This is a genomic window from Pseudomonas sp. EL_65y_Pfl1_R83 (genome assembly GCF_963970695.1).
GTDB classification, from domain to species: domain Bacteria; phylum Pseudomonadota; class Gammaproteobacteria; order Pseudomonadales; family Pseudomonadaceae; genus Aquipseudomonas; species Aquipseudomonas tritici.
On sequence record NZ_CAXAQI010000007.1, the window covers coordinates 1 to 56,776 of the forward strand.

The following is a 56,776-nucleotide window of genomic DNA, read 5'->3' on the forward strand; positions in this document are numbered from 1 at the left end:
AGAAAGAAGCCGTGATCGGCAGATGCGCGCCTTGGAACGCAAGGCACGCAAACTGGGATTGCAGCTGGTTAAAGCGGCTTAAATTTTAAGAGCAAAAACAATGAGTTAATTTTTGTTTGATAAGAGCTGGCTTGCCTGCGATAGGGCCGGCCCAGTCAACCCAGGACTTGGCGCTTAGGCAAATACGCCGGCAAATAAAGCCCCACATACGCATCAAACACCCGCATCCCTTCCTCCGCCATGCGCGGCGTGATCAGCCCATGCTGATGCACCGAGCGCGCATACACGCGGTCGCTCAGTTCCAACGCCAACGCAAACACATCAACATCGCTGGGCAACGTCGGCACTTCAAAGTGACGGTTGAACACGGCAAGCATCAGGTCGCCCAATTCCAGGTCATGCTGACGGTCGGCCTGGGTCACTTCGGTGAGCCCGTGCTGCGCCAGGATCAACTGTCGCGCGGCGGCGTCATGATCATAGATGGTGAGCATGCGCTGTTCGACGATGCAGGACAGGTCGCGCCAGTGCTTGAGTGAATCGTGCTCAATGGGCGCCTGGATGGCTGCCCGAAAAGCGGCGTGCACGTCAGCGGTCAACGCTTCCAGCAATGCCGGCACGCTGGCGAAGAAGTGATAGACCGACGAAGGGGGAATCTGCGCGCGTTCGGCCACGTTGTAGATCGACAAACCGGCCACGCCTTCAGCGGCCAGCAAGGTGCGGGCGGCGTCGAGGATCGCATCTATCCGGGCCTGGCTACGGGCGCGGGGTTTGCGAGGGGCGGCGGGGCGGGTGGTCATGGAAGTCTCCTACAAGGCAGCAGGCATTGTATGAGCAGGAACCGGTGTTGTCTGCCTGGCCGCCTTCGCGAGCAAGCCCGCACACACAGTTGATTGCATTCCAAACCTGGAACTCGGTCAAATGTGGGAGCGGCGGTGCGACGATTCGACTTGCTCGCGAAGAGGCCAACTCGGTCTCCCGGAATAAACCCATAAAAAAACGCCGCAACCCCCTAAGGCCTGCGGCGTTTTTTATTGCAGCAACCGTTTAAACGGTATGCAGGTACCAGTTGTACTCAAGGTCGGAGATGGAGTGTTCGAACTCCTCCAGCTCACTTTCCTTACAGGCGACGAAGATATCGATGTATTTAGGATCGATGTACTTGGCCATCACCTCGCTGTCATCCAACTCGCGCAGAGCATCACGCAGGTTGTTCGGCAGGCTTTGCTCGTTCTGCTCGTAGCTGTTGCCTTCCACTGGTGCATTCGGCTCGATCTTGTTGGTCAGGCCGTGGTGCACGCCTGCCAAAACAGAAGCCATCAGCAGGTAAGGGTTGGCATCGGCGCCAGCCACGCGGTGTTCGATCCGCACGGAATCGGCTGCGCCGGTCGGTACGCGGATCGCCACGGTGCGGTTATCCAGGCCCCAGCACGGCGAGTTCGGCACGTAGAACTGTGCGCCGAAACGTCGGTAGGAGTTGACGTTAGGGCATAGGAACGCCATTTGAGCGGGTAGGGTCTCCAGCACACCGCCGATCGCGTGACGCAATGCGGCGTTCTGCTCGGGATCCTCGCTGGCAAAGATGTTCTTGCCGTCTTTATCCAGGATCGAAATATGTACGTGCAAACCGTTGCCTGCCTGGCCTGGGTAAGGCTTGGCCATGAAGGTGGTGTCCATCTCATGGTCGTAGGCGATGTTCTTGATCAGGCGCTTGAGCAATACGGCGTAGTCACACGCTTTGATCGGGTCGGCGACGTGGTGCAGGTTCACTTCGAACTGCGCCGGGGCACTTTCCTTGACGATGGCGTCGGCCGGGATGCCTTGCTCTTTGGCACCTTCCAGGATGTCCTGGAGGCAGTCGACGTATTCGTCTAGGTCGTCGATCAGGTAGACCTGTGTCGAATGCGGGCGTTTACCGGAGATTGGCGAGCGGGGCGGTTGTGGGCGGCCGTTCACGTTTTCCTGGTCGATCAGGTAGAACTCAAGCTCGAAGGCAGCGCAGATGGTCAGACCGAGGTCGTCAAATTTGCTGACAACTTGCCGGAGCACTTCGCGCGGATCGGCGAAGAACGGCTCACCTTCCAGTTCGTGCATGGTCATCAGCAGTTGCGCGGTAGGGCGCTTTTGCCACGGCTCATTGCACAGGGTGTCGGGGATTGGATAACAGATTCGGTCAGCATCACCGATGTCCAGGCCCAGGCCGGTGCTTTCCACCGTAGAGCCATTGATATCCAGAGCAAATAAAGAGGCAGGCAGGTTAATGCCATTCTCGTAAACCTTGTGGAGGCTGGTGCGTTCGATGCGCTTGCCGCGCACCACACCATTCATATCCGCAATTAGAAGGTCTACGTACAGAACCTCAGGATGATCCTTAAGGAACGCGTTCGCTTCATTAAGCTGAACGGCACGCGGGGGTACCGACATGATGCAACACCTTTGTTGTTAAAAATATCAATCATTGATCTTTTCTGGTTTCAGTCAACCCGAACGGCATGCCGAAGTCAAGCGAGGCCTTTTTTGCCCTAAAAAAGCGCCCTGAGGGCTTTTTTGAGGCTTTTTGGGGCGGCTTTTTGGGTTTGAAAGGCTTGGGACTCGCAGGCTTGAGCGGGCCGTGTTGTATTTTTTACGGGGGAGTTGTGTAAAAAAATGAACAAGGCTAAGCTCGATTCAAACCCATAACAGCAATAATACCGGGGTGCTTCATGTTTCGCCTGCCTCCACTTGGCGTCTCTGCCTGCTTCAGACAGGCTTTGTCATCATTCAATTCTTCCTCTGTAAACACCCGCAGCCCGGTCAATATTCTTGACGCCTCGGCTGACCTCGTCTTTGCCCACTCGCTTTCCTCTTGCCTGCTTCTGAGCGGCTCCCGCGCAGGGTGCTGCTCATGATTCTGCACGAGTTTGGCCTGAGGAATGCAACGCTGCAGCAAATGGCAGGTAAGCTCCTACCCTGAATGAAAAAACGACGCGGATGCTGCGTCAAACAACGCCTGGCCTTTAACGGATGCCAGGAAACCCAGCCCAGAGGCATTTATGAGTAACAACCTCGACCAGCTCACCGATTGGTTGAAAGACCACAAGATCACAGAAGTCGAATGCATGATTGGCGACCTTACGGGTATCACCCGTGGCAAGATCTCGCCAACCAACAAGTTCATCGCTGAAAAAGGCATGCGCCTGCCCGAGAGCGTTCTGTTGCAGACCGTGACTGGCGACTATGTCGAAGACGACATCTATTACGAATTGCTCGACCCGGCCGACATCGACATGATCTGCCGCCCCGACCAGAACGCGGTATTCCTGGTGCCCTGGGCCATCGAGCCCACCGCCCAGGTGATCCACGACACCTACGACAAGCAAGGCAACCCGATCGAGCTGTCGCCGCGCAACGTGCTCAAGAAAGTCCTCAAGCTTTACTCCGACAAAGGTTGGCAGCCCATCGTGGCACCGGAGATGGAGTTTTACCTGACCAAACGTTGCGAGGACCCGGACTTTCCGCTGCAACCGCCGATTGGCCGTTCCGGTCGCCCGGAGACCGGTCGGCAATCCTTCTCTATAGAAGCCGCCAACGAATTCGACCCTTTGTTCGAAGACGTCTACGACTGGTGCGAGCTGCAGGAACTGGACCTCGACACGCTGATTCATGAAGACGGCACGGCGCAGATGGAAATCAACTTCCGTCACGGCGATGCCCTGTCTCTGGCCGACCAGATCCTGGTGTTCAAGCGCACCATGCGTGAGGCCGCACTCAAGCACAACGTGGCCGCCACCTTTATGGCCAAGCCGATGACCGGCGAGCCTGGCAGTGCGATGCACTTGCACCAGAGCATCATCGACCTCGCCACCGGCAAGAACGTCTTCTCCAATGAAGACGGGAGCATGAGCCAGCTGTTCCTCAACCACATTGGCGGTCTGCAGAAATTCATTCCTGAATTGCTGCCGCTGTTTGCCCCCAACGTGAACTCGTTCCGTCGCTTCCTGCCCGATACGTCGGCGCCGGTGAACGTGGAGTGGGGCGAAGAAAACCGCACGGTCGGCCTGCGCGTACCGGATGCCGGCCCGCAGAGCCGTCGTGTGGAAAACCGCCTGCCGGGCGCCGACGCCAACCCTTACCTGGCGATTGCCGCCAGCCTGCTGTGTGGCTACATCGGCATGGTCGAAGGCCATGAGCCGAGCGCGCCGGTGGTGGGGCGTGGTTACGAACGACGCAACCTGCGCCTGCCGTTGACCATCGAGGACGCCCTTGAGCGCATGGAAAACAGCAAGACCATCGAGAAATACCTGGGTCAGAAATTCATCACAGGCTACGTCGCGGTCAAGCGGGCCGAGCATGAAAACTTCAAGCGCGTGATCAGTTCGTGGGAGCGGGAATTCCTGCTCTTTGCCGTCTGATGCGCCGGGCGCGTCCTGGAAAAGGCGCGCCCTCACCTGAAAAGTCTAGGAGAGTGGTATGTCCAGCAACAACCCGCAAACCCGTGAATGGCAAGCTTTGAGCAGTGACCACCACCTGGCGCCGTTCAGCGACTTCAAGCAATTGAAAGAGAAAGGCCCACGGATCATCACCAAAGCCCACGGTGTTTACCTGTGGGACAGCGAAGGCAACAAGATCCTCGACGGCATGGCCGGCCTGTGGTGCGTGGCGATCGGTTACGGTCGCGATGAACTGGCTGACGCCGCCGCCAAGCAGATGAAAGAACTGCCGTACTACAACCTGTTCTTCCAGACCGCTCACCCACCGGTGCTGGAGCTGGCCAAGGCCATTTCCGACATCGCGCCTGCCGGCATGAACCATGTGTTCTTTACCGGTTCCGGTTCCGAAGGCAACGACACCATGTTGCGCATGGTCCGCCACTACTGGGCGATCAAAGGCCAGCCAAACAAGAAAACCATCATCAGCCGCAAGAATGGCTACCACGGCTCTACCGTAGCCGGCGCCAGCCTGGGCGGCATGACGTATATGCATGAACAGGGCGACTTGCCGATCCCGGGCATCACCCACATTGCCCAGCCGTACTGGTTTGGCGAAGGCGGCGACATGAGCCCGGAAGAATTCGGCGTGTGGGCGGCCAATCAGTTGGAAGAGAAGATCCTTGAGCTGGGCGTGGACAACGTCGGTGCCTTTATTGCCGAGCCGATCCAGGGTGCCGGTGGCGTGATCGTACCGCCCGCCAGCTACTGGCCGCGCATCAAGGAAATCCTCGCCAAGTACGACATTCTGTTTGTGGCCGACGAAGTGATCTGCGGTTTCGGCCGTACCGGCGAGTGGTTCGGCAGCGATTTCTACGACCTCAAGCCGCACATGATGACCATCGCCAAGGGCCTGACCTCGGGTTACATCCCCATGGGTGGCCTGATCGTGCGCGATGACGTGGTGGAAGTACTCAACGAAGGCGGTGATTTCAACCACGGCTTCACTTACTCCGGTCACCCGGTCGCCGCTGCGGTGGCGCTGGAAAACATCCGCATCATGCGCGATGAGAAAATCGTCAGTCGCGTTCATGACGAAACGGCACCGTATTTGCAGAAACGTCTGAGGGAGCTTGCTGATCATCCGCTGGTGGGTGAAGTGCGCGGCGTGGGCATGCTCGGTGCGATTGAGCTGGTGCAGGACAAGGCCACGCGCAAACGTTACGAAGGCAAGGGCGCAGGCATGATCTGCCGCACGTTCTGCTTCGAGAATGGCCTGATCATGCGCGCCGTGGGCGACACCATGATCATTTCGCCGCCGCTGGTGATCAGTAAGGCCGAAATTGACGAGCTGGTGACCAAGGCTCGCCACTGCCTGGACCTGACTTTGGCGGCATTGCAGGGCTAAGTGCTAGGCTCAGTGCGCGGCGGCTTTCGAGCGTTGCGCATCGAGCCGTTATAAATGAGGCTTTGGTTGAAAGCCGGCCTCAGAACTTGCCAGACTGTCGCCCTGTTTTGTTGCCCTGTTAGACGGGCCGCAGAACCCTGTAAGAACGTGGCCTAAAAAAGAAAAATTGGAGCATCACCAAATGAAGGCATTAGGTTTGAAGAACGCTGGCAAGACCCTCCTCGCCTTGTCCCTGATGGGCGCAATTGCGGGCGCTGCCCAGGCAGACGATAAAGTGCTGCACGTCTACAACTGGTCCGACTACATTGCACCGGACACCATCGCCAACTTTGAAAAAGAGTCGGGCATCAAAGTGGTGTACGACGTTTTTGACAGCAACGAAACCCTGGAAGCCAAGTTGCTGGCAGGCAAGTCCGGCTACGACATCGTCGTACCGTCGAACAACTTCCTCGCCAAGCAGATCAAGGCCGGTGTGTATCAGGAGCTGGACAAGTCCAAGCTGTCCAACTACGACAACCTGAACAAATCCCTGCTCAAGGCCGTGTCGGTCAGCGACCCGGGCAACAAGCACGCCTTCCCGTACATGTGGGGCTCGATCGGCATCGGCTACAACCCGGAGAAGGTCAAGGCCGCGCTGGGCGTGGACAAGATCGAGTCGTGGGACGTGCTGTTCAAGCCTGAGAACATCGCCAAGCTGAAAAGCTGCGGCGTGAGCTTCCTTGATTCGCCAACCGAAATGTTGCCGATCGCGCTGCACTACTTGGGCCTGCCGACTGACAGCCAGAAGAAAGACGACCTCAAGCAAGCCGAGGCGCTATTCCTGAAGATCCGTCCTTCGATCGGCTATTTCCACTCGTCCAAGTACATCTCGGACCTGGCCAACGGCAACATCTGCGTCGCCGTGGGTTACTCGGGTGACATCCAGCAGGCCAAGTCCCGCGCGGCTGAAGCCGGTGGCAAGGTGAAAGTGGCCTACGACATTCCTAAAGAAGGTGCCGGCAGCTTCTTCGACATGATCGCCATCCCTAAAGATGCCGAAAACGTCGACTCGGCCTACACGTTCATGAACTACCTGCTGAAGCCGGAAGTGATGGCTTCGATCACCAACAGCGTACGTTTCCCGAACGGTAACGAGAAGGCGACCGCACTGGTCGACAAGGACATCACAAGCGATCCAGGCATTTACCCGTCAGCAGAGGTGCAGGCCAAGCTCTACGCCATTGCGGACTTGCCGGCGGCAACCCAGCGTGAAATGACACGCAGCTGGACCAAGATCAAGTCCGGTAGATAAGGCGGTAAATCTGTAGGCGCGAGTTTGTGTGGGGGCGAGCAAGTCGGCTCCCACCCAAACCGCCTCCTACAAATTAAATGACAGAAAGTTTTGCCGGATCGGTTTATCGAAGGTAAGTTGCGCGCCGGTTTTGTTGCCGGGCAACAACTTTAAGGCCCAACTATTCAAGAGGACCTCCACTTGCCAATTTCTTTATTTCGCAAAGCCTTGCTGGTGGGTGCAGGTATCACGCTGGCTGTCAGCGTGCAGGCCGCCCCGACTGTGAATATTTATAACTGGTCGGACTACATCGGCGACGACACCCTGGCCAACTTTGAAAAGGCCAGCGGCATCAAGCCCGTGTACGACGTGTTCGATTCCAATGAAACCCTGGAAGGCAAGCTGCTGGCCGGGCGTACCGGCTACGACGTGGTGGTGCCGTCCAACCACTTTCTCGGCAAGCAGATCAAGGCCGGGGCGTTCCAGAAGCTCGACAAGTCATTGCTGACGAACTACGCCAACCTTGACCCAGTGCTGCTCAAACGTCTGGAAAAAAACGACCCGGGCAATCAGTACGCCGTGCCGTACCTGTGGGGCACCAACGGCATCGGTTACAACGTCGATAAAGTGAAGGAAGTGCTGGGTGTCGACAAGATCGATTCCTGGGCCGTGCTGTTCGAGCCGGAGAACATGAAGAAGCTGGCCACGTGCGGTGTGTCGTTCATGGACTCGGCGGATGAAATGCTGCCCGCGGTGCTCAACTACATGGGCCTGGACCCCAACAGCACAAACCCGGCCGACTACAAGAAAGCCGAGGAAAAACTGCTGAAAGTGCGTCCTTACGTGACCTACTTCCATTCGTCTAAATACATCTCCGACCTGGCCAACGGCAACATCTGCGTGGCCGCAGGTTTTTCCGGTGATGTGTTCCAGGCCAAGGCCCGCGCGGCCGAGGCGGGCAAGGGCGTGAACATCGCCTACGCGATTCCGAAAGAAGGCGGCAACCTGTGGTTTGACGTACTGGCGATCCCCAAGGATGCCGCCAACGTCAAGGAAGCCCACGCCTTCATCAACTATTTGCTGCAGCCTGAGGTGATCGCTCAGGTCAGTGATCACGTCGGTTACGCCAACCCTAACCCTGGGGCGGACAAGCTGATGGAGCAATCGATACGCACCGACGAAGCGGTTTACCCACCGCAGGCGGTTCTCGATCGGACATTTGTCAATTTCGAGCTACCCCCGAAAGTGCAACGTTTGATGACCCGTAGCTGGACCAAGGTCAAGACGGGCAAGTAAGGCTCAGACTATCCAAGGTTCGCCCACATCGGGTGAGCTGCAAATTTTGTTGGGAGTTTCGTAAATGGCAGTTGCCTCCGGCGCCTATAAGAAAGCCCTCGAGGGCGACCAGACACCGAAAAAGGTGCTGGTCAAAATCGACCGGGTCACGAAGAAGTTCGACGAGACGATTGCCGTGGACGATGTGTCCCTGGAAATCAAGAAAGGCGAAATCTTCGCCTTGCTCGGCGGTTCGGGTTCGGGCAAGTCCACCTTGCTGCGCATGCTCGCAGGTTTCGAGCGCCCGACTGAAGGGCGTATCTACCTCGATGGTGTGGACATCACCGACATGCCGCCCTACGAGCGGCCGATCAATATGATGTTCCAGTCCTACGCCTTGTTCCCACACATGACGGTGGCGCAGAACATTGCGTTCGGCCTGCAACAGGACAAGATTCCCAAGGCTGAAGTCGACGCCCGCGTGGCCGAGATGCTCAAGCTGGTGCAGATGAGCCAGTACGCCAAACGCAAGCCGCACCAGTTGTCTGGTGGCCAGCGCCAGCGTGTGGCCCTGGCGCGGTCCCTGGCCAAGCGCCCGAAACTGCTGCTGCTCGATGAGCCCATGGGCGCCCTCGACAAAAAGCTGCGTTCGCAGATGCAGTTGGAGTTGGTGGAGATCATTGAACGCGTGGGCGTAACCTGCGTGATGGTGACTCACGACCAGGAAGAGGCCATGACCATGGCCGAGCGCATCGCGATCATGCACCTGGGTTGGATCGCCCAGATTGGCAGCCCGATCGACATCTACGAAACGCCAACCAGCCGCCTGGTGTGCGAGTTCATCGGCAACGTCAACATCTTCGACACCCAAGTGGTGGATGACGCCGAAGGCCACGCGGTGCTCAAGTGCCCGGACCTGGACCGCGACATCTACGTGGGCTACGGCATCGCCACCGCTGTTGAAGACAAGTCGGTGACCTACGCCATCCGCCCGGAAAAACTGCTGGTCACCACCGAAATGCCAACTTGCGAGCACAACTGGTCCAGCGGCAAGGTGCACGACATTGCTTACCTGGGCGGCCACTCGGTGTTCTACGTGGAGCTGCCGAGCGGCAAGCTGGTGCAGTCTTTTGTCGCCAACGCCGAGCGCCGTGGGCAGCGTCCGACCTGGGGTGACCAGGTCTACGTCTGGTGGGAAGACGACAGCGGCGTGGTACTTCGCTCATGAATATGAAGAAGTTCAAGCGGCGCTTGGATCGCATAATCCCCAGTGGCAAGCAGGTGGTCATCGGGATTCCTTTCCTCTGGCTGTTCCTGTTTTTCGCACTGCCGTTTTTCATCGTATTGAAAATCAGCTTTGCCGAAGCCGATGTGGCGATCCCGCCGTACACCGAGATCTACACCTACGTTGAGCAGAAGCTGCAACTGGTGCTGAACCTGGCGAACTACGGTTTGCTGGCGGGCGATGAGCTGTATATCGCCGCGTACTTGGGCTCGCTCAAGATGGCGTTTTTCAGCACGCTGCTGTGCCTGCTGATCGGCTATCCGATGGCTTATGCCATTGCTACCGCGCGCAAAGAGATGCAGACCGTGCTGGTGCTGCTGATCATGATGCCGACCTGGACCGCGATCCTGATCCGCGTGTATGCGTGGATGGGCATTCTCAGCAACAACGGTCTGCTCAATAGCTTCTTGATGTCCATGGGGTTTATCAACGAACCGCTGCAGATCCTTAACACCAACATCGCGGTGTACATCGGCGTGGTCTATTCGTACCTGCCGTTCATGATCCTGCCGCTGTATGCCAACCTGGTGAAACATGACCAGAGCCTGCTGGAAGCCGCATCGGACTTGGGTTCGAGCACCTTCAACAGCTTCTGGAAAATCACCGTGCCGCTGTCCAAGAACGGCATCATCGCCGGCTGCATGCTCGTATTCATCCCGGTGGTGGGCGAGTTTGTGATCCCGGAACTGCTGGGCGGCCCGGAAACCCTGATGATCGGTAAAGTGTTGTGGCAAGAGTTCTTCAACAACCGTGACTGGCCGGTGGCGTCTGCCCTGGCGGTGGTGATGCTGGCGATCCTGATTGTGCCGATCATCCTGTTCAACCGCAGCCAAGCCAAAGAGTTGGAGGGCAAGATATGAAGCGCTTCAGTTTCTCGAGTTTCATGCTGGTAGTGGGGTTGTTGTTTATCTACCTGCCGATGCTGATCTTGGTGATCTACTCGTTCAACGAATCCAAGCTGGTGACGGTGTGGGGCGGTTGGTCGATCAAGTGGTACGTGGGCCTGCTCGACAACACGCAGTTGATGGGGTCGGTGGCGCGTTCCCTGGAAATCGCCTGCTACACGGCGCTGGCTGCGGTGGCGCTGGGCACGTTGGCAGCGTTTGTGCTGACGCGCATCAGCCAATTCAAGGGCCGCACGCTGTTCGGCGGCCTGGTGACCGCGCCGTTGGTGATGCCGGAAGTGATCACCGGTCTGTCGCTGTTGCTGCTGTTCGTGGCGATGGCGCAGATGATCGGTTGGCCGCAAGAGCGTGGCGTTGTCACCATCTGGATCGCCCACACCACTTTCTGCGCAGCCTATGTGGCGGTGGTGGTGTCAGCGCGCTTGCGTGAGTTGGACCTGTCGATCGAAGAAGCGGCGATGGATTTGGGTGCGCGGCCGTGGAAGGTGTTCTTCCTGATCACCATCCCGATGATTGCACCGTCGCTCGCAGCGGGCGGCATGATGTCGTTCGCGCTGTCGCTGGATGACTTGGTACTGGCCAGCTTTGTGTCGGGGCCGGGTTCGACCACCTTGCCGATGGAAGTGTTCTCGGCGGTGCGCCTTGGGGTTAAGCCCGAGATTAACGCCGTGGCGAGCTTGATCCTGTTGGCGGTGTCGTTGGTGACCTTCCTGGTGTGGTTCTTCAGCCGCCGTGCCGAAGAACACCGCAAGAAGGCTATCCAGCAAGCGATTGAAGAAGCGGCGGCGGATGGCTGGAAACAGCCGGACAAGCGCCGGGCGCCTGCACCGGTCTAACTGACGGAGCGCGGTAAAAATGTGGGAGCTGGCCTGTGGCCAGCTCCCACATTGATCGGGTTTACAGGCCGCTATCTCGCAGGCAGTAATTTAAGAATGCCGCGCGTATTCGCCGTCACTTCCTCATCGCTGAAATGCGCCTGCTCATACCCGCCTTCGATGTAGGTTTCTGCCTGGTCGCCATAGTGCTTGTCGAACGGCACCCCGCTTTGCCCCACCGGGTTGATGGTCAGTGCGTGAGCCGCATCGGCGAAATCGATCAGGCGGCGGGTGGAAGGCCCGTAGGTCACTGGCCACGGTGCCGGGCCGATAGGGGCCGACTGGTTGTTGGGCACTTCGTGGGTACCCGGCGCCGGGAACGGGCCGACATTCACGATCAGGTCCAATGGCTTCTGCGAGCCCAGCGGGTGGCCGTGGGTCAGGGTATGGGCCTTGCCCCACTGCCATTGGCTTGGGTCATCGCCGAAAGTGGCCTTGAGGTGCACGAGGCTGTTGTCCCAGGCGAGCTTGACGGTGTCGGCGCGCTTGCCATCCCACCACGGCGAATCCTGCGCGGCGGCCAGGCGTGGCAGTGCGGCGTCGATCACGCGGGTGCTGAGCAGGGTCTTGAACATGCCATCGCCGAGTTTCGGGTGGAAAGCGGCGTCGGCCAGGTTGAACAGGAGCTGGTTGAACAGCGTGGCGCTGGTAGAGTCCAGCGGGTAATCACCTTTCCAGGTGGCCAGTTGCTCCACCAATTTCAACTGCGCCGGGTCCTTGACCACCTCACGCAGCACCGGCAACAGCGGCGCCAGCAGGCGTGGGCCGAAAGCGGTGGTGGTGCCCAGTTGCAAGGCTTGGCTGTTGTCGACATCCCACTTCACGCTCTTGTCGCTCAACTGCGCGTTCAACTGCTGCCCACGGTCGGCCAGGTTGTAATAACCGGGAATCTCCATGCCGGTCGGCGAGACAGGTTGCGCGTTGGCCGACACCACGTAGCCACGCGCCGGGTTTTCTTCCTGGGGGTTGGCGCTGAAGGGGTAGAAGCCCAGCTTGTCGGCCTGGGCGCTGCCGCCGTCAAGGATAAAGCCGGCATTGGTACCGGCTGGACGAATTGGCAATTGCGCCGCCGCCCACCAGCCGATATCACCCTTGGCATTCGCCCACACAATATTCAGCCCCGGCGCAGACACCTTCGACGCCGCCGCGCGCGCCTTGGCCAGGGTGTCGGCGCGGTTGAGCTGGTAGAAACCTTCGAGGATCGGGTTCTGGGTGTCGAGGAACGCCCACCACATGGCAATCGGCGTCTTGCCGGCACTCTCGCCGAGCACGTCATTGATGATCGGGCCGTGGGGTGATTGGCGCAGGGTCAGCGTGACGGGCGCCTGGCCTTTCACCGCAATCTGTTGCTCGGTGCTGGTCATGTCGACCCACTGGTCGTGGTACCAGACCTGATTGGCATTTTCCGGGTTGACCTTCTCGGCGATGAGGTCGAGGTCATCGTTCTGGAACATGGTCAGGCTCCAACCGAAATCCAGGTTGTGCCCCAGGAACGCCACCGGCACCAGTGCGTTGTGATAGCCATACAACTCAAAACCCGGCGCCGACAGCTGCGCCTCGTACCACACCGATGGCACCGAGAAGCGAATATGTGGGTCACCCGCCAGCAACGGTTTGCCGCTCTGGGTGCGGTTGCCGCTGATAGCCCAGGCGTTGCTGCCTTCGAACTGCGGCAAGCCATTGTCGGCCAAGGCCTGTTCGCTCAGGGCGGCGATGGCGCCGAGGGTTTGCCAATCGCTGGCGGCGAGGTTCAGGGCGCCCTGAGGTTGCCAGTCGAGGTCGAAGACTTTCAGGTAGTCGCTGCCCAGTTGGTCGCGTACGTAAGTCAGCAGAGGCTCGGTACGAAATGCGGCAGCAAAGCTGTAGGCCATATACCCGGCGACGCTGATGCTGTCCTCGGCGGTGAACGGCCGCTTGGGAATGCCCAGCACGTCGAACTCCATCGGGCGGGCGTGGCTGTCCTGATATTGGTTGATCCCGTCCAGGTAGGCTTGCAGGGCCTTCCAGTGCGCCGACTCATGATCCAACTGCGCCACATAAGTGGCGGCGCGGTCACGAATGCGCAGGCTGCGGAACAGCTTATCGGTCTCCAGCAGCTTGGGCCCAAGCACCTCGGCCAGCTCGCCACGGGCCAGGCGCCGCATGATCTCCATCTGGAACAAGCGGTCCTGGGCGTGGACGTAGCCCAGGGCGCGATACAGGTCGGTTTCGTTCTCGGCACGAATATGTGGCACGCCGCGGTCGTCGTAGCGCACGGTGACCGAGCCTTGCAGGTTGGCCAGCTCAACCGTGCCCTGGCGGGTCGGCTGCTTGCTGTACACGTACCAGCCGGCGCCGAGCGCCACCAGCACTACAAGAACCGCGAGAGTCCGCAAGACGCGCTTCATGAACATTCCTTACCAAGAGAGGGGTGGCGAGTTACGAGCCTTTTAGCCAGGAACAATAGCAGCCCACCGCCAGGGTGTGCGTGGCATTCACCTCGCGCCCCGCTCCAAGGGCCTTCAAGATCGGTTCAATAAAACTGTTGCCGGAATTGCACGTCAGGCCTTCACTGTAGGGCCCGAAATACGCGAGCTTGCCGCTGCGATCCCAAATGCCCACCGCCGGGCTGGCTGGCACTTGGTCGGCGCCGGGCAGGGCGGTGAGGGTTTTCATTGTGCGCAGGTTGTCGGGCAGTTGGCCGTGGCTCCCAGGTTTTTGCAGCGCATAGAACTCGACCCCTTGGGGTGCGTAGTGCTCGATCAGTTCGCCCAGGTGTTGTTGGTTGCCGACATTGCACGGGCAGGCTGGGTCCCAGAAGTGCACCAGGCGAATCGGGCCTGGGCCGGCGAGCTCGGCCGGCAGCTTCAATGGGTCGCCGGAAAACACCGCCGTGTGTTCGCTGAAGGCGCGCAGGTAGCGGCCCTGGAACCAGTCATATGCGGCCCACAGCACGCCGGTGCAGATAACCAGGATAAGGCTGGCGAACAGGGCGGTGCGGTAGGGCTGTCGCATTCAGATGTATCCTCAGAGGTCGCGTAGCTTGCCATGCTTGTCCTGACAGATGAATATCGCAGCTCGATATTCATCTCTGCCGTAAGTCTGGAACCCTTTATGCCTGTCACCTTTGACCCCGATCATCTGCGCGAAAGCTTGCGGCCCCTGGGGGATGCGCAACCGCTTTCAGCCGAGGCGCGGGTCTACCAGCGTTTCTACGGGCTGGATCTGGCCGCGCGCAAAGTACCGGCGGTCAGCCGCCTGGGGCGTTTCGAGGTAGAAGGGTTTCAGGTAGTCGCGCAGGTGTGGTGGCCGCCTAAGCCTGTGGCGACGATGTTCATGTTCCACGGCTTTTACGACCATATGGGGTTGTATCGCCACGTGGTGGACTGGGCGTTGGACCAGGGGTTTGTGGTGATCGCCTGCGATTTGCCGGGCCATGGGTTATCCAGTGGCGAGCGCGCCAGTATCGATGATTTTGCGGTGTACCAGCAGGTGGTGCAGGCACTGTTCGCCGAGGCCCAGGCGCTACAACTGCCGCAGCCCTGGCACCTGTTCGGGCAAAGCACCGGCGGGGCGGTGGTGGTGGATCACCTGCTCAACCATGGCGCCGATAGCCCGGCCCAGGGCAAGACCTTCCTGCTGTCGCCGCTGGTGCGGCCGCGTGCCTGGGGGTGGTCGCAGGTCAGCTATTACCTGCTGAGGCCTTTCGTCAAAGGCATTGCGCGGCGCTTCAGCGAGAACACCCACGATCCCGAGTTCAAGCCGTTCCTCGAGGCTGACCCGCTACAGCCGCGGCAACTGCCTACCGCCTGGGTAGGTGCATTGGCGCGCTGGATTAAACGCATCGAGGCCGCACCGCGCAGTTCGCGGCGCCCGGTGATTGTGCAGGGCGAGGAAGATATGACCGTGGACTGGCAGCACAACTTGCAGGTGCTGCGCGGCAAGTTCGACAGGCCTGAGGTGTTGATGCTGGCGCGGGGCAGGCATCATCTGGCGAATGAGATTCCGGAGATTCGTGAGGCGTACTTCAAATACCTGACGGATAACCTGAAGTAACACGATGCAAATATGGGTGCTGGCAAGCCCGCTCCCATATTTTACTGGGTCAGACTTGAGGTGCTTTGGCCGACTGCCAGCCCTGCGCGAATCGCAGCCAATGCCGCCTGGTAATACGCCTTACCCTCCGACGACTCCGCAAACGTAGCGAATTCTTCCAACTCCGGGTCAGACAAATCTCGATAAACGTACAGCAGCGTGTTGTTCAAATCCTTGTCGATCTGCTGCATCAACCGCTCACGCTGGCCATTCAACATGCCCAGCGCCTGGCCGCCGCCCAACAGGCCGGGGATCATCTGGCTCAGGCTGTCGGCCGCCACGCCGGCAATCGCCAGGCTGACTTCCGCACCGGCCTCACGGGCTGGCAAGGCCTGGGCCAGGTGGCCAATGATCAGGCTGCGTGTGGCGTCGGCTTGGATTTTTGGCAGGCCCTGAGCGTTTTTCGCCAGTTGGTCGCGACGCGTCGCCAGCAACTCGGCGGCGACAATCTTGCGGCCCAAGGGCGATTGAAAAAACGCCAGGGCAGGCTTCGGGTCCGCCAGGTTCTTGCGCAATTGCACCTCGGCACGCTGGTCCATGGCCTGGGCGGCAAAGCGTTTATTGCTGTTGTCCACCAGCGCCTGGTACACCGCTGGCGGCAGGCTGTTGCGGTAGCGTTGCTGGGCCGCACTGAGGGCGTCATTGAAATGCGCACGTTGTTCGGCCCAGCCGGCGACCTTGTACAACTGGTCATGGCCGTCTGCCCAGGCGGGCAAAACGCAGAACATCAGCAAGGAAAAAAACAAACGACGCATATGGACTCCTGTCGGTCGGCCACTATTGTCCGTGTCGGGCGTAGGATTTGTCGAGAAGTCCTATCGGTCACCTGACTAAAGTGTATTCAGACGCTCGGCGGCTCTGTCGGATTCACAGGCGTATGGATACTATGCGCGCCATGCAAATACCCCTCGATCACCCGCTGTTGCAACGCATTGTCGACGACCTGGCCGAAAAAGGCTGGTCCCGACAAGACGGCTTCCTGCTCCAGGCTCTGACCCTGGAACTGGCGGCTGAGTGCCGTAAACGTGCGGCCGAAGGTGAATTGGCCCCGGCGGCGGTCGGGCGCGGACCGGCCCAGGAGATTCGCGAAGGTATTCGCGGTGACCATATCCAGTGGCTGGAAGAGGGCGATGCAGCTGTCTGCGACACCTATATGGAATTGATGGACAGCCTGCGCCTGGCAATGAACCGTGGCCTGTTTCTCGGTCTCGAAGACTTCGAAAGCCACTTCGCGATGTACCCGCCGGGCGCGTTTTACCTCAAGCACCTGGACCGGTTCCGTGACGACGATAGGCGCATGGTCTCGGCCGTGATCTACTTGAACGACGCCTGGCTGCCCGAGCATGGTGGCCAGTTGCGCATGTACCTCAAGGACGGCGTCGAATACGATGTGGTGCCCACCGGTGGCAGCCTGGTGGTGTTCCTGTCGGGCGAGGTGCCCCACGAAGTCATGCCCGCTACGCGCGAACGCCTGTCCCTCACCGGCTGGTTTCGCCGGCGTGGCAACGAGCCGTTTTGAGCATGGAAAAGATTCTGATCAGCCGTTGTCTGCTTGGGCACAAGGTGCGCTACGACGGCGCGGCCAGCGGGCCGTTTGACCAACTGGCCGCGTGGCAAGCCGAAGGGCGAGTGGTTGCGATCTGCCCGGAAGTGTCCGGTGGATTGCCAACGCCGCGTCCACCCGCCGAAATCTCGGGCGGGCAGGGTGTAGAGGTGTGGGAAGGCCGCGCCCAGGTGCTGACTGCCGAGGGCGAAGACTTCAGCGCTGCCTTTCTCGATGGCGCCAGCCAGGCCTTGGCGCTGGTGCAGCGCCATAACATCCGCATCGCCGTGCTCAAGGCGAATAGCCCGTCTTGTGGAAACTTGCTGACATACGACGGTACCTTCAGCGGCGTGAAGGTGAGCGGCGAAGGCGTGACGGCGGCGCTGCTCAAACAGCATGGCGTGCAGGTGTTCAGTGAGTTGGAGTTGCCTGAGGCGCTAGTAGCGCTGGCGCAGTTATCGAAACCTGTGTAACTCCCACATTGACTGAGTCAAATCCGAAAATCACTGTGCCTTGGCTACCGGAGTCTCGCTTTCAAGCCACTTCTGGGCCAACGCCTTCAATCTGCCATCGGCCTTCACCCGCCCCAACGCCTTATCCAGACTCGCCTTGAACGCCGGGTTACCTTTCTGAAACGGGATGACCAGCTCAGGCTTCTCGTTGTAAGGCTCACTGAAATCGAACCGATCCTGCAGCTCGGCAGTCATAGCGATATGGTTGATTGCCACGTCGTACTTGCCGCTTTCCACACCGGGCAACAGGTCAGCATCATTGGTGGTGATAAATGACGAGCGCACGTCCATCTCTTTGGCCAGTTGCTCACCCAGTTCCACTTCGAAGCCGGTGAGTTTGTCGCCTTCCTTGAAGTTGAACGGCGGGTTGTTGGCTTCAAGGGCGATGCGCAGTTCGCCACGGTCGAACACATCATCGACCAGTTCGGCGTGAGCCAAGGGGCTCAGAAGGGGAAGTAGCAGTAACAGGCCAGGCGAAAAGCGCATGGTCACTCCTAGAAATTTCAGATGTGCGAGGCGCCGTTCAGCATCGCTTTGCTATGGTGTTGAGTGTCTTGGACAGCAATTTGTCGCGAAGTTGTCATTAACCTACAGATTTCATAGAAAAACTGGAGAAGCGAATGAAAGCCCTTTTGTCCCGTGCCACCCTGGCCTCCTTGATGCTGGGTGCGTCTATGTTGGCTACCGCCGCAGACGGTATTCCGCGCAGTGCGCCGCCTGAAGGCGCCAAAGTATTCATCGTTTCGCCAAAAGACGGCGCCACTGTCGATAAAACCTTCACCGTCAAATTCGGCATGGAAGGTTTGAAACTCGCGCCTGCCACCGACCAGACGCCGGGCACTGGCCACCACCACCTGCTGGTCGACCAAAAAGAACTGCCTGACGCCAGCGTGCCCATCCCGGCCACCGACACCGTGATTCACTACGGCAAGGCCCAGACCGAAACCGAACTGACCCTGACCCCAGGCAAGCACACCTTGCAACTGGTGGCCGGCGATAAGCTGCACATGCAGTTCAACCCGACTGTAGCCTCGAAAGTCATCACGGTTAATGTGAAATAAAAAAAGGGAGCCCTTGCGGGGCTCCCGTTTTTTTATTGCTGCAAGCGGCAAGTTAAAAGCTGCAAGTAAAAGCTCTTGGCTTGCCGCTTGAAGCTTGTTGCGTGCAGCGGACCCTAACCACCGCTCTAGAAAAGCACGCGGCTACGAATGGTCCCGTTGATGTGCTGCAGCTTCTCTTGCGCCAGGTCCGAGTACTCGGCGTCGACGTCGATGACCACGTAGCCGACCTTCTCGTTGGTCTGCAGGAACTGACCGGAGATGTTGATGCCGTTTTCCGCAAAGACCTTGTTGATCTCCATCATCACGCCAGGGATGTTCTGGTGGATGTGCAGCAGACGGTGCTTGCCAGGGTGAGCCGGCAGCGCCACTTCCGGGAAGTTGACCGAGGAAACGGACGTACCGTTGTCGCTGTACTTGACCAGCTTTTCAGACACTTCCAGGCCGATGTTGGCTTGGGCTTCAGCGGTGGAACCACCGATGTGCGGGGTCAGGATCACGTTGTCCAGGCCACGCAGCGGGCTTTCGAAGATGTCGTCGTTGGAGCGTGGCTCCACCGGGAACACGTCGATGGCGGCGCCGATCAGGTGCTTGTCCTTGATCGCGTCGGCCAGGGCGTCCAGCTCGACCACGGTGCCACGCGCCGCGTTGATCAGGATGCCGCCTTTCTTGATGGCACGGATTTCCTTCTCGCCGATCATCCACTGGGTTTCAGTGGTTTCCGGAACGTGCAGGGTCACGATGTCGGACATGCCCAGCAGTTCGGTCAGGCTCGACACTTGCGTGGCGTTGCCCAATGGCAGCTTGGTCAGGGTGTCGTAAAAGAACACCTGCATGCCCAAGCCTTCCGCCAGTACCGACAGCTGAGTGCCGATCGAGCCGTAACCGACGATACCCAGCTTCTTGCCGCGGATTTCGAAGGAGTTGGCTGCGCTCTTGATCCAGCCGCCACGGTGGCAGGAAGCGTTCTTCTCAGGAATGCCGCGCAGCAGCAGGATGGCCTCGGCCAGCACCAGCTCCGCGACGGAACGGGTGTTGGAGTACGGCGCGTTGAACACCGCGATGCCGCGCTCGCGCGCTGCGTTGAGGTCGACCTGGTTGGTGCCGATGCAGAAACAACCGACAGCCACGAGCTTTTTGGCGTGTTCGAAGATCTCTTCGGTCAGCTGAGTGCGGGAGCGAATGCCGATAAAGTGCGCGTCGGCGATCTTTTCCTTTAACTGGGCTTCCGGCAGAGAACTGGTGATGTACTCAATGCTGGTGTACCCGGCAGCTTTCAGAACGTCGACAGCCGATGGGTGGACGCCTTCCAGAAGAAGGAACTTGATCTTGCTCTTATCGAGAGAAGTCTTGCTCATCTGCGTAAACCTGTATCCCGGAGAAAAATGGCAGGGAATCGGATCGAGTAAGCTGACCCGGACGGCAGGAAAGCCGTCACCGCAGAAACGCCCTTGGGCTCTGTCCTGCGGGGGCGGTATGCTAGCATACGCGCCCCGCTAAACACCTATTCCTGCGACGTGAAGCGTTCTCAGGATGACCATGAATTGTTCGAGAGTTCTGTCGATGACCCATCCTGCCCTGATTGATGAGCTGAAGACCCTGGTTGAGCCCGGCAAAGTGCTGACCGATGCAGACTCCCTGGAGGCTTACGGCAAGGATTGGACCAAGCATTTTGCACCCGCGCCGACCGCCATCGTCTTTCCCAAGACCATTGAGCAGGTCCAGGCCATCGTGCGTTGGGCCAATGCGCACAAGGTGGCGCTGGTGCCGTCCGGCGGGCGTACTGGCTTGTCGGCAGCCGCTGTGGCGGCCAACGGCGAAGTGGTTGTGTCGTTCGACTATATGAACCAGATCCTCGACGTGAACCTCACTGACCGCACTGCCGTGTGCCAGCCGGGCGTGGTTACCAAGCAATTGCAGAACGTCGCCGAAGAAAACGGCCTGTACTACCCGGTGGACTTCGCTTCGTCCGGTTCCAGCCAGATTGGCGGCAATATCGGCACCAATGCCGGCGGGATCAAGGTGATTCGCTATGGCATGACCCGCAACTGGGTGGCCGGCATGAAGGTCGTCACTGGCAAGGGCGATGTGCTGGAACTGAACAAAGACCTGATCAAGAACGCCACCGGCTACGACATGCGCCAGCTGTTTATCGGCGCTGAAGGCACCCTTGGGTTTGTGGTTGAAGCCACCATGCGCCTGGACCGTGCGCCGAAAAACCTGACGGCCATGGTGCTGGGTACCACCGATTTCGACTCGATCATGCCGGTATTGCACGCGTTCCAGAGCAAGCTGGACCTCACCGCCTTCGAATTTTTCTCCGACAAAGCCTTGGCCAAGGTCATGGGCCGTGGCGACGTGCCGGCACCGTTCGAAACCGAATGCCCGTTTTACGCGCTGCTGGAATTCGAAGCCACCACCGAAGAAGTCGCCAACCACGCGCTGGAGACCTTCGAGCACTGCGTCGAGCAGGGCTGGGTGCTGGACGGCGTGATGAGCCAGAGCGAAACCCAGCTGCACAACCTGTGGAAACTGCGCGAGTACATCTCCGAGACCATTTCCCACTGGACGCCGTACAAGAACGATATCTCGGTCACCGTCTCCAAAGTACCCGCCTTCTTGAAGGAAATCGACGCGATCGTCGGCGAACACTACCCGGACTTCGAAATTGTCTGGTTCGGCCACATCGGCGACGGCAACCTGCACCTGAACATCCTCAAGCCGGAAAACCTGAGCAAGGATGAGTTCTTCGCCAAGTGTGCCACCGTGAACAAGTGGGTGTTTGAAACCGTCCAGAAGTACAACGGCTCGATCTCCGCTGAACACGGCGTGGGCATGACCAAGCGCGATTACCTGACCTACAGCCGCTCGCCGGTTGAAATCGAATACATGAAAGCAGTGAAAGCGGTGTTCGACCCGAGCGGGATCATGAACCCCGGCAAGATATTCGCTGTTTAACCGTCCCTGAAGGAGTCGTTTCATGAGCTACCAGCACAAGTATGTCGACGGCACCAACATCCACTTTCCGGTCGGTAAAGTGGTGTGTATCGGGCGTAACTACGCCGAACATGCCAAGGAACTGGACAACCCGGTCCCTACCGAGCCGTTGCTGTTCATCAAGCCGGGCAGTTGCGTGGTGCCGTTGGAAGGCGGTTTCAGCATTCCAACCGAGCGTGGTTCGGTGCATTACGAAGCGGAAATCGCGGTATTGATCGGCAAGCCTTTGTCGAACAAGCCCAGCCGTGAAGAAGTGCTGGACGCCATCTCCGGCTTCGCCCCGGCCCTGGACCTGACCCTGCGCGATAAGCAGGCCGAGCTGAAAGCCAAGGGCTTGCCGTGGGAAATCGCCAAGTCTTTCGACGGCGCGGCAGTCATCGCACCGTTCGTGGTGGGCAGTACGTTCCCGGACGTGACCGATATCGGCATCCGCCTGACCATCAATGGCGAAGTGCGCCAGGATGGCAACAGCGCGCAAATGCTCAACCCGATCATTCCGATGATCCAGCACATGGCCGGCTGCTTCTCGCTGCAAGCGGGTGATGTGATCCTCACCGGCACCCCGGCCGGCGTGGGCCCGCTGAATGTGGGTGATGAGCTGGTGCTGGAACTGTCGGGTGTGAATCGCTTCGAAAGCAGCGTTCGCTAAAAACTGAATACAGTCCACATGTGGGGGCCGGGCAAGCCCGGCTCCCACAGGTTTTTGTGTGTGCCTGGAGTTTCCAGGTCTTTGCATTTTTTTCACACGCCATCCGGATAATCCTCAGCCACTTGCACACGGGCACCTCGATCCTGTGCTATCACCTAACGCTGACTTTCCGGAAAAGCACCCAATGGCCGTGCCCCTGCCTACCGTCACCCCCAAGCTGCGTTCCCGCTTTGCCCTGCGCTGGTATTCCTGGCTATTGCTGGCGGGCGTGATTGTGTATGGCGTTGCCTGGGCCCTGCACTGGGATGATCGCGGCGTACTGTGGATACTCGAACGCTTCGAAACCCCCGCCGAGCGCCAAGAGAGCGTGTGGCTGCCGGACTATCATGCCGTCATCGATGGCAAGCGTTTGCCGGGGATGGAGAAGGACGAAGCTTCGGACGTCTCCTACAACCCACAGACCAAAACCCTGTTTTCTGTGATGGGCAAAAACCCGTTCCTCGTCGAGTTGAGCTTGCAAGGCGATGTGCTGCGCAAGATGCCGCTCAATGGCTGGGATAACCCGGAAGGTATCACCGTGATGGAAAACGGCTTGATGGCGGTGGTCGATGAACGCCAGCACACGGTGACCCTCGTCAAGGTCGTCGCCACCACCCAGCAATTGAACAAGGCTGACTTCCCGAGTTACGACCTGGGCCCCTCCAAGGATCAAAACAAAGCGTTTGAAGGCGTGGCTTGGGACAAGCTTAACCAGCAACTGGTGTTCGGTGAGGAACGCCCCCCGGCACTGTTTACCTGGAAAAGCGACGGTAGCCAGGCCCTGGTCGGCAGCAAGCAAAAGCTCGCCAGCACCGAGCTGGATATGCGTAACCTCTCGGCCCTGGCCGTCGACCCGCGGACCGGCCATTTACTGGTGCTGTCGGCTGATTCCCACCTGTTGCTGGAGCTGAACGAGAAGGGCGAGCAAGTCAGCTTCATGACCTTGCTCGGCGGTTTCAACGGCCTTAAAAACACCATTCCCCGTGCAGAAGGTGTGGCCATGGACGACGACGGCACGCTGTACATGGTCAGTGAGCCAAACCTGTTCTATCGCTTCGAAAAACAGAAATAGCGTACAGATTACGTCGGATATTTCTCTATCAGCGGCATTCGCCAGACACTGGGTGCGTTTAAGTTTAAATTCAGACAGGCGTGATATTCATTCGCCACTTTTGAGCTTGAGCCCCTCCGATGCGACGACTAGCCCGCCCCAAACCTATGTTCTTTATTCTTGCGCTGATCGCCCTGGTCAGCGCCGGGGTCGTTGCGCAGCATTTTCGCCTGTTCGAGCGCGCCTGGTTCAACTGGCAAGTGTGGCGCAAGCCAGCGAATGAGCGCTCCATCGGCCTGGCGGACTACCGGGTAGCCCTGGAGGCCCAGGTGATCGTGGGGCTCAACGACGACGTCTCGGCCCTCACCTACGACCCAGTGCGCAAAAGCCTGTTTACCGTCACCAATAAAAACGCCGAACTGATCGAGCTTTCCTTGGAGGGCAAGATCCTGCGGCGTATTCCCTTGGTGGGATTTGGCGATGCCGAGGCGGTGGAATTTATCAGCGACAACACTTATGTCATCAGCGATGAGCGCCAGCAGCGCTTGATCAAGGTACATGTGGATGACGATACCCAATTCCTCGATGCCGCCGATGCGGAGCAAATGACGCTGGGCCTGCACGTTGGCGGCAATAAAGGGTTTGAAGGCCTGGCTTACGACTCGGTGGGCAAGCGCCTGTTCGTCGCCAAGGAGCGCGACCCGATGCTGATCTATGAGGTCCATGGCTTTCCCCATTTCAAATCGGAAAAAACCTACTCGGTGCACGTGATCAACAACCCCAAGCGTGACGCCGGGCTGTTTGTGCGCGACCTCTCGAGCCTGCAATACGACGAGCGCAGCGGCCATTTGCTGGTGCTGTCGGATGAGTCGTTTTTGGTGCTGGAACTGGATATCGACGGTCGCCCGTTGAGCAGTCTTTCTCTGCTGAACGGGCGCCATGGCCTGAAGAAGCGCGTGCCTCAGGCGGAAGGGATCGCGATGGACGATGACGGTAACTTGTACCTGACCAGCGAGCCGAACCTGTTCTATGTGTTCAAGAAACCAAGTCTCTGAAGCACCGCTCCCACATTTAAACGCGTCAGGCCTTCAGGGTTTTCACACCTTCCGAGGTGCCCAGCAGCAACACATCCGCCGGACGCGCCGCGAACAAACCATTGGTGACCACACCAACGATCGCATTGATCTGCGTCTCAAGCGCCACCGGATTGGTGATCTGCATGTTGAACACGTCGAGGATGATATTCCCGTTGTCAGTCAACACGCCTTCGCGGTACACCGGGTCGCCGCCCAGTTTCACCAACTCGCGGGCCACGTGGCTGCGGGCCATCGGGATGACTTCCACCGGCAACGGGAACGCGCCGAGTACCGGCACCAGCTTGCTGGCGTCCGCGATGCAGATAAAGGTCTTGGCCACGGCCGCGACGATCTTCTCGCGGGTCAGGGCTGCGCCGCCGCCCTTGATCAGGTTCAGGTGTTCGTCGCTTTCATCGGCGCCGTCAACGTAGAACTCCAGGTCGCTCACGGTGTTGAGCTCATACACCGCAATCCCATGGCCCTTGAGGCGCGCGGCGGTGGCTTCGGAGCTTGCCACGGCGCCGTCGAATGCGCCCTTGTGCTGAGCCAGTGCATCGATAAAGCAGTTGGCGGTGGAGCCGGTGCCGACACCGACGATGCTCTTGTCGTCGAGTTTAGGAAGGATTAAATCGACGGCGGCCTGGGCCACTGCCTGTTTGAGTTGATCCTGGGTCATGCGGGCTCCGGAACGGGCGGGGAGTTATCGAGGTGCGCGAGTATAACCCAACAAAACCTCTGGATTCGTGTGGTCGCCCGGCCAAACGCTGGGTTAGACTCCTTGGCCCTGCCCATCCCGCCCAGTGATTTCCGCCGATGCTTGAACAGTACGTCAAAAAGATCCTCACCTCGCGCGTTTACGACATCGCCGTAGAAACTCCGTTACAGACCGCCCGCCAGCTTTCCGAGCGGCTGGGCAACAAGGTCTGGCTCAAGCGTGAAGACTTGCAGCCGGTGTTCTCGTTCAAGATTCGCGGCGCCTACAACAAGCTGACCCAACTGACCAGCGAGGAACGTGCGCGCGGTGTGGTCACGGCGTCGGCGGGTAACCATGCCCAGGGCCTGGCCCTGGCGGCCAAGGTGCTGGGGGTGAAAGCCACTATTGTCATGCCTAAGACCACTCCGGAGATCAAGGTCGAAGGCGTGCGCTCGCGTGGCGGCAAAGTGGTGCTGCATGGCGATTCCTTCCCGGAAGCTCTGGCCTACTCGCTGAAACTGGTCGACGAAAAAGGCTACGTCTACATTCACCCCTACGATGATCCGCACACCATTGCCGGGCAGGGCACCGTGGCGATGGAAATCCTGCGCCAGCATCCGGGGCCCCTGGACGCGATTTTTGTACCGGTGGGCGGCGGCGGGCTGATCGCGGGTATTGCGGCCTATGTGAAATACCTGCGCCCGGAGATCAAGATCATCGGTGTCGAGCCGGACGACTCCAATTGCCTGCAAGCCGCGATGGCGGCTGGCGAACGCGTGGTGCTGCCGACCGTGGGCCTCTTTGCCGATGGCGTGGCGGTGGCGCAGATCGGTCAGCACACCTTCGACATTTGCAAGGACTATGTCGATGAAGTGATCACCGTGAGCACCGATGAAATCTGTGCGGCGATCAAGGATATCTACGACGACACCCGCTCCATCACCGAACCCGCGGGCGCCTTGGGCGTGGCAGGCATCAAGAAATACGTCGAGACCCGGGGCGTTACCGGGCAGACTCTGGTGGCCATCGATTCCGGCGCCAACGTCAACTTCGACCGCCTGCGCCATGTGGCCGAGCGTGCCGAGCTGGGTGAAGGTCGCGAGGCGATCATCGCCGTGACCATCCCCGAAAAGCCCGGCAGCTTCAAGGCGTTCTGCGAGGCTGTGGGCAAGCGCCAGATCACCGAATTCAACTATCGCTTCCACACCGGCAGTGAGGCACACATTTTTGTCGGCGTGCAGACCCACCCGGAAACCGACCCGCGCAGCGCGCTGATCGCCAGCCTCATCAGCCAGGGTTTCCCGGTGCTGGACCTGACCGAGAACGAGCTGGCCAAGTTGCACATCCGGCACATGGTCGGCGGCCATGCGGCCCACGTCAGTAATGAAGTGGTGTTTCGCTTCGAATTCCCGGAGCGTCCGGGCGCCTTGTTCAACTTTCTTAACAAATTGGGCGGGCGTTGGAACATCTCGATGTTCCACTATCGCAACCACGGCGCAGCAGACGGCCGTGTGGTCGCCGGTCTGCAAGTGCCGGCGGACGAGCGCCACTTGGTACCGGCAGCCCTGGAAGCCATCGGCTACCCGTACTGGGATGAAAGCGATAACCCGGCCTACACACTGTTCCTCGGATGAGCGACTACGCTGATTGGGGCGGCCTTAAGGAAGACGACACATGGAAACCCTGACCACCCTGAAAGTTATCCACATCGCGGCCACCGTATTGCTGTTGCTCAGCGGCCTGGGCTTGGCGCTGCTGGCCTGGCGCAAACGCAGCGCCGGCCCGGCGGTGACCCTGCAACGCCCTTGGGCGGTGGTCTGGTTATTGATGGGCATCTGCGTCGTCAGCATGCCGTTTACCGGTTGGTGGCTGGTGCACCTGACCGGCTGGCCGCTAGGTCAGACCTGGATCCTCGGTTCCAGCATTCTCTACACCGTGGCGGCGCTGGCGTGGTTCTGGCTGGTGGCGCGGCTTCATCGCCTGCGTAAGGGCGAGGGCGGCAGCTTGAACTTCACGTTGGTGCTGGCGGTAATCAGCCTGGTGGGGTTCGTAGCAATTGCCGGTTTGATGGGTGCCAAGCCTGTCTGAATGAGTGCCTACCTGCTGCTGAAAACCCTGCATATCCTCTCGTCGACCGTTCTGTTCGGGCTGGGCGCGGGCTCGGCTTACTACGCATTGCGTGCCTGGCGTACCGGCAACGTTGAAGTGATTGCCGTGACCTTCAAGCACCTGGTGTTCGCCGATTGGGCGTTTACCGCGACCGCGGCGCTGTTCCAACCGTTGAGCGGGATTGGCTTGATGCATCTGGCGGGCTGGTCGCTGCAGCAGAGTTGGTTGCAGTGGACGTTCGGTTTGTATGTGCTGGCGGGGATCTGCTGGTTGCCGGTGGTGTGGTTGCAGATTCGCGTACACAAGATGGCAGAGCAGGCGTTGCGGGAGGGCACGGCAATGCCGATCAAGGCCGCGACCTATATGCGCGGGTGGTTTGGCCTGGGGTGGCCGGCGTTCCTGGCCTTCATGGTGATTTTCTATCTGATGGTCGCCAAGCCGATGTAGTGAGCGGGCAAGCCCGCTCATACAGATCAGCTGCGCAGGGTAATCACCGGCCAGCCACGCTGTTCAGCCTCAGCCCGCAAGTTCGGGTCCGGATCCACTGCCACCGGATGAGTCACTTGCTCCAGCAGCGGCAAATCATTCATCGAGTCGCTGTAGAAGTAACTGTCTTCCAGGCTGAATCCGGTTTCTGCCAGCCAGCGATTCAAACGTGTCACCTTACCCTCGCGAAAGCACGGCACGTCGGTGCTGCGCCCGGTGTAGCGGCCGTTTTCCATCTCGCACTCTGTGGCGATCAGGGTTTCCACGCCCAGGCGTGCGGCAATTGGCGCGGTGACGAAACGGTTGGTGGCGGTGATGATCACCAGCGTGTCACCGGCGGCGCGGTGCTTGGCCAGCAGTTCAGCGGCCAGCGGCAGCATCAGCGGCTCGATGCAGTCGCGCATGAAGTCATTGTGCCACTCGTCCAGTTGGGCCATCTCGGTACGGCCGAGGATTTCCAGGCTGAAGTTCAGGTAGGCGGCATTGTCCAGCTTGCCGGCCAGGTAATCCTGGTAGAACTCGTCGTTGCGCGCCTTGTAGGCGATGGGGTCGAGAATCCCGCGTTCACAGAGGTAATCGCCCCAGGCGTGATCGCTGTCACCGCCAAGAAGGGTGTTGTCCAAGTCGAATAAAGCCAGGCGCATTGCAGTTACTCGCTGAAAAGTCTGTAAAAAGGCGTCCAGAATACGGTCTTTTCACAAGAGTGCACATAAGGTAAGAAGCCTCGTTGCCGCTGGAACAACCTTTGTGGAACAATGCGGCGACATGCGTTTGCGAGGTTGTTGCCGTGATCGACCCCGATGGTTTCCGTCCTAATGTCGGGATTATTCTTACGAATGATGCCGGACAGGTGCTATGGGCTCGCCGAATCAACCAAGATGCCTGGCAGTTTCCTCAAGGCGGAATCAACCCCGACGAAACCCCTGAAGACGCCTTGTACCGTGAGTTGAATGAAGAAGTCGGCCTTGAGCGTGAAGATGTACAGATTCTGGCGTGTACCCGCGGCTGGTTGCGCTATCGTTTGCCGCAACGCCTGGTGCGTACCCACAGCCAACCGCTGTGCATCGGCCAGAAGCAGAAATGGTTTCTCCTGCGCCTGATCTCCGACGAGCAGCGGGTGCGGATGGATTTGACCGGTAAACCGGAGTTCGATGGCTGGCGCTGGGTCAGCTATTGGTACCCGTTGGGCCAGGTGGTGACATTCAAGCGCGAAGTTTATCGTCGCGCTCTCAAAGAGCTTGCCCCGCGCCTTTTAGCGCGCGACTGACGACGGAGTTCGACCCCGAGCCATGCTCAATACGCTGCGCAAGATCGTCCAGGAAGTTAACTCCGCCAAGGATCTCAAGGCGGCGTTGGGGATTATTGTGTTGCGCGTCAAGGAAGCCATGGGCAGCCAGGTCTGCTCGGTTTACCTGCTGGACCCCGAGACCAACCGTTTTGTGCTGATGGCCACCGAGGGCCTGAACAAGCGCTCCATCGGCAAGGTCAGCATGGCGCCCAATGAAGGTCTGGTGGGCCTGGTGGGGACGCGTGAAGAACCCCTGAACCTCGAACATGCAGCCAATCACCCGCGTTATCGCTACTTTGCCGAAACCGGTGAAGAGCGTTACGCCTCGTTCCTCGGCGCACCGATCATTCACCACCGCCGCGTTGTCGGCGTGTTGGTCATCCAGCAAAAAGAGCGCCGTCAGTTCGACGAAGGTGAAGAAGCCTTCCTGGTGACGATGAGCGCGCAACTGGCCGGGGTTATCGCCCACGCCGAAGCGACGGGTTCGATTCGCGGCCTGGGTCGCGAAGGCAAGGGCATTCAGGAAGCCAAGTTCGTCGGCGTGCCGGGCTCGCCGGGCGCGGCGGTCGGTACGGCGGTGGTGATGTTGCCGCCGGCGGACCTGGATGTGGTGCCGGACAAGACCGTCAAAGACATCGACGCCGAAATCAAACTGTTCAAGACCGCCCTGGAAGGCGTGCGCGCCGACATGCGCAACCTGTCGACCAAGCTGGCGACTCAGTTGCGCCCCGAAGAGCGCGCGCTGTTTGACGTGTACCAGATGATGCTCGACGACGCGTCCCTGGGTAACGAAGTCAAGACGGTGATCAAGACCGGCCAGTGGGCCCAGGGTGCACTGCGCCAAGTGGTCACCGATCACGTCAACCGTTTCGAATTGATGGACGACGCCTACCTGCGCGAGCGCGCCTCTGATGTGCGTGACCTCGGTCGCCGTCTGCTGGCCTACCTGCAGGAAGACCGCACCACCAACCTGGTCTACCCCGACAACACGATTCTGATCAGTGAAGAACTGACCGCCACCATGCTCGGCGAAGTGCCGGAAGGCAAGCTGGTGGGCCTGGTGTCGGTACTCGGTTCGGGTAACTCCCACGTCGCGATCCTGGCCCGCGCCATGGGCATCCCGACGGTGATGGGCCTGGTGGACCTGCCGTATTCCAAAGTGGATGGCATCGACATGATCGTCGATGGGCATCGCGGTGAAGTGTTTACCAACCCCAGCGAAGTGCTGCGCAAGCAATACGCCGAAGTGGTTGAAGAAGAGAAACAACTGGCGCTGGGCCTCGACTCATTGCGCGAACTGCCGTGCGTGACCACCGATGGCCATCGTGTGCCGCTGCTGGTCAACACTGGCTTGCTGGCGGATGTAGCCCGTGCGCAACAGCGCGGCGCCGAAGGCGTGGGGCTGTACCGCACCGAAGTGCCGTTCATGATCAATCAGCGTTTTCCGAGTGAGAAGGAGCAGCTGGCGATTTATCGCGAGCAACTGCAGGCCTTCCACCCGTTGCCGGTGACCATGCGCAGCCTGGACATCGGCGGCGACAAGTCACTGTCGTATTTCCCGATCAAGGAAGACAACCCCTTCCTGGGCTGGCGCGGTATTCGCGTCACCCTCGACCACCCTGAAATTTTCCTCGTACAGACCCGCGCCATGCTCAAGGCCAGCGAAGGCCTGAACAACCTGCGCATCCTGCTGCCTATGATCTCCGGCACCCATGAGCTGGAAGAGGCGCTGCACCTGATTCACCGTGCGTGGGGCGAAGTGCGCGATGAAGGCGCCGACGTGCCGATGCCGCCGATTGGCGTGATGATCGAAATCCCGGCAGCGGTGTACCAGGCTAAAGAGCTGGCGCGGCAGGTAGATTTCCTCTCGGTGGGCTCCAATGACCTGACCCAATACCTGCTGGCCGTGGACCGCAACAACCCACGGGTGGCCGACCTCTACGACTACCTGCACCCGGCGGTGCTGCAAGCCCTGCAACACGTAGTGCGCGACGCCCATGCCGAAGGCAAACCGGTGAGCATCTGCGGTGAAATGGCCGGCGACCCCGCAGCGGCGGTGTTGTTGATGGCGATGGGCTTTGACAGCCTGTCGATGAACGCCACCAACTTGCCGAAGGTTAAGTGGATGCTGCGCCAGGTTGAATTGAGCATGGCCAAGGATTTGCTGGCGGAGCTGATGACCATCGACAACCCGCAAGTTATCCACAGCTCGCTGCAACTGGCGCTGAAGAACTTGGGGCTGACGCGGATGATCAACCCGGGTTCCGCGAAGACCCTCTAAGCAACACCGATCAAAATGTGGGAGCGGGCTTGCTCGCGAATGCAGCGTGTCAGTCGTCGAATATGTGACTGATACACCGCATTCGCGAGCAAGCCCGCTCCCACACTGGTTTCGTGGCGTCTAGAAATTCAGGTCGACCTCGCCAAGTCGCCCACCATGCGGCCCAAAGCTACGCTCCACCATCCGCTGCGTCCCATCCGCATTCACGATCAACGCCGTACTCGCCCGCGTCCCATAACTCGGGCTGGCAATAAACACGCTCGACAACAAACTCTCAGTCGCCAAGCCCACCCCGGTATCCGGCAAATCTGCAAACGGCGCCGTCTGCGGATCACTCAGCATCTCCAACAACGCCTCAGGCTGCGGGTCCTCCAGCATCTCGCTCAACGCCGCCCTTGCCTTAATCAGCTTGGGCCACGGCGTGTCCAGCCCGGCATTGGACAACCCATACACCCCGGCCTCCAAACGTGTCGGCTCGGTATGATTGGCGTTGTAATGCCACAACTCATCCCGCGTACCCACCAGCAGGTTAAACCCGGCATATTCAATCGATCGGCCGTTAACATCGGCCAGATACTCTTCAATCGGCAGCGAACCACTGAGAAATAGCGCAACCAACTCCCCGCGTGACTTACGTGCAGGCGGCTGGTGCGGGTCGCGGATATTGGTCAAGGCGGCAAAGCGCCCGTTGGCATTCACCCCCAACCAGGTACCGCCCGCTTCCTGATCGCGGCCGGCGAAGACTTCGGGCACGTCCGGCCATTGGGCCAGCGGCAGGCTGGGGCGAGCGTAGAACTCATCACGGTTGGCCGCGACGATCAGCGGTTGGGCGTGGCCCGGCCGCCAGGCGAAAACAATCAGGCACATCAGGCGATTCCCTTTTGTGTTTTTTGCCACTTTACCGGCAGCAACGCAGGCGTTCCATCGTATCCAGTTGGGTTGCATGCCTTCCATCCGTTAACATGCCGGACTTGGTCTGGGGGCTCCCATGGAATTTCTGCTGTATTTGCTGCTCGGCGCCTGTGCGGGCGTGCTCGCCGGGCTGTTTGGCGTGGGCGGCGGGATTATCATCGTGCCGGTGCTGGTGTTCAGCTTCACCTTGCAGGGCTTTGACCCGCAGGTGCTGACCCACCTGGCCGTGGGCACTTCCCTGGCAACGATCATCTTTACCTCGGTGAATGCCGTGCGTGAGCACCATCGGCGTGGCGCGGTGCGTTGGCCGATCTTTGTGTGGATGACCGTGGGTATCCTGATCGGCGCAGGCTTTGGTGCACTGACCGCCGAGGCGATTTCCGGCCCCCACCTGCAAAAGATCATCGGCGTGTTTGCCTTGTTGGTGGCCGTGCAACTGGCCCTGGAGGTCAAGCCCAATGCCAGCCGGACGGTGCCGGGCAAGGTTGGCCTGACCATCGCCGGCACATTTATCGGCTGGGCTTCGGCGATTTTCGGGATTGGCGGCGGCTCGCTGACCGTACCGTTCCTGACCTGGCGCAGCGTGCCGATGCAGCAGGCCGTGGCCACTTCATCGGCTTGTGGCCTGCCGATTGCGCTGGCCAGTGCATCAAGTTTCATGATTCTTGGCTGGCATGACCCGCTGTTGCCCGCTCATAGTCTAGGGTTCGTGTATTTGCCGGCACTGTTGGGCATTGCCCTGACCAGTATGGTGTTCGCCCGTTTCGGCGCACGCCTGGCGCACCGATTATCGCCGCGTTTGCTCAAGCGGTTGTTCGCCGGGCTGCTGTTCTGTGTCGGCTTAAACTTTTTGTTGTAATGCAGGCTTAATCGCGTCCGGGCATGGTCCGGGCGCTATAACGAATGATTTAACGAGGAGTCGCAATGCTGCCTTACCCGCAGATCGACCCGGTGGCCTTGGCTATCGGTCCGCTGAAAATCCACTGGTACGGGTTGATGTACCTGATCGGCATCGGCGGTGCCTGGTTTCTGGCTTCCCGACGCCTGAACCGTTTCGATCCGACCTGGACCAAGGAGAAGCTCTCCGACCTGATCTTCTGGTTGTCGATGGGCGTTATCGTTGGCGGGCGCCTTGGGTATGTGCTGTTCTACGACCTCCCCGCGTACATCGCCAACCCGACGCTGATTTTCGAAGTGTGGAAGGGCGGCATGGCGTTCCATGGTGGGTTTATCGGCGTGATGATTGCTGCCTGGTGGTTCGGCCGTCGCAATGGCAAGTCGTTCTTCCAACTGATGGACTTCATCGCACCGATGGTGCCGATCGGCCTGGGCGCTGGGCGTATCGGTAACTTCATCAATGCCGAACTCTGGGGCAAACCGACCGACCTCCCATGGGCGATGGTGTTCCCGCCGTTCAGTGACCCGGCGCAATTGCCGCGCCACCCGTCGCAGCTCTACCAGTTCGCGTTGGAAGGCGTGGCACTGTTCCTTATCCTGTACCTTTTCTCGCGCAAGCCGCGCCCGACCATGGCCGTGTCCGGCATGTTCGCGTTGTTCTACGGGATCTTCCGATTCGTCGTCGAGTTCGTGCGCGTGCCGGATGCGCAATTGGGCTACCTGGCATTCGGTTGGGTGACCATGGGTCAAATCCTCAGCCTGCCGATGATTCTCGGCGGCCTGGGCTTGCTGTGGTGGGCGTACAATCGCCCGCAGCCTTTGAAGAACACCGCGCTTTAAATTCGAATGCCGAGGTTTCCAAGCCTCGGCTTCAACGATACGGGTACCAGAATGAAGCAATATCTCGAACTACTGAACGACGTCGTGAGCAATGGATTGACCAAGGGCGATCGCACCGGCACCGGCACCAAAGCCGTGTTCGCCCGTCAGTATCGGCATAACTTGGCCGACGGCTTCCCGTTGCTGACCACCAAGAAGCTTCACTTCAAAAGCATCGCCAACGAGCTGATCTGGATGTTGAGTGGCAACACTAACATCAAGTGGCTCAACGAAAACGGCGTAAAGATCTGGGACGAATGGGCCACCGAAGAAGGTGACCTGGGCCCGGTGTACGGCGAGCAGTGGACCGCCTGGCCGACCAAGGACGGCGGCACGATCAACCAGATCGACTACATGGTCCACACGCTCAAGACCAACCCGAACAGCCGCCGCATCCTGTTCCACGGCTGGAACGTTGAGTACCTGCCGGACGAGACCAGGAGTCCGCAGGAAAACGCGCGCAACGGCAAACAAGCCCTGCCGCCGTGCCACCTGCTGTACCAGGCATTCGTGCACGACGGTCACCTGTCGATGCAGTTGTATATCCGCAGTTCCGACGTATTCCTCGGCCTGCCGTACAACACCGCCGCGCTGGCATTGCTGACCCATATGCTGGCCCAGCAATGCCACCTGATCCCCCACGAGATCATCGTCACCACCGGCGACACTCACGCGTACAGCAACCATATGGAGCAGATCAAGACCCAGCTGGCGCGCACGCCGAAGAAACTGCCGGAACTGGTGATCAAACGTAAGCCTGCGTCGATCTACGACTATAAGTTCGAAGACTTCGAGATCGTGGGCTACGACGCCGACCCGAGCATCAAGGCTGACGTCGCGATCTGAAGACTACCCCGGTGTAACTGTGGGAGCCCGCTCCCACATTTGGATTGGGTTTCACCCCATTATCAGTCAGTGGCCGTGGCTTCTGCCCACATGCGAAGGCTCCGCCTCGCTGGCCAGTACACCCCCGCTGACCTCCAGCCGCTGCAAAATCCCGCACTGATCCCCGCCGCCACAGCGTTGGCGCAGGTCCAGCAACTGTTCCTGCAACGCCAACAACCCATCAATCCGCGCTTTCACGTGGTGGATATGCTCATCGATCAACGCGTTCACGTTTTCGCACTGGTCCTGGGGGCTGTCGCGTAGCCCAAGCAGGCTGCGGATTTCTTCCAGGGTCATGTCGAGGCTGCGGCAATTGCGGATAAAGATCAGCCGCTCTGTGTGTGCCTGGGTGTACACACGGTAGTTGGCCTCGGTGCGTGCCGGGGGCGGCAACAGGCCTTCCTTCTCGTAATAACGGATGGTTTCCACCGGGCAGTCGGTCAGTTTGGCCAGTTCGCCGATCTTCATTGCGGCAATCTCCAAATGGGTGCTTGACCCTATAGTGGCTACAGGGTCTTTACTTGGCAACAGGCACCTTTACGGACGCGACAGAATGAGCGATTCCATCCACACCCCGCATAAACATGACCACGACCACGACCATGGCCCGAAAAAACTCACGCCAGTGGATGACCATGGCCACGGCAGCTCGTGCTGCTCCGGCACACCCGCACCTGCGCGGGTGCAACTGAGCGAAGCACCCACCGCCGGCTCGCGCCTGAGCACTTTTCGGATCGAAGCCATGGACTGCCCCACCGAGCAGACGCTGATCCAGAACAAGCTTGGCAAGCTTGCCGGTGTGCAGCAGCTGGAATTCAACCTCATCAATCGCATCCTTGGCGTCACCCACGACCTACCAAGCACTGCGCCGATCATCGACGCGATCAAATCCATCGGCATGCAGGCTGACCCCATCGAGGAAGGCGCTCCGGCCGCCGCGCCGCCCGCCAAGAAACCCTGGTGGCCGCTGGCGTTGTCCGGTGTGGGCGCGTTGGGCGCCGAAGTGCTGCACTTCACCGATGCCGCGCCCACGTGGGTGATCGCGGTGGTGGCGCTGATCTCGATTCTCAGCGGCGGCTTCACCACCTATAAAAAGGGCTGGATTGCCCTGAAAAACCTCAACCTGAACATCAATGCCCTGATGAGCATCGCCGTGACCGGCGCGATCCTGATCGGCCAATGGCCTGAAGCGGCGATGGTGATGTTCCTGTTCACCGTGGCCGAGTTGATCGAAGCCAAATCCCTGGATCGTGCGCGCAATGCCATCAGTGGCTTGATGCAGATGACGCCCGAGCAGGCCACGGTGCAGCAAACTGATGGGTCATGGGCTGAACAAGAGGTCAAAAGCATTGATATTGGTGCAGTCGTACGGGTAAAACCCGGTGAGCGCATCGGCTTGGACGGTGAGATCACCGCCGGCCAATCCACCATCGATCAGGCACCGATCACGGGTGAAAGCCTGCCGATTGAAAAGACCGTGGGCGACAAAGTCTTCGCCGGCACCATCAACCAGGCCGGTTCCCTGACGTACAAAGTTACCGCAGCGGCTAACAACTCTACCCTGGCGCGCATCATCCACGCGGTGGAACAGGCCCAAGGCGCACGGGCGCCGACCCAGCGCTTTGTCGACCGCTTCTCGAAGATCTACACCCCGGCCGTGTTCCTGTTCGCGCTGGGCGTAGCGGTGATTCCGCCGCTGTTCATGGCCGGCGTGTGGTTCGACTGGATCTACCGCGCCCTGGTCCTGCTGGTGGTTGCGTGCCCATGTGCCTTGGTGATTTCCACTCCGGTGACCATCGTCAGTGGCCTCGCGGCGGCGGCGCGCAAAGGCATCCTGATAAAGGGCGGCGTGTACCTGGAGGGGGGTTACAAGCTCGACTACCTGGCCCTCGACAAGACCGGCACCATCACTCACGGCAAGCCGGTGCAAACCGATTACCTGGCGCTCTTCCCCGACATCGAAGACAGCGCACCGGCCCTGGCCGCCAGTTTGGCCGGGCGTTCCGATCACCCGGTGTCGCTGGCGATTGCCAACGCGGCTGTGGATAAAGATCTGCCGATGCACGTTGTGGATAACTTCGAAGCCCTGGCCGGGCGCGGGGTGCGTGGCGATATCAGCGGCGAAACCTACCACTTGGGCAACCATCGCCTGGTGGAAGACCTGGGCCTGTGTTCACCGGCGCTGGAAGACAAGCTCTTCGCCCTGGAAAAACAGGGCAAGTCCGTGGTGTTGCTGCTCGACAAGTCCGGCCCGCTGGCGCTGTTCGCCGTGGCCGACACGGTCAAGGACAGCAGCCGTGAAGCGATCCAGCAGTTGCATGACCTGGGCATTAAAACCCTGATGCTCACCGGCGACAACACCCACACCGCCCAGGCGATCGCTGCCCAGGTCGGCATTGACCAGGCCCAGGGCGACCTGTTGCCTACGGATAAGCTGCAAGCCATTGAAGCCCTGTATGGCCAAGGTTTCCGCGTGGGCATGGTCGGCGACGGTATCAACGATGCGCCAGCCCTGGCCCGTGCCGAGATCGGTTTTGCCATGGCTGCAGCCGGCACCGACACGGCCATCGAGACCGCCGATGTGGCGCTGATGGACGATGATTTGCGCAAGATTCCGGCATTCGTTCGTCTGTCGCGGCAAACGTCGAGTATCCTCAAGCAGAACATCGCCCTGGCGCTGGTGATCAAGGCGATCTTTCTCGCGGTCACCTTCCTGGGCATGGCCACCATGTGGATGGCGGTGTTTGCCGACATGGGCGTGAGCCTGCTGGTGGTATTCAATGGCCTGCGCCTATTGCGCAAATAATTGAGGTGAGGGTGGTGTGCTGAGTGCCGAGTTGAAGGCTTTTTTCATGGTCGCCCGCCTGGGCAGTATCACCCAGGCGGCGAAAAAACTCGGCCTGAGCCAACCCACCGTCACCACCCAGATCCGCAACCTGGAAAGCCAATACGGCGTTGAGCTGTTCTACCGAGGTGGCCGCCGCCTCACCGTCAGTGACGAAGGCGCGCGCCTGCTACCGATGGTCAAGGCGCTGTTGCAGCAGGAAGCGGACATCGAGTTTTTCCTGCGCAACAGTGGTCAGGTCCAGGGTGCGCTGAGGATCGCCGCGACGGCGCCGTATTACATCCTCGACTTGGTCAAGGCCTTTCGTGAACGCCTGCCGCAGGTGGAAGTGTCGGTAGAAATCGGCAACTCCCAGCAGGTGCTCGAAGCGCTGGACGATTACCGCGTTGATGTCGCTGCGTCGTCGCAGCTGCTGGAAGACCCGCGCTTGATTCGCCGCGTGCTGGGCACCGATCCTTTGGTGCTGGCCGTGCATCGCGATCATCCACTGGCCAAGCTCGATCATGTACCGCTCACTGCGTTGGCCGGGCATACCTTGTTGATGCGCGAAGCCGGCTCCACCACGCGGCGCCTGACCGAAAAAATGCTACAGGGCGCAAGCGTGAGTTACGGCCCGCTGTTGGAAATCGGCAGCCGGGAGTCGATTCGCGAGGCGGTGCTGCGCAATATTGGCATCAGTATTATTGCCCGCCAGGAAGTGCCGCATGATCCGCAGTTACGGGTGTTGACCATTGAGGATGCGCCCCAGATTCCGGAGTATTTGTACTGCCTCAAGGAGCGAAAAAGCGCGCGGTTGCCAGCGGCGTTTCTGGGGTTGGCGCAGGAAATGTCGCCCATTTAAGGTTGCAGCCCAGGCAGCCCATCTCCATCAGACCTACCCAAATCCACGAATACCACTATCACTGCCTTTTGCCTTCCTGCCACACCAGCGACGCATTGCCTGCCTAGCATGGGCTTCATCAGTTTGATGAGGTGCCTCCATGAACACAGCCCTGACCCAACCCGGCGCGCCAATGAAGGTGCGCGGTGTCCAGAAACGCTTCGGCGCTTTTACCGCGCTGGATAACGTCTCGCTGGACGTCGCCGCTGGCGAGCTGGTGTGCCTGCTGGGCCCGTCCGGCTGCGGCAAGACCACCTTGTTGCGTTGCATCGCTGGACTGGAGCGCCAGGACAGCGGCGAACTTTACCTGGGCAGCCGCGATGTTTCCCTGCTGCCACCCCAGGCGCGGGACTACGGCATTCTGTTCCAGTCCTACGCGCTGTTCCCCAACCTGACTGTCGACGCGAATATCGGCTACGGACTCGCCGGCAGCGGCCGCGATGAAGTGCGCAAGCGCGTCGGGCAGATGCTCGAACTGGTCGGCCTGGTCGGCAGCGAAAAGAAATACCCGGGCCAACTCTCCGGCGGCCAGCAGCAACGCGTTGCGCTCGCCCGGGCATTGGCGCCGTCGCCCTCATTGCTGCTGCTGGATGAGCCGATGTCGGCCCTCGACGCCCGCGTGCGCGAACATCTGTGCACCGAGCTGCGCCAACTGCAGCGTCGCCTGGGCATCACCACGCTGATGGTCACCCACAACCAGGACGAAGCCATGCTGATGGCCGACCGCATCGCTGTGATGAACAACGGGAAGGTCGAGCAATACGCCACGCCCCAGGAGATCTATGACCGCCCGGCCACGCCGTTCGTGGCGGAGTTTGTCGGCCAGGGCAACTGGCTGCCGTTCAGCCGCAACAGTGCCAGCCATGCCCAAGTCGGCGGGATGAACATGCGCTTGGCCGACGATGCTGGCATCGCCAAGTCCGGCCGTTTGTTCTGCCGCCCGGAAGCGATCAGCGTCAACCCGCCAGTGCACGAAGAAAACCTGTTCCCGGCCAAGGTCCGCGAAATCACCTTTCTCGGCAACCGCTGCCGTATGAGCTTCGAACTGGAGCAATTGCCCGGCCATCCGTTACTGGCCGAAGTGGCTCCGGAAGCGATGCCACGCCTGGGTGCCCAGGACATCTGGGTCGCCTTGCCGCCGCGCAGCCTGCAGGTGTTTGCCTGAGATGGATGCTGTCATGACATTGCCTGAGCCGCGTCAGGTCTCCCGCGCCGAGCTGGGCGATCGCATTTTTGTGGTCGGCGGCAAACTGATTTGGCTTTTATTGCTGGGTATTGCCGTACTGCTGCCATTGTTGGCGATCTTCTGGCGCGGTTTCAGCAGCGAAGCCGGGCAGGGCGGTGGCTTGGTGGCGGCGCGGGAACTGCTCACCAGTGACAACTTCCACTGGCTGCTGGGCAATAGCCTGAAAGTCTCTCTCAGCGTTGCGGCCATCGTCGTACCGCTGGCCTACCTGTTTGCCTACGCATTGCAGCGTACGTTGATTCCCGGCAAGGCGATCTGGCGCGGCCTGTCGCTGCTGCCGCTGATGGCGCCGTCGATGTTGCCGGGCATTGCGCTGGTGTATCTGTTCGGTAACCAGGGCCTGTTGCGCGGGCTGCTTTCGGACAATATCTATGGCTTCTGGGGCATTGTGCTGGGCGAGGTGATCTACACCTTCCCACATGCCTTGATGATTTTGCTGTCGGCGCTGTCCCTGGCAGATGCGCGGCTGTTTGATGCTGCCTCGAGCATGGGCGCGAGCCCGGCCCGGGCGTTCCGCAGCATCACCTGGCCGGCCACACGCCAGGCTGTGTTTGCCGCGTTCTGTTTGGTGTTCACCTTGACCATCACCGATTTCGGCGTGCCGGTGGTGGTCGGCGGCGATTATCAGGTGCTGGCGTTGGAAGCCTACAAGGCCGTGGTCGGCCAGCAACAGTTCGGTCGCGGCGCGTTGATCGGCATGGTGCTGCTGCTGCCGGCGCTGTTCAGCTTTGGCGTGGATGCCTGGCTGCGCCGTCGTCATGGCGACTCCATGAGCGGTCGTGCCCACGTCTTCCAACCGGTGCCATCGCGCGTAAGAGAGGGCTGCTACCTGGCCATCGTGCTGCTGATCTGCGCCGTTTTGCTGCTGGTATTCGGCATGGCGGTGTATTCCTCGTTGGTGAAATTCTGGCCGTACAACCTGTCGCTTTCGCTCAATCACTACCAGTTCGAAGACACCGCCGGCGGCGGCTGGCTGGCTTATCGCAACAGCCTGACCATGGCGTTGTGCACCGCGATGATCGGCAGTGTGCTGATCTTCACTGGCGCGTATTTGATGGAAAAGACCAAGGGCCAGAAGGGCCTGAACCTGGCGCTGCGCATGCTCAGCTTTGTGCCGATGGCGGTGCCTGGGTTGGTGCTGGGCTTGGGCTATGTGTTCTTTTTCAACCTTAATGGCAACCCGCTGCATGTGTTCTACGGGACCATGACCCTGCTGGTGGTGTGCACCATTGCTCACTATTTGACCACCGCGCAGATGACCGCGACCACGGCGTTGCGCCAGCTCGACGCCGAGTTCGAAGCCGCCGCGTTGTCGCTCAAGGCGCCGCTGTACCGCCATTACTTGAAAGTCACGGTGCCGATCTGCCTGCCGGCGCTGCTGGACATCGTGCGCTATCTGTTTGTGTCGGCGATGACCACCGTGTCCGCCGCGATCTTTCTCTACAGCCCCGACACCATCCTTGCCGCCGTTGCCGTTTTGAACATGGACGACGCCGGCAATGTGGGTGGTGCGGCGGCCATGTCGACCCTGATCCTGTTCACGTCGGCCGGCGTCTCGCTGCTGCTGGCGTGGGCCTCACGTGGCGCGTTGCGCCGCTCCCAAGCCTGGCGCCAGACCGCGCCCGGCCAATAAACATCCCTGAAGGAGGTGCTCCATGTTCAAGCCCCTGGCGCTGGTCGCTGCCGTACTGAGCGCATTCAGTCTGAATGCCTTCGCCAAGACCGAGTTGACGGTGTACACGGCCCTCGAAGCCGAGCAGTTGAAGACCTACAAAAAAGCCTTCGAACAGGCCAACCCGGACATTGAAATCAAGTGGGTGCGTGATTCCACCGGGATCATCACCGCCAAGCTGCTGGCCGAGAAAGACCGCCCGCAAGCCGATGTGGTCTGGGGCCTGGCCGCGTCGAGCCTGGCGATCCTCGATCAGCAAGGCATGCTGGATAACTACGCGCCCAAGGACCTGGACAAGATCGGCAAAAACTACCGCGACGCTGCCAACCCTCCGGCCTGGGTCGGTATGGATGTGTGGGCCGCGACCCTCTGCTTCAACACCGTCGAGGCCGAGAAACAGGGCCTGACCAAGCCGGTGAGCTGGCAGGACCTGACCAAGCCTGAGTACAAGGGCAAGATCGTCATGCCCAACCCAGCCTCGTCCGGCACCGGTTTCCTGGACGTGAGCGCCTGGCTGCAGACCTTCGGCGAGAAACAGGGCTGGCAGTACATGGACGACCTGCACCAGAACATCGGCCAGTACGTTCACTCCGGTTCCAAGCCGTGCAAGCTGGCGGCGTCGGGTGAGTTCCCGATCGGGATTTCCTTCGAATACCCGGCCGTACAACTGAAACGCCAGGGTGCGCCGCTGGACATCATCCTGCCCAAGGAAGGCCTGGGCTGGGACATTGAAGCCACCGCCGTGCTCAAGGGCTCTGCCCACGCCGACGCGGCGAAAAAACTCGCCGACTTCTCGGCCAGCCCTGCTGCCATGGACCTGTACAAGGACAACTTCGCCGTCCTTGCCCAGCCGGGTATTGCCAAGCCGCAGACGGAATTGCCGGCCGATTACGAGCAGCGCCTGATCAAGAACGACTTTGCCTGGGCCTCGAAAAATCGCGACAGCATCCTGGCCGAATGGCGTAAGCGCTATGACGGCAAGTCAGAGAAGGTGGCGGGTCAGTAAATGCTCGGTTTGGGCTGATGGCCTCATCGCAGGCTTGCCTGCGATAGCGGTCTCTAATTCAGGACATCATTCAATGACACACCACAGCGACCTGCTGATCATCGGCGCCGGCATCCTCGGCCTGTCCCACGCTTATGCGGCCGCCAGGCGCGGCCTCAAGGTCAAGGTCTTCGAACGCAGCGCCACGCCGCTCGGCGCCTCGGTCCGCAACTTCGGCCAGGCCCTGGTCACCGGTCAACCACCTGGACCGATGCTCGACCTGGCGCGGGAGAGCCGCGACATCTGGGCCCATTGGGCCCAAGTGGCCGGGCTGCAGCTCAAGCGCAACGGTTCATACCTGTTCGCCCGCACCCAAGCCGAAGAGCATCTGCTGGAAGCCTTCTGCGCCGGACGCGCCCAAGAATACGGCTACAACGTCGAACTGCTGCAAGGCGCGGCAATCAACGATTTATATGGCGGCCAGTTCCGCCATCACCGCGCCGCGCTGCATGGCAAGGACGATCAGCAACTGTATTCCCGTGAAGCGATCCCGGCGCTGATCAATTACCTGGCGCAGGAACTGAACGTGGAGTTTTATTTCTCCACCCTGGTTCGCGACGTCGAACCGGGCCAGTTGAACAGCACGGCGGGGAGCTTTCGCGGTGAGCAGATCATCGTGTGCTCCGGCCACGACTACCAAACCTTGCTGGCCGAAGCGATGGCCCAACTCAACCCGAGTACCTGCCGCTTGCAAATGCTGCGCGCGCGGCCAGCCGTGAATCTGAACCTGCAACACGCGTTGCTCACCGGCCTGAGTTGCGTGCACTACGGCGCATTCGCCGATCTGCCGGAAGCCGCGCCGGTGCAGGCGCAGATCCTGCGTGAGGCACCGCACCTGCATGAACACGGTATTCACCTGCTGATCAGCCCGACGCCCCATGGCGAGCTGATCATCGGCGACTCCCATGACTACGGCAGCGATGCATCGCCGTTCAATGCCGAGCAGGTCGATGACTGGATGATCGAACTGGCCGAACAGACCCTGGGTTGCAAGATCCGGGTGGTAGAACGGTGGCAGGGTGTGTACGGCTCGCGAGGCCCGGCGCCGTTCTCGTTCCTGCCCGCGGCGCCGGGCGTCAGCGCGGCGTTGATGCATACCGGCGTCGGCATGAGCGTGGGGCCAGCGATGGCTGAGCGAAATATCACTGCAGTGTGGGGCGCAGCGTGATGAGCCCGGAGCAGGCGATTGCCGAAGTGTTCGGCCTGTACGAGACACGCGGCACGGCGGATTACATCGGCGAGCCGGTGTCGCAGATCGAACACATGTCCCAGGCCGCGCAACTGGCCATGGCCGAAGGCTTTGATGACGAAGTGGTACTGGCGGCATTTTTCCACGATATCGGGCATATCTGTGGCCTGGGCGGTGAAAACATGGGCGGTTATGGCGTGGTCAGCCATGAGCGTTTGGGGGCGGATTATCTGCGCCGTGCAGGGTTCAGCGAGCGTATGGCCAAGTTGGTGGAGTATCACGTGCAGGCCAAGCGTTACCTGACCTTCAGCCAGCCGGACTATTACGCCCGTTTGAGCGAAGCCAGCCGCCGAACGTTGGACTATCAGGGCGGTGTGATGAATGCGGAACAAGCCTGCGTTTTCGAGCAAGACCCGCTCTGCGCGGTGAGTCTGCGCATGCGCTATTGGGACGAACAGGCAAAGGAAATGCACGTGCCGATACTCGACCTTGACGTGCTCAGGGCCAAGGCGCGCAAGGTGCTGGCGGCTTAGGTCTCGTCGAGGCGCTGGGCCAGGGCTTCGACCTGTTCCTGGCGCTCGGCCTGGCTCAACCTGGCATGAGGGTTGAGGGACGACCATTGCGGGTGCGCGCGGGCCTTATGCAACGCGTCCGGTAGTTTTCCCTCGCGCCAGGTTTTGTCCTGGGGCGTGTCGACCTTGATGCTGTGCATCGCCGCATGGCCACGCAGGTTCAGGGCCTTGAGCAATTGGCGTTGGCGCAGGGCGAGCAGGCGCAGCACGGCGTCGTCGACGGTCAGCTCACGCTGGCCCTTGATCTTGCCCAGCAGGCGGCTGCCGTAGCTGCGTGCGGTTTGCAGTGCACCACCAGCAATTGCACCGGCCAGTGCGGCGGCGCCTAGTGTTAACCCACCCACCAGTAAATCCACGCCTGCACCCGCCGCCGCGCCTGCGGCGATCCCGCCGCCGACGCGCACGCCGAGCTGCTTGAGGGTTTCCGGGTTGAACAGGTCATCGCCCCAGCGGCCATCCAGCAGCGGCAAGTCGCTGGCGGCGGCGTCCTGGGGGCGGAAGCCGAACAGCCTGAGCAACGCTTCCACGCATTTTTGCTCACGTTGACGCACGGCTTTGCGCAGATCACCGATGGCTTGCGGCTCATCTTCAGTCACCACGCTGCGTCGGCACGCGGCACAGTCGATCAGCAGCTCGGCGATCAATCGCGCGGCGCTTTGCTGGCGTGCCTGGCGTTGCGCCTGTTGATCAAGAATCAACCGCTCCAGTTGCGGCCGCGCACTTTCCAGCAGCAGCGCGAGGCTTTCATACAGCCGCCGTTCGCCGTCTTCCGGTGGCGCGACGCTGTCGAAACGCACCAGCGCATGCAGGCCGAGGCGCGCCAGGGCGTCACGCCAGTCCGGCTCGCGGTGGTCGCTGCTGCTGACGAAGTTGAGTACCGGTAGCAATGGTTTGCCGCAACTGGCTAGCACTTGCAGTTCGTCGCGGTACTTGGCCAGAACCGGCTCGCGGGCGTCAATCACATACAAACCGGCGTCCGAGGCCAGCAGTTGGCGCATCACCTTGGCTTCCTGTTCGAAACGCTGGCGGGCTTCACTGCCTTCGAGAAACCGTGCCAGACGCGCCGGGCCGTCGAGGCGTTCACCGGGGCGATCCAGCCGCTCCAGGTAGTCGAGCAGTGCGATGGCATCTTCCAGGCCGGGCGTGTCGTAAAGCTCCAGCAAGGCTTCGCCATTCACCGACAAGCGCGCCCCTTCGACATGCCGCGTGGTGCTGGGGCGATGGGAGACTTCGCCGAAGCCGACATCACGGGTCAGGGTGCGCAGCAGCGAGGTCTTGCCGACGTTGGTGTGGCCGACCACAGCGAGTTTCAGCGGTTTAGTCATGACCGGTCTCCAGCCAGTTCAGCGGCGCGCAGTCGGCGAAGGGCAGTTCAAGTTGTTGCAGTGCGGCGTGCCAGTCGCCCAGGCGCTCGGCGTCCAGCGCCTGGCCGGGCGGTGCTTGCAGCAGCCAGACGCGGGTGGCGGTGGCGCTGCGCGCGAGTTCGGCGATCAGCGCGAGGCTGCCACGGTCCGGCGAGCGGCGCGGGTCGCAAGCGATGGCCAGGCGTGCAGGAGGGAAGCGCGTGAGCTGCTCCAGCAGCTTGTTACGCGATTCGCGGCTGTCCAGAATGCCGGCGTTTTTCACGCTGGCCGGCAGTGTGGGGGGCCACGGCTGTTGATCGTCCAGTTCGATGGCCACCAGCAGGGCGCCGTCGCTTTCCAGTTCGCTGACGCCGCCCGTGACGTGGTGCAGTTGTTCCGGCGCGGCATCGTTGACCCCAAGGCGCTCGCTGCTCGGCATCAGGCGTTCGCGCAGTTGGCTGTAGCCGGGCAGGTTGAGGTCCAGGCGCAGGGTGGCGCGCCCGCGTTTCCAGCGCCACAGGCACAGCAGGGCGAGGACCAAGCGCGGCAGCAGGCCATACACCAGCAGCACGCCCACCAGCCAGGCGGCCCAGGCTTGGCGGGCGCTTTCGATATTCAGCGCAGCATCGCCGCTGGCGCGGATCATGTCGACGGTCGGTACGTTGAAGCCCAGCATAGCCGGCAAGGTGCCGAGGGCCTGGGTGACGGCGACGAAGGTGTCGGCGCCAAGAATGGTGGTTTCCCACACGAAGCCGTAACGGCGGGTGGCAAGTAGCGTAAGAAGAATCACCATGGCGCTGAGCAACGCCAACAACCACAGGCTGTTGACCAGCACACCGACGGCCCAGCGATTGAGTTTCTGGCGCTGCAGCAGCAGCAACAGCGCTGGCGCCAGCTGTGTAGCCTTGGCATCACGCGCGAGCTTTTCGCTGAGCCACAACCACAGGCGCCCAAGGCTGGCGCTGTGTTCGCCAGCAAACAGCAGGCCCAGGGCCCAACTGAGCAACAGGATGAGGTTCAAACCAAGCAGGCTGCCCAAGGCCCAGAATACATTCACCGGGGTCAGGCCGTTGCCCATGGCCGCCAAGGCCAGGCCGGCGCCACTGATCACGGCGACGATCGCGAGCAGCACCAACGCCAGACGCGCGCCTTGCAGCCAGCGCGTGAGAGCGGCGGTCAGGCCATCACGCTCGGCCAGGTGCAGGGCGCGCTGTTGGATGCGCGTCGGCAAGTCGCCACCTGCCGTGCGGGCCAAGCGGTTGGCTTCCAGGTCTTCCAGGTTGCCTGCGTGTTCTTCGCGCAGGCGCACGGTTTCTGTCAGCCAGAGTGTGTGCAGGGGGTTCAGTGCAGTCACGCGCCTTCCTGTTGAGCAAGTGAACGTGGAGCATAACCGCTGGCCTGCGCCTCTGGTATTCTCGTCGCCATGAAAAAAACTCTCCCTTTAAGCCTGATCGCAGCCCTCGGTGAAAACCGCGTGATCGGCGTCGACAACAGCATGCCCTGGCATTTGCCGGGGGATTTCAAATATTTCAAGGCCACCACCTTGGGCAAGCCGATCATCATGGGGCGCAAGACCTGGGACTCCCTGGGCCGACCGTTGCCGGGGCGCTTGAACCTAGTGGTTAGCCGTCAGACCGATCTGGTGCTTGAAGGTGCGGAAGTCTTTCCGTCACTGGAGGCTGCGGTGGAGCGCGCTGAGGCGTGGGCGCTGGCGCACGGCGTGGATGAGCTGATGCTGATCGGCGGTGCGCAGTTGTATGCGCAGGGGCTGGAGCAGGCGGATCGTCTTTATCTGACGCGGGTGGCGTTGAGCCCGGAAGGGGATGCTTGGTTTCCGGCGTTTGATGCGGGTAAGTGGAAGCTGGTGTCGAATGTCGAGAACGCGGCTGAGGATGATAAGCCGGCGTATAACTTCGAAGTCTGGGAAAAAGCCTAAGCGCTTCGCGGGCAAGCCCACTCCCGCATTTGACCGAGTTCCAACATGAGAATGCGGTCAAAATGTGCGGGCTTGCTCGCGAAGGCGGTCTGACAGGCCCTGCTAAACCTGCGCTAACTCCGCATGCTCATCCGCATTCAGCAACTCTTTATCCGTCTGCCCCATGATCTGGCTGGTAATCGCCCCCGCCGTCATCGAACCGTTCACGTTCAACGCCGTGCGGCCCATGTCGATCAGCGGCTCCACGGAAATCAGCAGCGCCACCAGTGATACCGGCAAACCCATGGCCGGCAGTACGATCAGCGCGGCAAAGGTCGCCCCGCCGCCCACGCCTGCAACACCTGCCGAACTTAAGGTCACAATCGCCACCAGCGTCGCGATCCACAGCGGGTCCAGCGGGTTGATGCCCACGGTTGGGGCGACCATCACGGCCAACATGGCAGGGTAAAGCCCCGCGCAACCGTTCTGGCCAATAGTCGCGCCGAACGAGGCCGCGAATCCGGCGATGGATTGCGGAATGCCCAGGCGACGGGTCTGCGCTTCAATGCTCAACGGGATCGACGCCGCGCTGGAGCGGCTGGTGAAGGCAAACGTCAGCACCGGCCAGACTTTGCGGAAGAAACGCAGCGGATTGATCCCTGCCAGGGACAGCAGCACGCCGTGCACCACGAACATCAGGCCCAGGGCCAGGTACGACACCACCACAAAACTGCCGAGCTTGATGATGTCTTGAAGGTTGGAGCCGGCGACCACTTTGGTCATCAGCGCCAAGACGCCATAGGGCGTCAGCTTCATCACCAGGCGCACCAGGCGCATCACCCAGGCTTGCAGGGTGTCGATGGCGTTGAGTACTTTCTGGCCTTTTTCCACGTCATCCTTGAGCAACTGCAGCGCGGCAACCCCCAGGAAGGCAGCGAAAATCACCACGCTGATAATCGACGTTGGCTTGGCGCGCGCTAGGTCAGCGAACGGGTTGGCCGGCACGAATGACAACAACAGTTGCGGGATATTCAGGTCGGCGACCTTGCCGGCGTAATCGCTCTGGATCACTTGCAGGCGCGCCATTTCCTGGGTGCCGGCCACCAGGCCTTCGGCGCTAAGGCCGAACAGGTTGGTGAGGCCAATACCAATCAGCGCGGCAATTGCGGTGGTGAACAGCAGCGTGCCAATGGTCAGAAAGCTGATCTTTCCCAGGGACGAGGCATTGTGCAGGCGCGCCACGGCGCTGAGGATCGAGGCGAACACCAGCGGAATCACGATCATTTGCAGCAGTTGCACGTAGCCGTTGCCGACCAGGTCGAACCAGCCGATGGAGGTTCTGAGCACCGGGTTGCCGGCGCCGTAAATGCTGTGCAGCGCGACACCGAACGCCACGCCTAACACCAGGGCAAGCAACACCTTCTTGGCGAGGCTCCAGTGTGTACGACGGGTTTGTGCCAGGCCCAGCAACAGGGCCACGAACACCAGTAAGTTGAGAATCAGGGGCAGATTCATTAGAGCTCCGTTGAGAAGGCAGCCAATCGCGTGAGCCTGCGATTACGAACCGGGAAGCCTAACAGCTTGAAATATATTGATTTAATACCGATATGGAATGGCCGGTGTCGTTTTTGGAATAAGCATTTGCCGCTCAGGCGCAAAAGTGTGACGGGATCAGTACGCGCACGGTCGTGCTCGAAGTGGGAACTGTCACAGGGATTTGTTAGTGTCGATGTCTTTCACTCAGGGAGACAACGCCTATGAAGTTCGTGCCGAAATTAATCGCCGCTGCATTTTGCCTCGGACTCGTCAGCCAGGCGTTCGCCGCCACCGAGCTGAAGCACTGGCCAGCTCCGGCGGCCAAGCAACTGAATGAAATGATCGCCGCCAACGCCAACAAGGGTAATTTCGCGGTGTTCGACATGGACAACACCAGCTACCGCTACGACCTCGAAGAGTCCCTGCTGCCCTACATGGAAAACAAGGGGCTGATCACCCGTGACAGCCTTGATCCATCGCTCAAACTGATGCCGTTCAAAGACACCGCCGACCATAAGGAAAGCCTGTTCAGTTACTACTATCGCCTTTGCGAAGTGGACGACATGGTCTGCTACCCGTGGGTCGCCCAGGTGTTCTCGGGTTTTACCCTCAAGGAGCTCAAGGTGCAGGTCGATGAGCTGATGGCCTCCGGCAAGCCCGTACCCGTCAGCTATTTTGAAGGCGACGTGGTGAAAAAGTCCGAAGTGCAACCGCCGAAAATCTTCACCGGCCAGGCCGAGCTGTACAACAAGCTGATGGAGAACGGGATCGCGGTGTACGTAATGACCGCCGCTTCGGAAGAGCTGGTGCGCATGGTTGCCGCCGATCCGAAGTACGGCTACAACGTCAAACCCGAGAACGTCATCGGCGTGACCACCCTGCTCAAGGACCGCAAGACCGGCGAGCTGACCACCGCGCGCAAACAGATCAGCGCCGGTAAATATGACGAGAAGGCCAACCTCGGCCTGGAGCTGACCCCCTACCTGTGGACCCCGGCCACCTGGATGGCCGGTAAGCATGCGGCTATTCTTACCTACATCGACGAGTGGAAAAAGCCAGTGCTGGTGGGCGGCGACACCCCGACCAGCGATGGCTACATGCTGTTCCACGATGTGGACGTGGCCAAGGGGGGGATTCACTTGTGGATCAACCGCAAGGACAAGTACATGACCCAGCTGAACGGCATGATGGCCAAGCATGCGGCGGCGCAGGCCAAGGAAGGGTTGCCGGTGACGGCGGACAAGAACTGGGTGATTGTTAAGCCTGAAGAGATTCAGTAAGACCGAGTTGCCTGCCTTCGCGAGCAGGCCTACTCCCACATTTTGATCTCCATTGTTTTCGAGAGTTGTTCTGGGCAAAAAAATGCCCCGCACTGGGGCGGGGCATTTTTATGCGCGAAGCTTACAGGCCGTCGAGCATCGCTTTGTTACGCACAGCGCCCTTGTCGGCGCTGGTCGCCAACAACGCATACGCCTTCAACGCGGTGGTGACTTTGCGCGGACGCTTCTCCACCGGCTTCCAGCCTTTCTTGTCCTGCTCGACCCGGCGTGCCGCCAGTTCTTCATCGCTGATCAACAGGTTGATCGAACGGTTCGGGATGTCGATCAGCACCTTGTCGCCATCCTGCACCAAGCCAATCGCGCCACCGGCAGCAGCTTCTGGCGAAGCGTGGCCGATGGACAGGCCCGAAGTACCGCCAGAGAACCGACCGTCGGTCAGCAGGGCGCAGGCTTTGCCCAGGCCTTTGGATTTCAGGTAGGACGTCGGGTACAGCATCTCCTGCATACCCGGGCCGCCTTTCGGGCCTTCGTAGCGGATGATCACGATGTCGCCTTCCTTCACTTCGTCGGCGAGGATGCCGCGAACCGAGCTGTCCTGGCTCTCGTAGATCTTGGCGCGACCTTCGAAGACGTGGATGGATTCATCCACACCGGCGGTTTTCACCACGCAACCGTCGAGGGCGATGTTGCCGTACAGCACGGCCAGGCCGCCTTCCTGGGAGTAGGCGTGCTCGACACTGCGGATGCAGCCGTTTTCACGGTCGTCATCCAGGGTGTCCCAACGGGTCGACTGGCTGAACGCGGTTTGCGTCGGGATGCCCGCTGGGCCTGCCTTGAAGAAGTGAAGCACCGCTTCATCGTCAGTCTGGGTGATGTCCCATTTGGCGATGCCTTCGGCGAGCGTCTTGCTGTGCACGGTTGGCAGGTCGGTGTGCAGCAGGCCGCCACGGGCCAGGGAGCCGAGGATCGAGAAGATCCCGCCGGCGCGGTGCACGTCTTCCATGTGGTACTTCTGGATGTTCGGCGCGACTTTGCACAGCTGCGGCACATGACGGGACAGACGGTCGATGTCGCGCAGGTCGAAATCGATCTCGGCTTCCTGGGCCGCAGCCAGCAAGTGCAGGATGGTATTGGTGGAACCGCCCATGGCGATGTCCAGGGTCATGGCGTTTTCGAACGCCTTGAAGTTAGCGATATTGCGCGGCAACACCGATTCATCGTTGTCGTGGTAGTAACGCTTGCACAGCTCGACGATGGTGCGGCCGGCCTGCAGGAACAGCTGCTCGCGGTCGCTGTGGGTGGCCAGTGTCGAACCGTTGCCCGGCAAGGCCAGGCCCAAGGCTTCCACCAGGCAGTTCATCGAGTTGGCGGTGAACATGCCGGAGCACGAACCGCACGTTGGGCAAGCGCTGCGCTCGTATTCCGCAACCTTCTCGTCAGAAGCGCTGGAATCGGCGGCGATCACCATGGCGTCGACCAGGTCGAGGCCGTGGGAGGCGAGCTTGGTCTTGCCGGCTTCCATCGGGCCGCCGGAAACGAAGATCACCGGGATGTTCAGGCGCAGGGAGGCCATCAGCATGCCGGGGGTGATCTTGTCACAGTTGGAGATGCACACGATGGCGTCGGCGCAGTGAGCGTTGACCATGTATTCCACGGAGTCGGCGATGATCTCGCGGCTCGGCAGGGAATACAGCATGCCGTCGTGGCCCATGGCGATGCCGTCGTCCACGGCGATGGTGTTGAATTCCTTGGCTACGCCGCCAGCGCGCTCGATCTCGCGGGCGACCAGTTGGCCTAGGTCCTTGAGGTGGACGTGGCCGGGTACGAACTGAGTGAATGAGTTGGCAATCGCGATGATCGGCTTCTTGAAGTCGTCATCTTTCATCCCCGTGGCACGCCACAGTGCGCGCGCGCCGGCCATGTTGCGGCCATGGGTGGATGTTTTCGAGCGGTAATCTGGCATGGAGCACTCCGGGCGGCTAATCGGTATCAAAGGGGAGTGAGCTTCTATTGACGTCTGGAACACTCAGAAAATGGCCGTGTGTCCAAAAGTTGCCACTCGCGTCGCGGGATCGCCGCTTGCTTGGGCCTTGAGCTCATAAACCCGCCGGGGGATGACTGGCGATGAATAGGCCGATTCTACACCGCTGGCGGCTGGAGGGAATGGCTGCAACCGTGAAGATGGCGGCTACGGGACGTGCGGGTGGCGCCGCACCCATGCGTTCAACGCCAGTGCGACGATGCTCAGAATTAGAAAGCACAGGCCAAGCGCAGTGCTTAGCTGGTGAGTAAAGGTGCTGATGAATGCACTGATAAGACCGCCGGCGATGAATAACACTGCTGCTACGGCTGATGCCGCCGTCCCCGCACTGTCTGGAAACAAGCTCATGGCCCTGGAGTTGGAAATGGGTCGGGTGATGGTCGTGCCCGCCGTGCAGAGCAGCATGGGCACCAGTACGGTCAGCGTTGATAAGCCGAACTGATAGGCCAGAAGTAGCATGACCAGCCCAGAGATCGCGATCAGCACCAGCCCTATGGCCATCTGAGTCGCAGCAGGCAGGCGTTTGTGCAGGAAGCCTGCACAGACGCCGCCCAATACGTAAGCGGCGCCATAGAGGAGTAAGGTCAGTGAGTACTCATGGGGTGACAGTTTCAGTTGGTCCATGAATATGAGCGGTGAAACAACGATGAACGAGAAGTGGCAGGCGAAGGTAATCGCGGAGATCGTGGCATAGCTGACGAAATGGCTGTTGGCGAAGACCTTGGCATAGGCCTTGAAAATACTGTATTGGCTCGCGGCCGTTTGAGGCATGCCGCCATGGAGTAACCGGTGAGCCATGATCAAGGATGCTGTACAGAGGGCTATGAACACGTAGAAGCTGGCTTGCCAGCCCCAATGCAGTTGCAGCCACGCGCCCAGCAACGGCGAAATCGAAATGAAGATTCCTCCGGCCGTGACCATTGCTATGCGCAAACGCTCTTGTTCTCTGCCGAAAAAAAGGTCCTGCACCAACGCCTGGGACAATATGAAGCCGCCGCAGCCCATGGCTTGGATGACGCGAAAGAACAGGAATTGGGGGGTGTTGCTGGCGGTCAAGCACCCGGCGGCACCGATGATCGCCACGACCATGCTGGCCAGTAGCAGCTTCTTGCGGCCGATCTTGTCGGACAACGGGCCGATCAACAGCATTGAGCATGAAAAGCCAATGGCGAACAGGCTGACTGATCGCGCGATATGGGTTGTCGATGTGTGGAAGTGTTCCGCCAAAGCGGGAAAGGAAGGCAGCACGACGTCAAGAGGGAAGACGCCCAGCAGGGTCATGGTCATCAGCCAGAAAACAATGAATGGTTTTTCAGCGAGCGTGATAGCAGCCGACATGAGCGAGCCTCGATTCCGTGAGGAAGGGGAGAGTCGAGCCTGTGGGGAGGAAAGTCAAAGTCTGGTGCGGGACGAAACTTCCTTAAAACCTGTAGGAACCCGGAAGTCCCTACAGGTCAATAGCATCAGCTATTGGGCAACAACCGGCACGTAATGCTCTTGATATACCGGGTCTCAACAATCGCCGGGTGCACCGGATGATCCGGGCCCTGGCCGCCGCGTTCCAGCATCTGGATATTGCGATCCAGGTGACGGGCGCTGGTCAGCAGGATGTTTTGCAGGTCGTCTTCCGGCAGGTGCATGGAGCACGAGGCGCTGACCAGGATGCCGTCCTTGCTGAGCAGGCGCATGGCTTGCTCGTTGAGGCGGCGGTAGGCGCCTTCGCCGTTTTTCATGTCTTTTTTGCGTTTGATGAAGGCCGGAGGGTCGGCGACGATCACGTCGAAGCGTTCTTCGCTGGCTTTCAGCTCTTTGAGGGCTTCGAACACGTCGCCTTCAATGCAAGTCATCTTCTCGGCAACACCGTTCAGCGCGGCGTTGCGCTCCACGCCGTCGAGGGCGAAGGCGGAGGCGTCGACGCAGAACACTTCACTGGCGCCGAAAGCCGCAGCTTGCACGCCCCAGCCGCCGATGTAGCTGTAGAGGTCGAGCACGCGCTTGCCTTTGGCGTACGGGGCCAGGCGGGCGCGGTTCATACGGTGGTCGTAGAACCAGCCGGTTTTCTGGCCCTGGATCACCGGGGCTTCGAATTTCACGCCGTTTTCTTCCAGGGCGACCCATTCAGGCACCAGACCGAATACGGTCTCGACGTAGCGGTTGAGGCCTTCGGCGTCGCGTGCGGCTGAGTCGTTCTTGAACAGAATGCCGCTCGGCTTGAGCACTTGGGTCAGCGCAGCGATCACGTCTTCCTTATGCGCTTCCATGGTCGCCGATGCGATCTGCACCACCAGGATGTCGCCGAAACGGTCAACTACCAGGCCCGGCAGCAGGTCGGAATCGCCGTACACCAGGCGGTAGAACGGCTTGTCGAACAGGCGATCACGCAGTGACAGCGCCACGTTGATCCGGTGCACCAGCAGCGACTTGTCCAAAGGCAACTTGATGTCGCGCGACAGCAGGCGGGCGCAGATCAGGTTGTTCGGGCTCATGGCCACGATGCCCAGGGTCTTGCCGCCGGCTGCTTCCAGGATAGCCTGGTCGCCTGCCTGGAAGCCGTGAAGTGGGGTGGCCGCCACGTCGATTTCGTTGCTGTAGACCCACAGGTGGCCGTTGCGCAAACGGCGATCGGCGTTGGGTTTGAGGCGCAGGCTTGGCAGGGACATGACGTCGCTCCGGAAAAAAGAGCGGGAGTATACCTTGTGTGGGAGCGGGCTTGCTCGCGAAAGCGGTGGGTCAGGCACTGGATCCGCCGACTGGTATACCGCTTTCGCGAGCCAGCCCGCTCCCACTTTTGATCCATTTTTAATCCGGGTTTTGATGTGTCGGTCAGCTTCCTATAAAGGTTAGAATCGCCCCCTAGCCCGGAGTATGTACTTATGTCCCAAGAGCTTTCCGCCGAACAGATCCAGCAGACCCTGCAAGGCATCAGCGTGCCGCCTCAACCGCAGATCATGGTGGATTTGCAGATGGAGCAGTACATGCCCGACCCGGACCTGGAGGTGATCGCGCGGTTGATCTCCCAGGACCCGGGCCTTTCCGGCGCGCTGCTGAAGATTGTCAATTCGTCCTATTACGGGCTGAGTAACAAGATCGCCTCGATCCAGCGCGCGGTGAACCTGCTGGGCAGCCGTTCGATCATCAACCTGATCAACGCCCTGTCGATCAAAGGCGAGATGAGCGACGACACCATCGTCACCCTCAACCGCTTCTGGGACACCGCCCAGGATGTGGCCATGACCTGCCTCACCCTGGCCAAGCGCACCGGCGCCCAGGCGGTCGACGAAGCCTATGCATTGGGGCTGTTCCACGATTGCGGCGTGCCGCTGATGCTCAAGCGCTTCCCCAATTACATGGCCGTGCTGGAGCAGGCCTACGCCAATGCGGGGCCCGATTGCCGTGTGGTCGACACCGAGAACAACGCGTTCAACACCAACCATGCGGTGGTGGGTTACTACACCGCCAAGTCCTGGCGCCTGCCGGAGCATGTGACCGACGCCATCGCCAATCACCACAACGCCTTGGCGATCTTCAGTGATGAGTCGTCGCGTAATCCGCAGCTTAAAAACTTGCTGGCGATCCTGAAAATGGCCGAGCACGTCTGCTCCTCCTGCCGCGTGCTGGGCAATCAGACCATCGACCATGAGTGGAATACTATCGGCCACCTGGTGCTGGACTACGTGGGGCTGTCGGACTACGACTTCGAGAGCATGAAGTTGTCGATCCGCGAGCTGGGCGCGCACTGACCCTTCCTTCACGAGGTACACATGCCCGAGTTACCAGAAGTCGAAACCACCCGGCGCGGCATTGCACCGCACCTGGAAGGCCAGCGCGTCAGCCGCGTGGTGGTGCGTGAACGGCGCTTGCGCTGGCCGATTCCGGAAGACCTTGATGTGCGCCTGTCCGGGCAGCGCATCGTGCTGGTGGAGCGGCGGGCCAAGTACCTGTTGATCAATGCCGAAGTGGGCACGTTGATTAGCCACCTGGGCATGTCGGGCAACCTGCGCCTGGTGGAAGTCGGCATGCCGGCCGCCAAGCATGAGCATGTGGATATCGAGCTCGAATCCGGCCTGGCCCTGCGATACACCGACCCGCGGCGTTTCGGCGCGATGCTGTGGAGCCAGGACCCGCACAACCATGAGCTGTTGATTCGCCTGGGGCCAGAGCCGCTGACGGACCTGTTTGATGGTGATCGCTTGTTTCAACTGTCCCGTGGACGGTCGATGGCGGTGAAACCGTTCATCATGGACAACGCAGTGGTGGTGGGTGTGGGCAATATTTACGCGACGGAAGCGCTGTTTGCGGCGGGCATTGATCCGCGTCGCGAGGCCGGAGGTATTTCGCGGGCGCGTTATCTGAAGTTGGCG

General features: G+C 60.3%; 51 protein-coding genes (1 of these 51 cut by a window edge). 34 read left to right on the forward strand and 17 right to left on the reverse strand.

Annotated features, from left to right (window positions below; translation table 11 throughout):
• Positions 1-155: 155 nt before the first annotated feature.
• Complete coding sequence (locus AACY08_RS11925) at positions 156-797, reverse strand: TetR/AcrR family transcriptional regulator (protein WP_339469596.1); 642 nt, start codon at positions 795-797, stop codon at positions 156-158.
• Between the two features lie 247 nt (positions 798-1,044).
• The gene (locus tag AACY08_RS11930) at positions 1,045-2,421 is read right to left on the reverse strand and encodes a glutamine synthetase family protein (RefSeq protein ID WP_339469597.1); all 1,377 of its coding nucleotides are present in this window, start codon (positions 2,419-2,421) and stop codon (positions 1,045-1,047) included.
• Between the two features lie 608 nt (positions 2,422-3,029).
• Here AACY08_RS11930 and AACY08_RS11935 point away from each other — a divergent pair.
• From AACY08_RS11935 to AACY08_RS11965, 7 genes are all read left to right on the forward strand, one after another.
• Positions 3,030-4,388, forward strand: a complete 1,359-nt coding sequence (locus AACY08_RS11935) for a glutamine synthetase family protein (protein ID WP_339469599.1) — start codon at positions 3,030-3,032, stop codon at positions 4,386-4,388.
• Between the two features lie 58 nt (positions 4,389-4,446).
• Positions 4,447-5,811: an aspartate aminotransferase family protein gene (locus AACY08_RS11940; protein WP_065880216.1), complete on the forward strand. Its 1,365-nt coding sequence runs from the start codon at positions 4,447-4,449 to the stop codon at positions 5,809-5,811.
• A gap of 196 nt (positions 5,812-6,007) precedes the next feature.
• Entirely contained in the window at positions 6,008-7,102 is a 1,095-nt protein-coding gene (locus tag AACY08_RS11945; protein ID WP_339469829.1) for a polyamine ABC transporter substrate-binding protein, read from the forward strand.
• A 180-nt stretch (positions 7,103-7,282) separates the two neighbouring features.
• Entirely contained in the window at positions 7,283-8,377 is a 1,095-nt protein-coding gene (locus AACY08_RS11950) for a polyamine ABC transporter substrate-binding protein (RefSeq protein WP_339469601.1), read from the forward strand.
• 64 nt (positions 8,378-8,441) lie between these two features.
• Positions 8,442-9,584: an ABC transporter ATP-binding protein gene (locus tag AACY08_RS11955; RefSeq protein WP_003176776.1), complete on the forward strand. Its 1,143-nt coding sequence runs from the start codon at positions 8,442-8,444 to the stop codon at positions 9,582-9,584.
• The gene (locus tag AACY08_RS11960) at positions 9,581-10,501 is read left to right on the forward strand and encodes an ABC transporter permease subunit (RefSeq protein ID WP_445262027.1); all 921 of its coding nucleotides are present in this window, start codon (positions 9,581-9,583) and stop codon (positions 10,499-10,501) included. The genes AACY08_RS11955 and AACY08_RS11960 overlap by 4 nt, the downstream gene beginning before the upstream one ends.
• A complete protein-coding gene (locus tag AACY08_RS11965) occupies positions 10,498-11,382 on the forward strand; it encodes an ABC transporter permease subunit (protein ID WP_339415202.1) in 885 nt (294 codons plus the stop codon). Before AACY08_RS11960 ends, AACY08_RS11965 begins: the two co-directional genes overlap by 4 nt.
• A 71-nt stretch (positions 11,383-11,453) precedes the next feature.
• Here the strand turns inward: AACY08_RS11965 and AACY08_RS11970 are convergent, their stop codons facing one another.
• Together AACY08_RS11970 and AACY08_RS11975 are read right to left on the reverse strand one after the other, a co-directional pair.
• Positions 11,454-13,808 carry a penicillin acylase family protein gene (locus AACY08_RS11970; RefSeq protein ID WP_339469603.1) on the reverse strand — a complete coding sequence of 785 codons (2,355 nt, stop codon included), beginning with the start codon at positions 13,806-13,808 and terminating at the stop codon, positions 11,454-11,456.
• Positions 13,809-13,839: 31 nt separating this feature from the next.
• Complete coding sequence (locus tag AACY08_RS11975; RefSeq protein ID WP_339469605.1) at positions 13,840-14,415, reverse strand: DUF6436 domain-containing protein; 576 nt, start codon at positions 14,413-14,415, stop codon at positions 13,840-13,842.
• A 99-nt stretch (positions 14,416-14,514) separates the two neighbouring features.
• Here AACY08_RS11975 and AACY08_RS11980 point away from each other — a divergent pair, with 99 nt between their 5' ends.
• Complete coding sequence (locus AACY08_RS11980; RefSeq protein WP_339415205.1) at positions 14,515-15,456, forward strand: alpha/beta hydrolase; 942 nt, start codon at positions 14,515-14,517, stop codon at positions 15,454-15,456.
• Between the two features lie 41 nt (positions 15,457-15,497).
• Here the strand turns inward: AACY08_RS11980 and AACY08_RS11985 are convergent, their stop codons facing one another.
• On the reverse strand, positions 15,498-16,250 hold the full coding sequence (locus tag AACY08_RS11985) for a DUF2059 domain-containing protein (RefSeq protein WP_339469607.1): 753 nt from the start codon (positions 16,248-16,250) through the stop codon (positions 15,498-15,500).
• A 131-nt stretch (positions 16,251-16,381) separates the two neighbouring features.
• Between AACY08_RS11985 and AACY08_RS11990 the strand changes: the two genes are divergently transcribed.
• Both AACY08_RS11990 and AACY08_RS11995 read left to right on the forward strand, forming a co-directional pair.
• On the forward strand, positions 16,382-17,014 hold the full coding sequence (locus AACY08_RS11990; RefSeq protein WP_339415454.1) for a 2OG-Fe(II) oxygenase: 633 nt from the start codon (positions 16,382-16,384) through the stop codon (positions 17,012-17,014).
• 2 nt (positions 17,015-17,016) lie between these two features.
• A complete protein-coding gene (locus tag AACY08_RS11995) occupies positions 17,017-17,511 on the forward strand; it encodes a DUF523 domain-containing protein (RefSeq protein WP_339427630.1) in 495 nt (164 codons plus the stop codon).
• A gap of 30 nt (positions 17,512-17,541) precedes the next feature.
• Here the strand turns inward: AACY08_RS11995 and AACY08_RS12000 are convergent, their stop codons facing one another.
• Positions 17,542-18,036 carry a transporter substrate-binding domain-containing protein gene (locus AACY08_RS12000; protein ID WP_339469609.1) on the reverse strand — a complete coding sequence of 165 codons (495 nt, stop codon included), beginning with the start codon at positions 18,034-18,036 and terminating at the stop codon, positions 17,542-17,544.
• A 134-nt stretch (positions 18,037-18,170) separates the two neighbouring features.
• Here AACY08_RS12000 and AACY08_RS12005 point away from each other — a divergent pair, with 134 nt between their 5' ends.
• Complete coding sequence (locus tag AACY08_RS12005; protein ID WP_049711053.1) at positions 18,171-18,611, forward strand: DUF4399 domain-containing protein; 441 nt, start codon at positions 18,171-18,173, stop codon at positions 18,609-18,611.
• A gap of 125 nt (positions 18,612-18,736) precedes the next feature.
• Here AACY08_RS12005 and serA read toward each other — a convergent pair whose 3' ends face one another.
• The gene (gene serA / locus AACY08_RS12010; protein WP_339469611.1) at positions 18,737-19,966 is read right to left on the reverse strand and encodes a phosphoglycerate dehydrogenase; all 1,230 of its coding nucleotides are present in this window, start codon (positions 19,964-19,966) and stop codon (positions 18,737-18,739) included.
• A 205-nt stretch (positions 19,967-20,171) separates the two neighbouring features.
• Between serA and AACY08_RS12015 the strand changes: the two genes are divergently transcribed.
• The 4 genes from AACY08_RS12015 to AACY08_RS12030 all read left to right on the forward strand — a co-directional run bounded on the left by AACY08_RS12015 (position 20,172) and on the right by AACY08_RS12030 (position 24,399).
• A complete protein-coding gene (locus tag AACY08_RS12015; RefSeq protein ID WP_339469613.1) occupies positions 20,172-21,566 on the forward strand; it encodes an FAD-binding oxidoreductase in 1,395 nt (464 codons plus the stop codon).
• Between the two features lie 22 nt (positions 21,567-21,588).
• Positions 21,589-22,254, forward strand: coding sequence for a fumarylacetoacetate hydrolase family protein (locus AACY08_RS12020; protein ID WP_049711056.1), 666 nt, complete (start codon positions 21,589-21,591; stop codon positions 22,252-22,254).
• Between the two features lie 184 nt (positions 22,255-22,438).
• Positions 22,439-23,365 (forward strand): SdiA-regulated domain-containing protein, encoded by a 927-nt coding sequence (locus tag AACY08_RS12025; RefSeq protein ID WP_339469614.1) that lies wholly within the window; start codon positions 22,439-22,441, stop codon positions 23,363-23,365.
• A gap of 119 nt (positions 23,366-23,484) precedes the next feature.
• Entirely contained in the window at positions 23,485-24,399 is a 915-nt protein-coding gene (locus AACY08_RS12030; RefSeq protein WP_339469616.1) for an SdiA-regulated domain-containing protein, read from the forward strand.
• A 25-nt stretch (positions 24,400-24,424) separates the two neighbouring features.
• Here AACY08_RS12030 and rpiA read toward each other — a convergent pair whose 3' ends face one another.
• Positions 24,425-25,096 carry a ribose-5-phosphate isomerase RpiA gene (rpiA, locus tag AACY08_RS12035; protein WP_339415214.1) on the reverse strand — a complete coding sequence of 224 codons (672 nt, stop codon included), beginning with the start codon at positions 25,094-25,096 and terminating at the stop codon, positions 24,425-24,427.
• Between the two features lie 137 nt (positions 25,097-25,233).
• Between rpiA and ilvA the strand changes: the two genes are divergently transcribed.
• Genes ilvA through AACY08_RS12050 form a run of 3 tightly spaced genes read left to right on the forward strand, consistent with a single transcriptional unit; the run spans position 25,234 to position 27,670 of the window.
• Positions 25,234-26,748, forward strand: a complete 1,515-nt coding sequence (gene ilvA, locus AACY08_RS12040) for a threonine ammonia-lyase, biosynthetic (RefSeq protein WP_339469617.1) — start codon at positions 25,234-25,236, stop codon at positions 26,746-26,748.
• A 40-nt stretch (positions 26,749-26,788) separates the two neighbouring features.
• Positions 26,789-27,202, forward strand: coding sequence for a DUF2269 family protein (locus AACY08_RS12045; protein ID WP_339469618.1), 414 nt, complete (start codon positions 26,789-26,791; stop codon positions 27,200-27,202).
• The gene (locus AACY08_RS12050; RefSeq protein WP_339427632.1) at positions 27,203-27,670 is read left to right on the forward strand and encodes a DUF2269 family protein; all 468 of its coding nucleotides are present in this window, start codon (positions 27,203-27,205) and stop codon (positions 27,668-27,670) included.
• A 26-nt stretch (positions 27,671-27,696) separates the two neighbouring features.
• Here the strand turns inward: AACY08_RS12050 and AACY08_RS12055 are convergent, their stop codons facing one another.
• Positions 27,697-28,353 carry an HAD family hydrolase gene (locus tag AACY08_RS12055; RefSeq protein WP_339415218.1) on the reverse strand — a complete coding sequence of 219 codons (657 nt, stop codon included), beginning with the start codon at positions 28,351-28,353 and terminating at the stop codon, positions 27,697-27,699.
• 143 nt (positions 28,354-28,496) lie between these two features.
• Here AACY08_RS12055 and AACY08_RS12060 point away from each other — a divergent pair, with 143 nt between their 5' ends.
• Both AACY08_RS12060 and ptsP read left to right on the forward strand, forming a co-directional pair.
• Entirely contained in the window at positions 28,497-28,976 is a 480-nt protein-coding gene (locus AACY08_RS12060) for an RNA pyrophosphohydrolase (protein WP_049713461.1), read from the forward strand.
• 22 nt (positions 28,977-28,998) lie between these two features.
• The gene (gene ptsP / locus AACY08_RS12065; RefSeq protein ID WP_339415219.1) at positions 28,999-31,278 is read left to right on the forward strand and encodes a phosphoenolpyruvate--protein phosphotransferase; all 2,280 of its coding nucleotides are present in this window, start codon (positions 28,999-29,001) and stop codon (positions 31,276-31,278) included.
• A gap of 120 nt (positions 31,279-31,398) precedes the next feature.
• Here the strand turns inward: ptsP and AACY08_RS12070 are convergent, their stop codons facing one another.
• Positions 31,399-32,145 (reverse strand): NRDE family protein, encoded by a 747-nt coding sequence (locus AACY08_RS12070; protein ID WP_339469620.1) that lies wholly within the window; start codon positions 32,143-32,145, stop codon positions 31,399-31,401.
• 121 nt (positions 32,146-32,266) lie between these two features.
• Here AACY08_RS12070 and AACY08_RS12075 point away from each other — a divergent pair, with 121 nt between their 5' ends.
• From AACY08_RS12075 to AACY08_RS12085, 3 genes are all read left to right on the forward strand, one after another.
• Positions 32,267-33,049: a sulfite exporter TauE/SafE family protein gene (locus AACY08_RS12075; protein WP_339469621.1), complete on the forward strand. Its 783-nt coding sequence runs from the start codon at positions 32,267-32,269 to the stop codon at positions 33,047-33,049.
• A gap of 65 nt (positions 33,050-33,114) precedes the next feature.
• Positions 33,115-33,927, forward strand: a complete 813-nt coding sequence (lgt, locus tag AACY08_RS12080; RefSeq protein ID WP_339415222.1) for a prolipoprotein diacylglyceryl transferase — start codon at positions 33,115-33,117, stop codon at positions 33,925-33,927.
• A gap of 51 nt (positions 33,928-33,978) precedes the next feature.
• Positions 33,979-34,812: a thymidylate synthase gene (locus AACY08_RS12085; RefSeq protein ID WP_339469622.1), complete on the forward strand. Its 834-nt coding sequence runs from the start codon at positions 33,979-33,981 to the stop codon at positions 34,810-34,812.
• Between the two features lie 66 nt (positions 34,813-34,878).
• Here AACY08_RS12085 and cadR read toward each other — a convergent pair whose 3' ends face one another.
• Positions 34,879-35,319: a Cd(II)/Pb(II)-responsive transcriptional regulator gene (gene cadR / locus AACY08_RS12090; protein WP_339469624.1), complete on the reverse strand. Its 441-nt coding sequence runs from the start codon at positions 35,317-35,319 to the stop codon at positions 34,879-34,881.
• A gap of 85 nt (positions 35,320-35,404) precedes the next feature.
• Here cadR and AACY08_RS12095 point away from each other — a divergent pair, with 85 nt between their 5' ends.
• From AACY08_RS12095 to AACY08_RS12125, 7 genes are all read left to right on the forward strand, one after another.
• Positions 35,405-37,657, forward strand: coding sequence for a heavy metal translocating P-type ATPase (locus AACY08_RS12095; protein ID WP_339469626.1), 2,253 nt, complete (start codon positions 35,405-35,407; stop codon positions 37,655-37,657).
• A 16-nt stretch (positions 37,658-37,673) separates the two neighbouring features.
• On the forward strand, positions 37,674-38,537 hold the full coding sequence (locus tag AACY08_RS12100) for a LysR family transcriptional regulator (protein ID WP_339469628.1): 864 nt from the start codon (positions 37,674-37,676) through the stop codon (positions 38,535-38,537).
• Positions 38,538-38,676: 139 nt separating this feature from the next.
• Positions 38,677-39,741, forward strand: coding sequence for a putative 2-aminoethylphosphonate ABC transporter ATP-binding protein (locus AACY08_RS12105; protein ID WP_339436163.1), 1,065 nt, complete (start codon positions 38,677-38,679; stop codon positions 39,739-39,741).
• A 1-nt stretch (position 39,742) separates the two neighbouring features.
• Entirely contained in the window at positions 39,743-41,455 is a 1,713-nt protein-coding gene (locus AACY08_RS12110; RefSeq protein WP_339469630.1) for a putative 2-aminoethylphosphonate ABC transporter permease subunit, read from the forward strand.
• 22 nt (positions 41,456-41,477) lie between these two features.
• A complete protein-coding gene (locus AACY08_RS12115) occupies positions 41,478-42,500 on the forward strand; it encodes a putative 2-aminoethylphosphonate ABC transporter substrate-binding protein (RefSeq protein WP_339436161.1) in 1,023 nt (340 codons plus the stop codon).
• A 73-nt stretch (positions 42,501-42,573) separates the two neighbouring features.
• Positions 42,574-43,707 (forward strand): TIGR03364 family FAD-dependent oxidoreductase, encoded by a 1,134-nt coding sequence (locus tag AACY08_RS12120; protein WP_339469632.1) that lies wholly within the window; start codon positions 42,574-42,576, stop codon positions 43,705-43,707.
• The gene (locus AACY08_RS12125) at positions 43,707-44,261 is read left to right on the forward strand and encodes a phosphonate degradation HD-domain oxygenase (protein ID WP_339469634.1); all 555 of its coding nucleotides are present in this window, start codon (positions 43,707-43,709) and stop codon (positions 44,259-44,261) included. The genes AACY08_RS12120 and AACY08_RS12125 overlap by 1 nt, the downstream gene beginning before the upstream one ends.
• On the opposite strand, the gene AACY08_RS12130 is transcribed toward AACY08_RS12125, so the two are convergent.
• On the reverse strand, positions 44,258-45,625 hold the full coding sequence (locus AACY08_RS12130) for a DUF3482 domain-containing protein (RefSeq protein ID WP_339469636.1): 1,368 nt from the start codon (positions 45,623-45,625) through the stop codon (positions 44,258-44,260). The two genes, AACY08_RS12125 and AACY08_RS12130, sit on opposite strands and share 4 nt — an antisense overlap.
• Positions 45,618-46,997 carry a DUF2868 domain-containing protein gene (locus tag AACY08_RS12135; protein WP_339469638.1) on the reverse strand — a complete coding sequence of 460 codons (1,380 nt, stop codon included), beginning with the start codon at positions 46,995-46,997 and terminating at the stop codon, positions 45,618-45,620. The genes AACY08_RS12130 and AACY08_RS12135 overlap by 8 nt, the downstream gene beginning before the upstream one ends.
• Positions 46,998-47,066: 69 nt before the next feature.
• On the opposite strand from AACY08_RS12135, the gene AACY08_RS12140 reads away from it, so the two are divergent.
• The gene (locus tag AACY08_RS12140; protein ID WP_339469640.1) at positions 47,067-47,579 is read left to right on the forward strand and encodes a dihydrofolate reductase; all 513 of its coding nucleotides are present in this window, start codon (positions 47,067-47,069) and stop codon (positions 47,577-47,579) included.
• Positions 47,580-47,681: 102 nt separating this feature from the next.
• Here AACY08_RS12140 and AACY08_RS12145 read toward each other — a convergent pair whose 3' ends face one another.
• Positions 47,682-49,073: an L-cystine transporter gene (locus AACY08_RS12145; RefSeq protein WP_339415235.1), complete on the reverse strand. Its 1,392-nt coding sequence runs from the start codon at positions 49,071-49,073 to the stop codon at positions 47,682-47,684.
• A 242-nt stretch (positions 49,074-49,315) separates the two neighbouring features.
• Here AACY08_RS12145 and AACY08_RS12150 point away from each other — a divergent pair, with 242 nt between their 5' ends.
• Positions 49,316-50,374 carry a haloacid dehalogenase-like hydrolase gene (locus AACY08_RS12150; protein ID WP_339469642.1) on the forward strand — a complete coding sequence of 353 codons (1,059 nt, stop codon included), beginning with the start codon at positions 49,316-49,318 and terminating at the stop codon, positions 50,372-50,374.
• 121 nt (positions 50,375-50,495) lie between these two features.
• Here the strand turns inward: AACY08_RS12150 and ilvD are convergent, their stop codons facing one another.
• The 3 genes from ilvD to AACY08_RS12165 form a co-directional block, all read right to left on the reverse strand.
• Positions 50,496-52,337: a dihydroxy-acid dehydratase gene (gene ilvD / locus AACY08_RS12155; RefSeq protein WP_339415237.1), complete on the reverse strand. Its 1,842-nt coding sequence runs from the start codon at positions 52,335-52,337 to the stop codon at positions 50,496-50,498.
• 225 nt (positions 52,338-52,562) lie between these two features.
• Positions 52,563-53,753 (reverse strand): MFS transporter, encoded by a 1,191-nt coding sequence (locus AACY08_RS12160; RefSeq protein WP_339469644.1) that lies wholly within the window; start codon positions 53,751-53,753, stop codon positions 52,563-52,565.
• A 125-nt stretch (positions 53,754-53,878) separates the two neighbouring features.
• Positions 53,879-55,075, reverse strand: a complete 1,197-nt coding sequence (locus AACY08_RS12165) for a class I SAM-dependent rRNA methyltransferase (RefSeq protein WP_049711083.1) — start codon at positions 55,073-55,075, stop codon at positions 53,879-53,881.
• A gap of 267 nt (positions 55,076-55,342) precedes the next feature.
• Here AACY08_RS12165 and AACY08_RS12170 point away from each other — a divergent pair, with 267 nt between their 5' ends.
• Both AACY08_RS12170 and mutM read left to right on the forward strand, forming a co-directional pair.
• The gene (locus AACY08_RS12170; protein ID WP_339415455.1) at positions 55,343-56,155 is read left to right on the forward strand and encodes an HDOD domain-containing protein; all 813 of its coding nucleotides are present in this window, start codon (positions 55,343-55,345) and stop codon (positions 56,153-56,155) included.
• 21 nt (positions 56,156-56,176) lie between these two features.
• Positions 56,177-56,776, forward strand: the 5' portion of a protein-coding gene (gene mutM, locus AACY08_RS12175) for a bifunctional DNA-formamidopyrimidine glycosylase/DNA-(apurinic or apyrimidinic site) lyase (RefSeq protein WP_339415239.1). The gene runs 213 nt beyond the window's last position; 600 of the gene's 813 nt are visible here — the first part of the coding sequence; it begins with the start codon at positions 56,177-56,179; the stop codon falls past the right edge of the window.

Bases quoted from the DNA above. Each gene is read 5' to 3' on its own strand.
- AACY08_RS12070 (WP_339469620.1), bottom strand. From the start codon at position 32,145: ATGTGCCTGATTGTTTTCGCCTGGCGGCCGGGCCACGCCCAACCGCTG.
- AACY08_RS11960 (WP_445262027.1), top strand. From the start codon at position 9,581: ATGAATATGAAGAAGTTCAAGCGGCGCTTGGATCGCATAATCCCCAGT.
- cadR (WP_339469624.1), bottom strand. From the start codon at position 35,319: ATGAAGATCGGCGAACTGGCCAAACTGACCGACTGCCCGGTGGAAACC.
- AACY08_RS12125 (WP_339469634.1), top strand. From the start codon at position 43,707: ATGAGCCCGGAGCAGGCGATTGCCGAAGTGTTCGGCCTGTACGAGACA.
- AACY08_RS12015 (WP_339469613.1), top strand. From the start codon at position 20,172: ATGACCCATCCTGCCCTGATTGATGAGCTGAAGACCCTGGTTGAGCCC.
- ilvA (WP_339469617.1), top strand. From the start codon at position 25,234: ATGCTTGAACAGTACGTCAAAAAGATCCTCACCTCGCGCGTTTACGAC.
- AACY08_RS12005 (WP_049711053.1), top strand. From the start codon at position 18,171: ATGAAAGCCCTTTTGTCCCGTGCCACCCTGGCCTCCTTGATGCTGGGT.
- AACY08_RS11980 (WP_339415205.1), top strand. From the start codon at position 14,515: ATGCCTGTCACCTTTGACCCCGATCATCTGCGCGAAAGCTTGCGGCCC.
- AACY08_RS12160 (WP_339469644.1), bottom strand. From the start codon at position 53,753: ATGTCGGCTGCTATCACGCTCGCTGAAAAACCATTCATTGTTTTCTGG.
- AACY08_RS12075 (WP_339469621.1), top strand. From the start codon at position 32,267: ATGGAATTTCTGCTGTATTTGCTGCTCGGCGCCTGTGCGGGCGTGCTC.
- AACY08_RS11970 (WP_339469603.1), bottom strand. From the start codon at position 13,808: ATGAAGCGCGTCTTGCGGACTCTCGCGGTTCTTGTAGTGCTGGTGGCG.
- ptsP (WP_339415219.1), top strand. From the start codon at position 28,999: ATGCTCAATACGCTGCGCAAGATCGTCCAGGAAGTTAACTCCGCCAAG.
- AACY08_RS11975 (WP_339469605.1), bottom strand. From the start codon at position 14,415: ATGCGACAGCCCTACCGCACCGCCCTGTTCGCCAGCCTTATCCTGGTT.
- AACY08_RS11935 (WP_339469599.1), top strand. From the start codon at position 3,030: ATGAGTAACAACCTCGACCAGCTCACCGATTGGTTGAAAGACCACAAG.
- AACY08_RS11990 (WP_339415454.1), top strand. From the start codon at position 16,382: ATGCGCGCCATGCAAATACCCCTCGATCACCCGCTGTTGCAACGCATT.
- AACY08_RS12000 (WP_339469609.1), bottom strand. From the start codon at position 18,036: ATGCGCTTTTCGCCTGGCCTGTTACTGCTACTTCCCCTTCTGAGCCCC.
- AACY08_RS11955 (WP_003176776.1), top strand. From the start codon at position 8,442: ATGGCAGTTGCCTCCGGCGCCTATAAGAAAGCCCTCGAGGGCGACCAG.
- AACY08_RS11940 (WP_065880216.1), top strand. From the start codon at position 4,447: ATGTCCAGCAACAACCCGCAAACCCGTGAATGGCAAGCTTTGAGCAGT.
- AACY08_RS12055 (WP_339415218.1), bottom strand. From the start codon at position 28,353: ATGCGCCTGGCTTTATTCGACTTGGACAACACCCTTCTTGGCGGTGAC.
- serA (WP_339469611.1), bottom strand. From the start codon at position 19,966: ATGAGCAAGACTTCTCTCGATAAGAGCAAGATCAAGTTCCTTCTTCTG.
- AACY08_RS12030 (WP_339469616.1), top strand. From the start codon at position 23,485: ATGCGACGACTAGCCCGCCCCAAACCTATGTTCTTTATTCTTGCGCTG.
- AACY08_RS12165 (WP_049711083.1), bottom strand. From the start codon at position 55,075: ATGTCCCTGCCAAGCCTGCGCCTCAAACCCAACGCCGATCGCCGTTTG.
- AACY08_RS12145 (WP_339415235.1), bottom strand. From the start codon at position 49,073: ATGAATCTGCCCCTGATTCTCAACTTACTGGTGTTCGTGGCCCTGTTG.
- AACY08_RS11965 (WP_339415202.1), top strand. From the start codon at position 10,498: ATGAAGCGCTTCAGTTTCTCGAGTTTCATGCTGGTAGTGGGGTTGTTG.
- AACY08_RS12140 (WP_339469640.1), top strand. From the start codon at position 47,067: ATGAAAAAAACTCTCCCTTTAAGCCTGATCGCAGCCCTCGGTGAAAAC.
- AACY08_RS12130 (WP_339469636.1), bottom strand. From the start codon at position 45,625: ATGACTAAACCGCTGAAACTCGCTGTGGTCGGCCACACCAACGTCGGC.
- AACY08_RS12050 (WP_339427632.1), top strand. From the start codon at position 27,203: ATGAGTGCCTACCTGCTGCTGAAAACCCTGCATATCCTCTCGTCGACC.
- AACY08_RS12045 (WP_339469618.1), top strand. From the start codon at position 26,789: ATGGAAACCCTGACCACCCTGAAAGTTATCCACATCGCGGCCACCGTA.
- AACY08_RS11930 (WP_339469597.1), bottom strand. From the start codon at position 2,421: ATGTCGGTACCCCCGCGTGCCGTTCAGCTTAATGAAGCGAACGCGTTC.
- AACY08_RS12025 (WP_339469614.1), top strand. From the start codon at position 22,439: ATGGCCGTGCCCCTGCCTACCGTCACCCCCAAGCTGCGTTCCCGCTTT.
- AACY08_RS12150 (WP_339469642.1), top strand. From the start codon at position 49,316: ATGAAGTTCGTGCCGAAATTAATCGCCGCTGCATTTTGCCTCGGACTC.
- AACY08_RS11995 (WP_339427630.1), top strand. From the start codon at position 17,017: ATGGAAAAGATTCTGATCAGCCGTTGTCTGCTTGGGCACAAGGTGCGC.
- AACY08_RS12085 (WP_339469622.1), top strand. From the start codon at position 33,979: ATGAAGCAATATCTCGAACTACTGAACGACGTCGTGAGCAATGGATTG.
- AACY08_RS12095 (WP_339469626.1), top strand. From the start codon at position 35,405: ATGAGCGATTCCATCCACACCCCGCATAAACATGACCACGACCACGAC.
- AACY08_RS12110 (WP_339469630.1), top strand. From the start codon at position 39,743: ATGGATGCTGTCATGACATTGCCTGAGCCGCGTCAGGTCTCCCGCGCC.
- AACY08_RS12115 (WP_339436161.1), top strand. From the start codon at position 41,478: ATGTTCAAGCCCCTGGCGCTGGTCGCTGCCGTACTGAGCGCATTCAGT.
- AACY08_RS11925 (WP_339469596.1), bottom strand. From the start codon at position 797: ATGACCACCCGCCCCGCCGCCCCTCGCAAACCCCGCGCCCGTAGCCAG.
- ilvD (WP_339415237.1), bottom strand. From the start codon at position 52,337: ATGCCAGATTACCGCTCGAAAACATCCACCCATGGCCGCAACATGGCC.
- AACY08_RS12020 (WP_049711056.1), top strand. From the start codon at position 21,589: ATGAGCTACCAGCACAAGTATGTCGACGGCACCAACATCCACTTTCCG.
- lgt (WP_339415222.1), top strand. From the start codon at position 33,115: ATGCTGCCTTACCCGCAGATCGACCCGGTGGCCTTGGCTATCGGTCCG.
- rpiA (WP_339415214.1), bottom strand. From the start codon at position 25,096: ATGACCCAGGATCAACTCAAACAGGCAGTGGCCCAGGCCGCCGTCGAT.
- AACY08_RS12105 (WP_339436163.1), top strand. From the start codon at position 38,677: ATGAACACAGCCCTGACCCAACCCGGCGCGCCAATGAAGGTGCGCGGT.
- AACY08_RS12120 (WP_339469632.1), top strand. From the start codon at position 42,574: ATGACACACCACAGCGACCTGCTGATCATCGGCGCCGGCATCCTCGGC.
- AACY08_RS11985 (WP_339469607.1), bottom strand. From the start codon at position 16,250: ATGCGTCGTTTGTTTTTTTCCTTGCTGATGTTCTGCGTTTTGCCCGCC.